The following is a 57671-nucleotide window of genomic DNA, read 5'->3' on the forward strand; positions in this document are numbered from 1 at the left end:
TCTTACCGGCTGAGCGGCAGGACCAGCACAGCCCAGCGGTCCACCAGTCGAAGTGCTTGGTGGAAGGCGCGCAGATGACCGCGGCCCTGGCCCGACACGAAGCAGATCGGCTTCTGTCCTCAATGCCGTCACAAACCCATTACCCACTGGTCCCCTGACCCGCCGATGAAAGGGCCCCTCATGACCGCCACCAGCGCTCCTTCTGCTCCTGCGACTTCAACGTCCAAGTCCCGGGCGCCGGGAGCCTCCTCTGACTACTTCCAACTGGATGATGACCTCACTACTGAGGAAATTGCTGTGCGAGACAAGGTGCGGGCTTTCGCAAAGCAGCGGGTGCTTCCAGTGATAAATGAGTACTGGGAACGCGCTGAATTTCCCTGGGAGCTGCTACCGGGCCTGGCCGAGCTGGGCATCATCGGCACAACGATCCAAGGCCATGGTTGCCCTGGCTTAAGCCGCAAAGCCGCAGGCATGGTTGCACGCGAAATGGCGCGTGCTGACGGGAGCATCAACACCTTCCTCGGCGTCCACGCCAACTTGTGCATGGGGGCCTTGAACATGCTCGCCAGCGAGGAGCAAAAGGAACGCTGGTTGCCCGCCCTCGCGCGGCTGGAGAAGACCGGGGCCTTCGCCTTGACGGAGCCGGACCATGGCTCCGACTCCGTTGCGCTGGACACCAGCGCGCAGCAGGACGGTGACACGTGGATCCTGAACGGGCACAAAAGATGGATCGGGAACGGACATGCGGCCGACGTTGTCGTGCTCTTTGCGCGCAATACCGAAGATGGCAACGTCAATGCCTTCGTCGTAGAGAAGGATGCCGACGGTCACCACCCTGCCGGTTACATGCCTGAGGTGATTACCGGAAAAGTAGGTAAACGCGCGATCAATCAGGCGGACATCGTCATCGAAAGCCTGCGCCTCCCCGATGAGAACCGACTGACAGGCTGCCACTCCTTTAAAGACGTCTCATGCGTACTACAGGCAACCCGCGGCGGAGCGTCCTGGGAAGCCGTTGGTCACGCCATGGCCTGCTTTGAGATCGCAGCCGAATACGCATCGAAGCGCACCCAGTTCGGCAAGGCCATCGCCGGCTACCAACTCGTGCAGGCAAAGCTTGCGAACATGCTCAGCGAACTGACAACCATGCAGTTACTCTGCAACCGGATGGCCGAACTTGCCGACCGGGGGCAGCTGACGAACGCTCAGGCATCGATGGTCAAGATGGCAACTTCCCAGAAGGCCAAATGGATCTGCAACGAGGCCCGCGACATGCTTGGGGGCAACGGCCTGCTCCTTGAAAACCACGTTGCCCGGCACATGACCGACATGGAGGTTGTATCCACTTACGAGGGGACCGACTCCATCCAGGCACTGCTTGTGGGCCGCGATATCACCGGCATCTCCGCTTTCAACTAGCCCGCCCTGCAACAGATCGTCAATGCGAACGGAGCAACATAATGAGTGAAGCTTTCCTCGTCGGTGGCGTACGCACGCCCGTGGGCCGCTTCGGTGGCGCCCTTGCACAAGTGCGCCCTGACGACCTTGCGGCCCTGGTGCTCAGGCACGCAGTTACCGATGCGGGCCTCGACCCCCACGACGTCGACGAAGTCATCCTCGGCAACGCTAACGGTGCGGGGGAAGAGAACCGTAACGTTGCCCGGATGGCCTGGCTGCTGACAGGGTTTCCCGACACCGTACCAGGAGTAACGGTCAACCGCCTGTGCGCTTCAGGCCTCTCCGCCGTCATCATGGCGTCCCACATGATCAAGGCCGGCGCAGCTGACCTCGTCCTCGCCGGCGGGGTCGAATCCATGTCCCGCGCCCCATGGGTAATGGAGAAGCCTGACAAGGCATACGCCAAGCCCGGAGACGTCTTCGACACATCCATCGGATGGCGCTTTATTAATCCGAAGTTCCGTCAGATGGACAAGTTCACCTACTCCATGCCCGAGACTGCGGAGGAAGTCGCAGCACTCGACAAGATCTCCCGCGAAGACGCTGACGCGTTTGCCATGTCCTCGCACGAAAAAGCCCTGAATGCCATCAGCGCCGGACACTTCAAGCAGGAAATCATCCCGGTAACGGTCAAAGGACCGAAAGGCACCGAATCAGTCGTGGACACCGACGAAGGCCCCCGGCCGGGCACCACCATGGATGTACTCGCCAAGCTCCGGGGAGTAGTTAAGACAAATGGAATTGTCACGGCGGCCAATTCCTCATCCCTCAATGACGGCGCATCGGCCATCCTGGTCGCCTCCGAGCGGGCGGTCCAAAAGTATGGGCTTACCTCACGCGCACGCATAGCCGATGGCGCATCAGCCGGCGTACCGCCCCAGGTCATGGGCATCGGGCCCGTACCTGCAACGCAAAAAGTACTCAAGCGTGCAGGCTGGTCTATTGACGACCTTGGAGCGGTGGAACTCAACGAAGCATTCGCCACACAGTCACTGGCCTGCATCCAGCGTCTGGGCCTTAATCCCGGAATTGTGAACAACGACGGCGGAGCCATCGCTCTAGGGCACCCACTTGGCTCCTCAGGCTCCCGTTTAGTGGTCACCCTCCTCGGCCGCATGGAACGCGAAGGCGCCGACCGCGGCCTGGCCACCATGTGCGTAGGCGTCGGCCAGGGCACCGCCGTGCTTCTGGAAAAAGTCGCATGACCCCACCACTCGTGAAAGTACAGACCTGCCCGGCAGACCGTGCCATGCGACCCAACGATGAACTAGGAACAAAACCATGACCAGTAACAACGACCCCGGGGTTCCTCCGGTTGTAGGAGTCCTGGGCGGCGGACGCATGGGTGCCGGCATCGCGCACGCCTTCCTGATTGCCGGTTCAAAAGTGACCGTGGTGGAGCGCGACACCGCCTCGGCCGACGCCGCGCGTGACAGGATCGAGCGTGCCCTCGGGAAGTCGCTCGAACGAGGAAGTCTTAAGGGTTCCCTGAACGACTGGGCCCGGAACCTAACCCTGTCAACAAGCTACGCAGACTTCTCGTCTTGCGGGCTCGTCGTTGAAGCGGTCCCGGAGATCTGGGACCTCAAGTCTGCTGCGTTGCAGGAAATCGAACGCAACCTGTCCAAATCGGCTTGGCTGGCAACCAACACGTCCTCGCTCTCGGTAGACGGCCTTGCCGAACAGCTTCAGCGTCCCGAACGCTTCTGCGGTCTGCACTTCTTCAACCCCGTCCCTGCCTCGAAGCTTGTAGAGGTCATCATTTCCAAACACACGGGCGACGAAGCCAAGACGTTGTCCTTGAAGTGGGTCGAAGGCCTCGGCAAGACGCCGGTACTCGTCAACGACGCCCCTGGCTTTGCTTCCTCCAGGCTGGGTGTCGCAATTGCATTGGAAGCCATACGCATGGTTGAGGAAGGTGTCGCCTCCGCTGGGGATATAGACAAAGCTATGGTCCTTGGCTACAAATTCCCGGTGGGTCCGCTGGCCCTGACAGACATTGTCGGTCTGGATGTGCGGCTTGATATTGCGGAGTACCTTGAATCCTCCCTCGGGCCGCGTTTCGCCCCGCCGCAACTGATGCGTGACATGGTTGCCAACGGTGAACTGGGGCGCAAAACCGGCCAGGGCTTCTTCACCTACGAGAGTTAGTCGACATAAAGAACTCCGGCTAATGCAGAATATGCAGGTATCGGAGTGCATAGTGTGGCCACCACTAGGGTGGCCACACTATGTTGCTTCCCCCGGCGGCTCCAGCCTGCCGTGTGACCAGCAGACGCCATTCCTGTGACATTCATCTGCCAGAGGCCGTGGAAGCTTCTGCAGAGGCGGTGACGAACACCCGATGAACTGCGAATCGCTTTCACCAGCCCCAAAGCCGCCCTCATCACCAGCTGCAGAAGTTTTGTAAGCCCTGAGTCGGACTGCGGACTGCGGAGTCGCCTACACGTACGTGCGGACCACCTTCAGTACAAGACGCCAGCGCACGGGGTTTCCATCAAGAGCGTGCATCACGCTGCCTTCAGCGACGTAATGCGCGTCCGTTGAGCCGGCCACAGGCGCCCCCCAGCCTGTGGACGGGCAGTGCTCTCCAGTCAGCGGCCTGGTGGCCGTTGGTCCGGCAAGACTTCTACGTGCACTCATCTTCTTCATTGATCGATCGCCTTTCAGTGTTGTGGTGAGCTTGTCCACGACATCGATGGCGTGGAGAAGAGACCCTTTGGTGTTGCACGGCGCTGTGGCGGCACGCGGGGTAAGTAAAGTCAGAATGTTCGGAACGTCAACGGCCGCCCGGAAGTAATTGTGGACCGGGCCCCGGCTCTGTCGATGAGAACCGGGGCCCGGCTGGCAAAGCCGGTTCCTGTAAATTACGCATGCCGCGGCTGAAGCGGCTGTTCAAAGGACTGTCCAAGCTCCCCCTGTGGGGGGAAGCGCTCCCGGGTTGCCCTGGCTTAGTTGGAGTCGGAGACCGACACCAGAATCGCTCTCCCCCGAGGCTGGATTTGGCTTAAACGGCTTTGATCAATCCCCCTTTGCGCAGGTCGGCAATAGTGGGGTAGCCGTCGACTGCCATGAGGAGATCGGCTTCGGCGAGTATGGAGCGGAGCTGTTGGATCACGCCGTCAGTTCCCCCTACGGCCAGCGCATACGCGTAGGGTCGGCCAATACCGACGGCGGTCGCGCCCAGGGCAAGAGCTTTGACGACGTCGCTGCCGTTCCTGACACCGGAATCGAATAGCACGGGAACCCCATCGGCAGCTTCGACGACTCCGCCGAGCATCTCCAGCGCGGAGAGCCCCCCGTTAGCCTGACGGCCGCCGTGATTGGAGCAGTAGATTGCGTCCACGCCCAAATCGATCGCCTTGCGGGCGTCCTCCGGATGGCAGATGCCCTTGGCGATGAGGGGCACGTGAGAGACTTCACGGATCCACTTAAGATCGTCCCATGTAAGGCTGTTGCCAAAAACCTTCATCCATTCCCTGGCCGCAGCGGCGGGGTCCTCCTCAGGGCTCTTCTCGAGACGCTTCCTGAAGTACGGATCAGTGAAGTAGTTGGAGAGGCAATACCCCCGCAGCTGCGGGAAGCTTGCGTAATTCAAGTCGCGGGGGCGCCACCCGGTGACCCAGGTATCCAAGGTCAGGGCAATTGCCTTGAAGCCTGCGCCCTGGGCACGGTTTATCAGGCTCTCTGCCAGGTCGCGGTCACCAGGCGTGTAAAGCTGGAAGAAGCCAGGCGTTTGGCCAAGGTGTTGTGCGATTTCTTCCATGGGATCCATGGACAGCGTGGAGGTCATCATAGGGACACCCGTGGCTGCCGCAGCCTCCGCAACCCGCAGGTCGCCGTGGAAATCCTGCGAACAGAGACCAATCACGCCAATGGGCGACATGAAGATGGGACTAGGCAAGTTCACCCCGAACAATGACACGGAGAGGTCCCGCTCATAGGATCCGTTGAACATCCTGGGGACGAGACCCCATCGGTTGAAAGCTTCCACGTTGGCACGCTGGGTGTGCTCATTGCCGCAGCCTGCAGCGACGTAGTTGCGCACCCACCACGGCATAACCGCGTGTGCCTTCTCTTCGAGAGAGGCAAAGTCGACCGGATAGCGCGGCGCTATGCCCTTGAGACCGTCGAGGTAAATTTCGTACTGAAAGTCGCCGTACTGCGGGGGCCGGTTCATGTCATGTCCTGTCCGATAGAGGTAGGGCTGGTGGGGCGGGAACGGTTATCTGCGCCGGGGTCTGCGCCGTGCTTTTCTCGCTTACGCGTCTCGCACTCCGGGCTTCTATAGCTTCCAGAACAGACACCATGTCGAGCCGGGCGTTCCCAAGGCTCACGCTCTCCTTATAAAGAGCGCTGCTGAGATCCAGAATCGGGGAGGCTATTCCTGCAGCGCGGGCAGCGTCGGAAACAAGGACCGTGCTTGCATAGGCGTCGTCAGTTGCAGCCTGCACTTCGAACTCGCGGGCGATGAGCTTCGGGATCTTTATCCTTACGAGGTCACATGCCATGGGACCGGAATCTATCGCCTCCTGAAAGGTGGTCAGGTCAAGCCCGGTCCGGTCAGCGAAGTGAACGGCTTCGGCCAGCGCGGCCAGCATCGAAGTCAGGTAGTGGTTGACCGCGAGCTTCATGAGCAGGCCATTGCCGACAGGCCCGCACGAAATGGTTTTCCGGCACATGGGTGCCAACAGCGGTTGGACCTCGGACACAGTCTCCGCGCTGCCGCCAAGGAGCGCCACCAGCTGACCCGCCTCGGCGGGCTTCCGTGAACCGGAAACGGGCGACTCAACGTAGCGCCCCCCGGCGGCATGGATGTCGGAGGCCAGGCCACGGGAGTACTCGGGGGCAGCGGACCCCATTGATATGACGAGATGACCGGCAACGATATCCGCAAACTCTTGGGTACCGCGCCCGAGGACGCTGTCGGTCACCTCTTCGTTCACCAACATCAGGATGACGGTGCGGGTATGGTCGAAGACCTCACGTACGCTCGCCGCCACGACCGCTCCGGCGTCGCGGAGCGGTTCAGCGCGCTCGAGGGAACGGTTCCACACAACGAGCTGGGTACCGGACTTCGCCAGGTTCAGTGCCATTGGCTGGCCCATCACACCGAGTCCGATGAAGCCGATCGGCTCCCGAGGACCCCGGAAATCTGGTTCGATTGATTCAACCATGGAGCTTTACCATCCACCCGCGGGTGTCCTCGGCACGTCCGTACTGGATATCAGTCAGTCTCTGCCGTATTCCCCGGGTTACCTCACCGGCGGTATTTCGGGCGGCAGGGACTTCGAACTCCCTCGCCTTCAAGGTCCCTAGCGGCGTGATAACCGCAGCGGTCCCGCAGGCGAAAACCTCCGTGAACGTCCCATCCTGGGCACGCTCGCGCCACTCGGCCAGGCTGACCGGCCGCTCCTCCACTGTCAGCCCGAATTCCTCGGCGGCGAGCCGGAGAACAGAATCCCTGGTGATCCCCCGAAGGATAGTGCCGGACAACTCCGGAGTTACGAGGCGTCGGTCGTCGGTGACGAACATGATGTTCATTCCGCCGAGTTCCTCCACAAAGCTTCGTGTGCTGGCATCAAGGAACAGGGTTTGCGCACAACCATTCTGCTTCGCTTCGGCGTATGGGCTAAGACCGGCAGCGTAATTGCCGCCACACTTGGCTTCACCCGTACCGCCGAGTGCCGCTCGCGTGTAGTGCTCGGTCAGCCATACATCGACCGGTTGCAGGCCGCCCCCGACGAAAGCGCCTGAAGGACTGGCGATAACAACGTACTTGACCGTTTGCGAGGGACGTACACCCAGGAACTGCTCGGTTCCGATCAGGAAGGGACGCAGGTACAAGCTTTTTTCATTTGCAGGATCAGGCACCCAACCGTGATCCAGCTCAACCAAGGCCCGGATGGAATCGAGGAATGTTTCGTCGTCCGGCGCAGGCAAAGCGAAGTGCGAGGCGGAGCGGCGCAGTCTGGCGGCGTTCTGCTCGGGCCGGAACGTCCAAAGGGTGTCATCGGGGTGCCGGTACACCTTAAGGCCCTCAAACACCTCCTGCGCATACTGCAAGGCAGACGCGCCCGGAAGAATCTGTAGTGGACCGAAAGGCTGGACCCGGCCATCATGCCAGCCCTGCTCCGGACTCCAGTCGATCGTGGTCATATGGTCCGTGAAATGAACCCCGAAACCAGGGTCGGCGAGCACTTGGTCCCGCGCGGCAGTCTCCACGGGCAACGGGTTCGCGAGCACTTTGAGGGAAAGCTTCTCATGTAAAGTCATATGACAATTGTCACGTTTCGCACGTGGAACAGGATTGCAAATCGTGCCCTCTACTCGCCTCGGTGAGCAATCATTTGTCATCTCGACGCGAGTCCTCAACTAGTTGTTGTCGTGCATTTATTGGTGTCCTTTGCTTGAAAACAGGAAAACATGCCACCCCGTGCCTGGAAGGGGAGGTTTCGCAGCTCTCCTCGGTTCATGGTGAATCCGGTTTCGTGTCTTGAGAACTGAAGGGCTCGTAGCCCTGCTGTGATGGATGTTCTCTACGCATTCATCAAGAGTCAGGAGCTACGAGCCTTGATCGAGCCTACTTCCCCGCGCCCCGATGCTGCCACCGCCATTTTCAACCTGCCCGACTACCGCGTCACCGGCGTCGAGCTCCTCGCGTTCGGGAGCGCTGGATCAGTGTCGAGGCCACTGCCGAGGCCGGCTGCCCGTCGTGTGGGGTGATCAGCACCCGTGTTCATTCCCGCCGGCCCCAACGCCTGCGTGACATCCCCGTGGCGGGCCCGGTCGAAGTGGTCTGGTCCAAGCGGAGATTCTTTTGCGATGAGTACCTGTGCCCGCGCCGGACATTCACCGAGGAGACCGCCCAGGTCCCGCGCCGGGCACGGTCGACCCGCCGGCTCCGGGACGCCCTCGTGGCCGCCGTCATCGGATCCGGAAGGGCCGCAGAGGAGGCTGCCTCCTCGTTCGGTGTCTCTTGGTGGCTCGTCCAGCGAGCCCTGGACTCGGCGGCGCTGACCCTGCCTGATGTTGACGCGCTGGCACCGCGGATGCTCGGCATCGATGAACACCGCTACCGGTCCGTGCGATTCTTCCGCGACCCGGCCACCAAGGCCTGGAAACGCTACGAACCATGGATGACCACCATCGTCGATCTCGACACCGGACAGGTCCTCGGGATTGTCGATGGCCGCGACAGTGAGGGCGTCGGGGACTGGCTGATCGCCCGTCCGCTGGACTGGCGGCTGGGCGAGCAGGTCGTCGCGATCGACCCGTCGGCCGCATTCCGCAAAGCCTTGCGGATGTGGCTGCCCCGCACCGCTGTCTCGGTCGACACGTTCCACCTGGCCAAGCTCGGCAACGACATGCTCACCGAGGTCCGGCAAGCCTCACCCAGCAGGTCCATGGCCGACGGGGACGTACCATCGACCCGGTCTGGGCCAACCGACGGCTGCTCCTGCGGGCCGGCAACACGCTCTCAGACAGTGCCCGGGACAGGCTTAGCACGGTGTTCGCGACCGACGATGTCACCGGGAAGCTGCAGGCCGCGTGGTTGGTCAAAGAGCAGCTTCGGGCCCTGCTGGCTACCGGCTCTCTTGCCGACGCCGCCGCCGCGAAAGACAGCCTGCAGTCACTGATCGAGAAAGCCGCCCAACCCGAAACGAACCGGCTTTGGCGCACGGTCTGCCGGTGGTGGAAAGAGATCGAAGTCCTCATTGTCACCGGTGCGACAACGGCGAAAGTGGAAGCCAACAACACCACGATCACAAAAGGACAGGCCGGGGATTCACCAACGCACGCAACTACAACACGAGTATCCTGTTGCGCAGTGCCGCCGAAACAACGGTATGAACACCCCTCACGGCAGAACATCCACCACGAACCGCGAAGAGCCGGTTTCGCCCCTAAATGGATTTTAACGTTTTCATTGTGAAGCGCGAGCCGACTTTTTGAACGCCGGGAAGCGTGAGAACGCTTTCAGTTAGAAATTTCTCATAATCGGGGAGACTCTCGACGGCGATCCTCACAAAGTAGTCCGGGGACCCAAACATTCGGTGCATCTCCACTACTTCGTCAAAGCCAGCCATCGCGACTTCAAACCGGTCTACGCTCTCGCGGTCAAACGCAGATAATTCCACGTCGAGAATGACCACAAAGCTTCGCCCTGTGGCCGCAGGGTTGGTTACCGCGCGGTACCCCAAGATTACTTTTTCCTGCTCCAGGCGTTGCACCCTCCGAAGGCAAGGACCAGGAGTCAGGTGCACTCGCTCGGCAAGCTCGACGTTTGTCAGGCGCCCGTTTTGGGTGAGTTCGTTCAGTATTGCTCGGTCTATGGAATCCATAAATAAAGATTGCCCTGGATGTCTTTTCGGAGCAATATGTTGACATATGCCCGCGCGCTGTGTGTTTATTAAACAGGGTCGATGGGTTGTGTGTGCGACTAGCGCGTGTCCCCCACGCGCAAACCGGCTTTCAACCCTTCGGGTCACAGAACCTGTCATTTCCGCAAACCCAAGGCTTTCCAGAAACCCTCCAGCGCCTGCTTCCGATGACAGATACTTGCCGCATATCAGGTATCGAAACGGGCGCTGGCAGGACGGAGTCAATCCCTTATCTCATCTCGTCAGGGCGTTCGAATCTCTATTGTCATCATTCGCGATGCCTGCACGGCCCTCGACAGCACTTTTGGCGAGGGCGAACGTATCGTTAAGCCGAGAGTGGCGCTGTCCATAGGCGAAGTAGATGGCGATACCCGCTAGGAGCCAGACGCCGAAGAAAATCCAAGTCTCCACGGCCAGGTTGGTCATGAGGTACAGGCACAGCACGGCGGAAACGATGGGAAGCACCATGCCGAAGGGGACGCGGAAGGCCGGCTTCAAGTCAGGCCGCTTCCTCCGCAGTACGAGAACCCCCAAGCTGACCATGACAAAGGCAGACAGGGTGCCGATGTTAATCATTTCCTCCAGAAGGTCCACGGTGGTGAGACCGGCGACCAAGGCAACGGCCGCGCCACAGGTGATCTGCAGCCGGACGGGCGTTGAACGCTTCTCACTTGTCTTTGACAGGGAGCGCGGCAACAGGCCATCACGGCTCATGGCGAGAATGACGCGGGCCAGGCCCATCAGCATCACCATGATTACGGTGGTCAGTCCGACCAGGGAACCGAAGGCAATTACCTTCGCAGCATCCGTGTTGCCTACGGCCTCGAAAGCAGTGGTAAGCGTTGGGTTCTTAACTTCGGCTAGCTGCGTGTAGGAGATCATCCCGGTCAAGGCAAGCGATACCAGGATATACAGCAGGGTCACCACAATCAGGCCCCCAAAAATGCCGCGAGGCAGGGTCTTCTGCGGATTCTTTACCTCTTCCGCGGAGGTCGCTACCACGTCGAAACCAACGAAGGCGAAGAACACCAGTGCGGCGCCGGCGAAGATTCCCAGAGTGCCGTACTGGGCGGGGACAGCGCCCGTGAGGAAGCCGAAGAATGACTGTTTCATGATGTCGGCGGTGCCAGTGTTGGCCGTTGGCACAGAAGTCGGGACAAATGGAGTGTAGTTGGGAAATTTCAGGTAACTGAAGCCCACGATGATCACGAACACGACAACGGCAATCTTAATCACGGTAAAGATGTTGCCGACGCGGGCAGACAGTTTGGTTCCGAGTGCCAGTAGTACGGTGAAGATGGCGACGATGAGGAACGCGCCCCAGTACAGATCAATTTCCCCGAGTGAGAGGGCAGGGGGTATTTCTACGCCGAAGAGGCAAAAAACCTTGCATAGGTAGATACCCCAATACTTAGCGATCACCGCCGCCGCGGTGAACAGCTCCAATATCAAGTTCCAGCCGACGATCCATGCCAGAATCTCACCCATGGTCGCGTATGTGAAGACGTATGCAGAGCCAGCAACGGGGATTGCGGTTGCGAATTCTGCGTAGCACATGACCGCCAGTGCGCACGTGATGGCTGCCACCACGAATGAGATTGTGACCGCGGGACCGGCAAAGTTCGCAGCGGCCTTGGCGCCAATGGAGAAGATGCCGGCGCCGATGGCCACAGCAATGCCCATGATCATCAGGTCCCAGGTACTGAGCGAGCGCTTTAGTTTGCGCCCAGGTTCCTCGGCATCGTTTATAGATTGTTCGATGGATTTTGTCCTGAAAAGGTTCATAGGAACTCCAGTGGCTGGGATGGAATGAACGGATAATTTGTGCCAAATGCGAGTAGCTAACGGCGCAGACCGAGGTCGTACCTGCGCCCATGTCAAGGCAGTGGATCGGTCGAGCACGCGTCGTGAAGGTTGCGGCTGCGTTCGTGGGCCAAGCCCTGGTTTTGAAGTACCATCTGGTGCCGGGCCCCAGATGCAGTAGTCCTGTACCGGAGTGTCGCTAGTCAATCCGGTGGATCATGATCGGGTCGTTTTTAGGAACAAGGTCCGATTTCCCCAAGTCAAGGCGCCAGCCATACCATATCCTCCGATTCCTTGACGGTGTCCACAGACGCGGTGGTTATGGAGCCATCCCTGTAGACAACAGCGACAATGTCTCCAGCCGCCAACTTCGTCCAATCATGAACGGGTCAGTCAAGCGGTCTCTTGATGGCGTCCGCTGGTCCAGAACCCAGAGGTCGCGGTTTGGATGAGTACATCCCACTTACTTCCGGGGGCGCCTAGTATGAATGATCAGGTCCCGGGAATTGTCCCGAGCGGACTTCATCGGCGTAGGTTCTCGCAGCTTCGGCTATGACGTTTCGCAGGTTTGCATATTGCTTGACAAACTTGGCCATTTTCCCGCCTCGAAGGCCTGCCATGTCTTGCCATACTAGGACCTGGCCGGTTGTGGCATTTCCTGCCCCGATGCCAATCGTGGGTACCGGGATAGCGGCATCAACAAGTGCCGCGGTGGCGGCCGGGACCATTTCCATGAGGATGCAGAAAGCTCCAGCTTCGGTTAGAGCAACGGCGTCATCGATCAGTCGCTGAGCTGCGTCGCCTCTGCCCTGCACACGATATCCCCCAAGGGAGTGCTCGCTTTGCGGAGTGAAGCCGATGTGCGCGACTACAGGAATACCTGCTTCGACCATTGCCCGGATAGTCTCGGCATAGAAGCTGCCGCCTTCGATTTTGACAGCGTGTGCCAGGCCTTCCTTCAGGAAGCGGACGCCGGTTGCCACTGCCTGTTGCGGAGAAACTTCATAGCTTCCGAAAGGCAAGTCGGCGACAACGAGTGCGCGTTTCACCGAACGGGCCACCGATCGGCACAAGGGCAGCAATTCGTCAACGGTGACCGGCAGACTCGTTTCGTTGCCGAAGACGTTGTTTGAAGCAGAATCCCCGACGAGGAGCGCCTCTATGCCGGCCTCGTCGAAGATCTCAGCAGCGTACTGCTCATAGGCGGTGAGCATGCTGAAACGCTCTCCCCTGTCTTTTGCCTGTTGAAGGTGATGGGTACGAACGCGCGCACGAGCACTGCGGTTCTTCTCGGGGGCCGGATTTTCAGCCGTGACTGGGTCTTGTTTCAACGGGTGTAGCTCCTTGAATTGGCGCTCAAGGTATCTCTCGTTTCACTGAGCATTGAGCTCGTCTTGGGGTTGGCCAGGGCGAAAGGTGGTCGGAAAAACCCAGGGCTGAGAGCCCCTGCAGGGTCCTTACCGAGCTGAAGGATCCTGTTTTCATGATCGACGTGAACAACAACTGGGGTGTGGGCCCGTGCTTGCGCCGTGGACATGTCTGCGTAGGTAATGATGATTACCGTGTCACCTTCATGGATAAGGTGTGCAGCAGCGCCGTTGATACCGACCACTCCGCTCCCATGTTCCCCCGCAATGGTGTACGTTTCCAACCGTGCGCCATTGGTAACGTTAACAATTGAAACAAGCTCCCCGGCTAGAATGTCGGCCGCGTCCAGGAGATCCAGGTCCACCGTTACCGAACCGACGTAGTGTACGTCTGCGTGAGTCACCGTACAGCAATGAATTTTGGATTTAAACATCTTGCGATTCATCTGATCCATCGTGTTCAAGGTCCTTTCGCCTTGTGGTTCATTGACGGCCAACAGCCGTAGCAAGGCGGGCGTCCTGGCGGCCCTGCCGCTTCAGCCGTGGCGTGATCTGCCGATAGATACGGTCCGTGACGGTCTCTATCGATCCTGTACCAATAACCTTCAGGAGGATGTTGCGCTCGTCGTACTTGGCCACAACAGCCTCGGTCTGCTGGCGGAAAAGGTCCAGGCGGTGGCGGATGACAGCTTCGTTGTCGTCACTTCGTCCGGCCTCCTGGGAACGAGCGATAAGCCGCGCCAGGAGCTCGCCATCGTCGGCGGTAAGTTGAAGGACGATATCGAGTTTGAGGTTGTTGTCGGCCAGGACGGCATCTAGATACTCCACTTGCGCACTCGTACGTGGGTAGCCGTCCAAGAGAAAGCCCTTCTTGGTATCTTCTTCGAGAAGACGATCCCGGACGAGGCAGTTCGTCAAACTGTCCGGGACAAAGTCACCGCGATCCAGATACTCCTTCGCCGCTAGGCCAAGGGGCGACTGGCCTTTTATGTTGGCCCTGAAAATGTCGCCCGTGGAAATGGCAGTAATGTTCAGCCGGTGCGACAGCCGTTCGGCCTGTGTTCCCTTGCCGACCCCGGGGGGGCCAATGATCAGCATTCTCGTCATTAGTGATCCTTCTTGTTCTCGTTTATCTACATCTGCAGGTGAAAGGGAGCGAATATCGGGGTGTAATGGGTCTTCCCGCTGCCAATATGGCGGCTGTTCTCCCCCGGAAACGGGCCCGCAGCAAAAACTAGTTTGCTGCCCTAGATCCCCCTGTTGGCATGTTCCACGGCTTTCCATTCCTCGATCCTTGCCTGCTGCAGCGGCGTCCGGCGGTTGAAGTACCAGGCGGCGCCCAGAAGCAGGAACCACACCGGGGCAACCACCAGCGCGAGCCGGGTGTCCTCGGCCTGGGCCAGCGCCACGAGCATGAACACGAAGAACGCCAGGACCACGTACGGCATGAAGGCCGAACCCGGCATCTTGAAGGCGGACGCCTCGTGGAGTTCCGGCCGGCGGCGGCGGAACGCGATGTAGCTGATGAGGATCATCGACCAGACGAACATGGTCAGCACCGATGCCACGGAGGTGACGATGGTGAAGGCGCCGATCACGGAGTCGCCCGCGTACAGCAGGACCAGACCTGCCAGCAGGAAGATGCAGGAGAAGAGCAGCGCGTTCTGCGGAACCTTGCGGAAACGCTCAGCTTGCCGAAGGCCTTTGGGGCGTTTCCGTCCTGCGCCAGGCCGTAGACCATGCGCGAGGTGGAGTAGATGCCCGAGTTGGCGCTGGACGCAGCCGATGTGAGTACCACTAGGTTGATCACGACGGCGGCGATCCCCAGGCCTGCGAGGGTGAACATGCCGATGAACGGGCTGCTGGCGGGGTCGATGCTGCGCCACGGGTTGACGGCCATGATGACCACCAGGGCGCCCACGTAGAAGAGCAGGACGCGGATCGGGATCGAGTTGATGGCCCGGGGGAGGTTTTTTCCGGGTCCTTGGTTTCGGCGGCCGCAGTACCCACGAGTTCGATGCCTGTGAATGCGAAGATGACGATCTGGAAGCCGAGGATGAAGCCGAACAGGCCGTGCGGGAACATGCCGCCGTCGTTCCACATGTTCGCCAGGTTGGCCACCGCGCCGCTCGGCGAGGTGAAGTGGGTGGCGATCATGACCACGCCGGTGGCGATCAGGGCGAGGATGGCGACAACCTTGATGATGGCGAACCAGAATTCCGCCTCGCCGAAGGCCTTGACCGTGGGAAGGTTCAGCAGGATGAGTACCACGGACGTGATCAGTGCCGGGATCCACAGGGGCGTGCCCGGCGCGAGTTTGTCCACGTAGCCGGCGATGGCGATGATGTCGGCCACGCCCGTCACCACCCAGAAGAACCAGTAGGACCAGCCGGTGAAGAACGCTGCCCAGGGGCCGAGGATGTCGCCGGCGAAGTCGCTGAAGGATTTGTAGTTCAGGCTGGAGAGCAGGATCTCGCCCATGGCCCGCATGACGAAGAACAGCATGAAGGCAATGATCATGTACACGAAGATGACGGACGGGCCGGCGAGGGAGATGGTCTTGCCGGAGCCCAGGAACAGGCCGGTGCCGATGGCACCGCCGATGGCGAGCAGTTGGATGTGGCGGTTGTCCAACCCTCGCTCAAGCTGGACAACGTGGCGTTGGTGGGGACCCTGACGGGTGGCCGGAGTCGACGTGATCGCAGGACCACTACTGGGCTTGGACATCGGTGTCTCTCCCTTTGGAAAGGCCGCACGTCGGAGAGCTGCCGCCGAGGTACGGGCAGCCTGATGGAAGCGTGAGGCTCGAAGCTGCCGGCGCAGCAGCACTCGACAGATGTGATTTAGCTAATGTACAGATCATTCGCGCCAAACTCAACCAAAGAGGAGAATTTTCAACCCAATGGTCGGGCATACGACTGACTCTGATGATGCACCAATGAAGGTCATTCGGAGGCTTTCATCACCCGGGGCTACATTCGCCAGCTCGACGCCGAGGCTAGCCCTGCGACCGCCTTCAGCCGGAGTGGGATCCCACCGGAACGGGTCAGCCCAGAACGACAGAAAGGTTCGGCCTCGAAGGTGGTTACAGGCAGAACTCCTCGAGGTGCAAAGCCCTACCGCTCCGTGCGGCAGTCGCACACAGCGATCCGGGGGCAGAGTGCAGGTCAGTAGGACTCATTCGATATCACGGTTCTGATACTGGAAGCACACCACGTGGACGTTGCTTAAAGTGTTCTCTTCATAGATAAATGTTGCTGTCATGGGTCTTTGCGGCGCCATTTCTGCAAGCCTGTGGCGCCGTAAAAATGGGAAAATTAACTCATGCAAAGCACCGCTATACGATACTCAGCCACGCCCTTTTCCCGAAGACGGGAGGTGGGCAAGGGATTGCAGGACTCCTTTGCGGCCGGATTGGGCATGTACCCCTTGGGCATCGCCTTCGGTCTCCTGGTGATTCAGGCGGGCCTGCCATGGTGGGTCGCCCCTGCCTTGTCGATCGCTGGCTTCGCCGGATCCCTGGAGCTCCTACTGGTCAGCATGATCGTGGTCGCAACGCCGCTGGCGACCGTCGCGCTGACGACATTTCTGGTCAACTTTCGCCACGTTTTTTATGCCTTTTCCTTCCCTTTGGGCATCGTAAAGCACCCGGTAGCAAAGGCGTACTCCGTCTACGGGCTGACTGACGAGGCTTACGCAGTGACGGCGGCATCCCAGGGTACTTGGACACCGTGGCGTTTGATTACAATGCAGCTCGCATTCCAGAGCTATTGGGTCGGTGGCGGGCTGACGGGCGTAGTCGTAGCCTTCTTGTTGCCTGGTCCCATTACCGGGCTGGAGTTCGCGCTGTGTGCCCTCTTCGTTACGCTCACACTGGACGCTGCCCGTAGCCGAGACCAGGTTCCCTCGATCCTCTTGGCCGGGGTGAGTTTCGGACTGTCTGTGCTGATCGTTCCCGACCAGTCTCTGTTCGCGGCGCTGGTTCTGTTTCTGGGCCTGTTGCTGGGCCGCTTTACGCTGCTGCCACGGCTTGCAGGACGAGGGTCCACCGCCCGAAAGGACCTTGGGAATGCCTGAAACGGGCTATATCGCGGCCGTCTGCGCCACCGTTTTCGTAATCACCCTGAGCCTAAGGGCCATCCCTTTTGCACTCCTGAACTGGCTTCGGGACTCGCCCCTAGTCAAGGTTCTCGCCCTATGGATGCCCGTCGGGATCCTCGGGATCCTGGCGGCTACAACCCTCCAACGGACTATTCATGCAGAGCCAACGCATGCCGCTGCGGCCGTTGTTGCTGTTGCTGTGACAGGGGCGGCGCACCTGCTGGGCGGGCACCGTACGCTGCTCAGCGTCGGCATCGGCACTGGGGCTTACGTACTGTTGCTCCACGCTCTTTGAGCATGGGTGAGAAAGCACGGTGGCGGCCCTGCGTGAGCAGTGCCGCCACCGAAGCTCAACAGTTTCCTCTACACGCCCTGGGGACTCTCGGTATAAGAAGACTCCGTGTGGTCGCTCTGCGGTTCGCTGAACCGTTTCCGTGGTCGCCTGCTAACCAAGCTCACCGCGGCTGCGGCGATGGTGAGGGCGACAGCGGCCAGGATCAAGCCGCTGTCAAACGATCCGGTCGCAGTCTTAAGCGCCCCGGTTGCATATGGCCCGACAAAGCCGCTGATGTTACCTGTGGAATTGATGAGCGCCAGCCCTGCACCCGCCGTCGTAGCCGAAAGATACTGCCCCGGAAGCTCCCAGTAGAGCGGAATTGCAACGTAGATTCCGCTTGCGGCGATCGACAGCATCACCATGGACATCACTGGGGTGTCCACCAATGTGGCCATTACGAATGCTGCGGCAGCAACGAGTTCTCCGCCGACCACGTATCGAAGGCGATTTTGGCGCCTGTCCGAATCCCGTGCCACAAAGAACATGGTGATGGCAGCAATACCGAAGGGAACCGCGGTGAGCAGCCCGATCTCCATGACCGAAAATTTGACGCCGTACCGGGATTGGAAGGAGTCGATAACCTGTGGCAGGAAAAAGCTGAGGATGTAGCTGCCACAAGAGAGGCCGATGAAGGCGAGGGCAAAGCCTATGATGCGGGGATTGCGCAACGCAGAGAGTGCCGAGGCTGCTTTGTGCCCGATGGATTCCTGGCGCTCCCTATTTAGCTGGTCAACGAGGAAGGAACGTTCCTCGTTGCTCAGCCAGCCCGCCAGCGCCGGTGTGCTGGGCAAGAGCCAGAACGCTGCGATTCCTACGATCACCGTAGGGATGCCGAAGGCCAGAAACAGCCACTGCCAGCCTGCCAGCCCCAGGAAGCCATTCAGGCCCACCATAGCGGCCGACGCCAAGGGAGCACCTATAACGGTGGCGATCGGCGCGGACATCAGGAACAAGGCCGTGATACGTCCCCGCATCTGGCTTGGGACCCACAAGGTGAGGTAGAGCAGCACACCGGGAAAGAAGCCGGCTTCGGCGACACCAAGAAGGATGCGGGCGACGTAGAAACTCTGCTCACCGACGATGAAAGCCGTCCCTGAGGCTACCAGACCCCACGTGACCATGATCCTTGCAAGCCAGATCCGCGCGCCGACCTTTTGCATGATGACATTGCTCGGGACCTCGCAGAGGACGTATCCGACGAAGAAGAGAGCTGCACCCAGTCCGAACGCCGTGGCTGTTAGCCCAAGGTCATTGTTCATGCTTAGCGCCGCGAAGCTGATGTTGACCCTGTCCATCCAGCTGAGGAGGTACATGATCATGATCAGCGGAACGATGCGCCGGTATATCTTGCGGTAGGCCGACCGGCCCAGGTCGGAGATGGGTACCGACTTAGTGAGTCCACTCATCATTATTTTCCCCGTTCTCGTAGTTACTGGAGAAGGTCGGGCTGTTCGGCGATGATCGCGTCCCATAAGGGACGGAAGTTGAGTCGCCCCACTTCGGAATTTCCGACTTCTTCGAAAGTCTTCTGCGCGATCTCGGGCTCGATTTCAAGTGGCGTCCCGGCCGCCATAGCTGCCAGTTGTGCCTGGCAAGAACGTTCCATCGTGATGAACCACCAAGCTGCCTCGGCGACACTTTGGCCGACCGTCAGCAGGCCGTGGTTGACCAAGATGGAGGCCTTGCCCCCACCCAGTGACGCCGCAATGCGCTTGCCCTCTTCTTCATCGAGAGCGGGCCCACCGTACTCGCGGTAAAGGCCATGGTCATTGTAGAAGGCGCAAGCATCCTGGGTGATCGGGGCCAGCGGAATACCCAAGCTGGCCAAGGCCTTTCCATATACGGAGTGTGTATGTGCTGCAGCGACTGCATCGGGGCGGACTTCATGGACTTTGGAATGGATGGCGAAGGCCGCAGCGTTGACCGGCTTGTCTCCTTCGACTACATTGCCTTCGTGGTCGACGAGAATGAGATCCGAGGCCTTGATAAGCCTCCAGCTCATGGCGAGCGGGTTAACCCAGAACTTGTTGGGGTCGCCGGGATCCCGTGCCGTGACGTGTCCTGCGAAGCCTTCGGAGAATCCGAATTTAGCGAACAGACGGAAGGTTGCTGCAAGTTCCTGTTTGCGAATCAGCCGTTCCTGTTCAACGGTGCGCTCTTCACTTTGAGGGAAGGCCCGACGAACGTTTTCAATTGGTGAGGCAGAGGTTGCGTTGCGGGTGGTCTCTTCATTGAGTGTGATCGTTGTCATGTCTAAGACTTTATGGTTCAGCGCATAAGCTGCAGAAGGTGGGAATTGCCCACACATTGGTGCCTTTGGGTAGGGACATCACCCTGTAGTTGGCTTTTCATTTGGAACGGATACGTGGACCAACCCATGTCAGCTCCCACTGACGGCGCGGTCCAGGTTGCGCACGTGCAGGGCGATGGCCAGCTCAATCAACCGATCAGCTGACCTCCAACCGGGACCCAGCAAGGTATCGATCCGGTCCATCCGGCGATAGAGGGTGTTGGGGTGGATATGAAGCTTTTCGGCTGTCGCAGCGTTTGACTGACCGGATTGGAAGAACGTCAACAGCGTCCCGGCGAGGTCGCTGCCATGGTCGCTGTCACGCTCGAGGAGGGGTCCGAGGACGGTGGAGACGTAGTGGTGAAATTCGCTTTTAGCGGCCGAGTCAAAGAGGAAGCTGTAGATCATTAGTCTTCGGCAGTCCTCGACTGCAGGTTCGGTGCGGGACACTGCCAGGATCCGTGCTGCCCGGCGTGCATTGTGAACGGACCTGACGAGTTCCGTTCGTCCTGTGACGGGGGGAGCGAGAGCCAGTTTGGTTGGAGATCCGGGTCCCAGAAGTGCCTTTGCGCGGGCAATAGCTTTCTCAGTGTTGGATTCTGTAAAAAGCAGCAGCCAACCGCCCAGGTACTCAACGGAAATACCGCCCAGTGCGGCGGCGACGCGGGCTGCGTCGTCCTGGCCGGCCCTGCCGCTCTCAGGTTTCATGGCGAAGCCGGCCGAGATAGGTCGGGTTAGGTCCAAACCGAGACGGCGCGCCATCCGCTCCGTGGACTGAGGGTCGTTGACGTCGGGGCTCAACAAGGCATGGACAAAATCTGTCTTTGCAGCGCTCTCGGCGCGGGCTACGGCTGCGTCGGAAAGAAGGAGAAGAGAGAGGACGGTGAGGCCTTCTTCGAGTAACCGGACATCTTGTGAAGAGAATCCGGCGTCCTTTCTTGCAATCAAGCGGCCCATTGTTTCCGCGCCGGCAGCGAGGTCTCGAAGTAGTATTTTTGGATTTGGGGCTGGGTCGGGCCCGGGACTTCGTTCGCCGGGGTCCTGGATCACCACATGAGCGTCCAGCGCTGCTGCCAGCGCTTCAGCGAGCTCTGAAACTGTCCCTCCTCCTAGCGCGATACTGGCCAGGCAAGCATGAAATTCAGCTATGCGGCGGTCTCGTTCCGCAGCCTCCAAAGCTTGCGAGTGGGCCGATGCCAATTCCTTGGCTGTCCGTTCCCCCGCTTCATAGAGGCGAGCGTTGTGAACGGCGATCGAGGCGTGTGTCGCGACCGACGTGAGGAGCTCGATTTCGGCCTTCTGAAAATGTCGGGAGCTGCGGTGAGCGGCGAACAGTACTCCCAAGAGATCGTTGCCGAAGATCAGTGGTACGCCAAGGACGGAGACGATGTTTTCACTAAGAATTTGCCGGTCGCTGACGCTCGTGTGGCTTATCCGGGTGTCGGCGAGGTAGTCGAGGGTGCTGAAAGGATGCCGGTTTTCGAAGATCCGTCCTGCGATGCCGTGCCCAGCCGGAGCCGGGCGGCTTGTCAGTTCATCTCCGATGGCTCCTGCAGCCGCAGGAGTGTAGAGGGTATCGCCCTCCAGCAAACAAAAATATGCGACATCTACTGCAAGAAGTGATCTGACTTGCTGAACGAGTTCCCGTAGTAAATCGGGTGTTGGGCGAATCGCTGTTAGGCCGGCTGCAAGCGTATTGACCGAGCGCAACTCATCTTTGCTTCGTTGCTCCTCCAGCAGACGGCTGCGAATCCGCAAAGCGAGCTCAGCACCCGGTCCATCGCCTTGCTCGGCGGCATCTTCGAAGTCGGCAAGCGGCGCGTTTCCGGCCAACAATCGTAACCATTCGTGTTCCAAACGATCGCTCCCCTGCAGATAGTACTTCGTCGGCCAAGACGCGATGCTCCCGCTCACGGTCGTGGCCGCGATAAACCGGGTGCATGCCGTGTTGTCAGGTGCTGTTGACCCTTGGGGCTCTCCTGATTGCCGCAAGACCTGACGCGGCGAAGGTACTGCCCGGCCACGGCGGCTCGGGCAGAACCTTCGGGGTTTCAGCCGGTTATTCTTACTCGTCCGTCCGTCAGCTTACGCACTGATCCAAATGGGTTCCTGGGGCTCCGGGATGCGCTCGGGGCTGCGGATTTCTTCAACCCAGGCCAACGGTTCGGGCGCCGATCCGGGGGCCGCCTTCCATCCGGATGGGGTACCTGCTGATCCAAGTGCGAGGCTGGCACCACGGGCCGCCCAACGTACCTGCGCCGCGACTTGGGCGATCCGCTCCAGAGTCATGCGCTGGGATGGGCCGGAAATACTGATGCTTGCCACAACGGTATTGTCGGGACCCACAATGGGGGCTGAGATGCAGCGGAGTCCGTATTCGAGCTCCTCGTTGTCAAAGCCGTAGCCCTGACCACGGAGTTTCATTAGGTCTTTTTCAAGCTCCCCGTAGTTCTTCACCGTCCGATCTGTCTTCGGAACGAAGTCCTCGTCCCGGTAGAGGCTGTGAAGCTCGTCCGCGTTCAGCCCTGCCAGCAAGGCCTTGCCCATGGAACTGACATACGCCGGCGCCGACTTTCCGACCCATGAGTGCATCCTGACAGTGTGCCAGCCATCAGTGATGGCAATGGTCTTGGCATTGCCCCCCTCGAGGATGGCAAGGTGACCGGTCTCGCCAGTACGCCAGGTAAGCCAGCGGAGATAAGGGAGGACGGTGCGTTCGATGTCCAGGTCCTGCTCGGCGAGTGTTCCCAGCGCCGCTATCTTGCTGCCTACCCGGTACGTACCAGGCAAAACGTCCGCTTCCAGGAAACCTGCATACGCCAAGGTCGACGCGAGTCGGGACGCGCTTGATTTGTGCAGCCCCAGCTGGGAGGCCATTTCCCCGATCCCTATGACCCGCCGTTCACGGCTGAACATTTGTAGGATCTCCAGGCCGTGCAACAACGAGCCCACGACTCGACGGTCGCCTGCGTTCTTTGTTGTGGATTCGGGACCCTTGATTTCACTGTCCACGGACATTTGCTACTCCCTAGCTTCCGTTTGAGGCCACAGAGGCCTTAATAGAAGGGTAGGCCAATTGTTTTGCGATGGCCTTCCCTGCCCGGTATCCAAACGTCATACCCACTGCCAGAGTGGCTCCAGGGCCCGGGTAACCATCGCCTGTCCAGAACGCGGCAGCGTTGCCCGCAGCATACAGGCCGGCGATTGCCGTGCCATCGGGGCGGAGAACGTTGGCGTTCACGTCGGTGACCGGTCCGCCCTTGGAGCCAATAGTCCCGGGCAGCATCCGGACCGCGTAGTAGGGGGCACGGTCAATCGGTCCAAAATTAGGGGCCTCGGGTTGTGCCGGGTCACCGTAGTACCTGTCATAGGCGTTGCTGCCCCGGCCAAAGTCAGGGTCCACGGCATTCTTGCACGACTCATTCCAGCGCGTAACCGTTTCCTGCAGACCGTTCGCGTCGATTCCGACTGCCGAAGCAAGCTTCTCAAGCGACTCGGCCTGTGTAACATGCGATGGCACTTCGCCGCTGGGGGCAAGACCGGGCAAGGCGTACTTCTGCCGGAAAACCTCGTCGAAAATCAGGAACGCATCGCGGTTGGGATACGTGCCGTCCTGTGCGCGCTTATGCAGCGCCTTGCCCAACTCGTTGTAAGGACTTGCCTCATCCACGAAGCGGCGACCCTGCCGGTTCACCAGGATCTGACGCGGCGCACCCCGTTCACGGACCAATCCGCGCGGGTACTCGGCTCCCTTGAGGGTCTCCCCCGGCACCTGCACCATCGGCATCCACCAGCCTTCGTCGGTGTTGTCGAGTGCGGCACCAAGTTCGCGGGCCAGCTTCAACGTGGTTCCGGTGTTTTCCGGTGCAGCGGCGGACACTGCCAATGGCTCCGGAAGCAGCTGGTTCTTCAGGGCCGGGTCCTGGTCGTAGCCGCCGGTGGCCAGGACCAGAGCACGGGTCTGGATTTTGACAATACCGTTGACGCCTGCGACGCGGACATCTACGGAGTCGATTGACCCTTCCGCATCCAGATGGGCCCCAATGAGAGCGGCGGAGGAGACCAGCTGAGCACCTGCACGCACGGCGCCGTCGACGAGTGCTGTCGCCAGAGCTACGCCGGCCGTGCGGATTCCACGGTTACGCCGTTCCTCGATTTGCGCCTGGTCGTAATTGGAAGGGTACCGCCAACTTTCCCAGTCCTCATGGGTAATGGGCGTGTATCCCGGAGGGATACGGACTTGGCTGGCCTCGGGCACAAGGGAATCGGTTTCCAGCGGGACCATGTCAAAGCAACGCCCACCCGCCCGTGAACCGGGAAGATCGGTATGGTAGTCAGGGTAATTCGGGCAGGCGACCCATCGGTGCGGCGTGGTCGCCTCAACGAAGTCAGCCATTTCGGGCGCCGTGCGGGCGGAAGCTTCGACCATTTCCGGATACTTGGGGCTGTAGATTTGCCGCATGTACTGAAGTCCGGTCTCGATGTTGTCAGTTGTTGACCGGTAACCGGGGATCCAAACACGTCCTCCGGAGAGGGCGGTGGTCCCGCCGAATTCATCAGCGCTTTCCAGGACAAGGACATTGGCGCCGCTGTGGGCGGCGGCTATGGCGGCAACCAGGCCGGCCGCACCGGATCCGGCGACAACAACGTCGACGCCGCTCGGGGGCAGGGACTCGTGTGTCATCGGGTGACCTCCAGCGTAGGCGCGACTTCTGCCGACCATCCGGCTGCAGCAAGGTTAGCAATGTCGGCTGCCAGCCTGCCGTCGGGGGATTCGTTGTCGACGAGTTCGTAGACAGTCGGGCCCGTGAATCCGATTTCGCGAAGCGTCGCGGCGAAGGCCGCAAAATCGACGTCCCCTCGTCCCACTGAGGTATGGGCCCAGTGATCGTGCCAGGTGTCGCTGATGTGCGCCAGGCGGAGGCGGCGCGCCACCCGCCGCAACCCTTCGGAAGGGTCCTCCAACGCGAGGGCGTTGGCGACATCGTAGGTGATTCCGAGGTTGGGTGAGTCGATCCGATCGGCGATTTCAAGCAATTCTGCGCCGGAGCCAAGGAAGCCGTAGGGGCTGTTTTCCAGAGCAATCGTGACGCCCAGTTCCACGGCCCTTCCGACAAGCCGTTCAAGTGCATCGTCGAGGACCCAGTGCACGGCTTCCGCCGGAGCTGGTGCCAGTCCATGCCGGCGGCCGGGAATAAGGACGACGAAACTGGCTCCCAGGTCGTGGGCGAGTTCGATCTCGGCACGCATTTGCTGTTCGCTGACTTCACGAATATGCGGATTGGTGCTGATGAGATTCAGGTCCACGAAGCTGGGGTTCAAAGAGATGGGCTGTACGCCCATGGCGGCCATATTGCGCTTGAGCTCGTGGCGTTCATAGGGGCTGAAGGTCGGGGAGAAAAGGTGCGGAGGAGCCGTCGTGAGTTCGAAGGTGCTCAATCCGTTTTCAGCCAACCCCCGCAGGGCATCGATCAATGGGGCCTGGTGCAACCAGGAAAAGCTGCAGCCGCTGAGGGGCAGAAGCTCCTGGGAAGTCGCTGGAGTGGTGGCGTCGTCCTGGATTTCGGTACTCATCAGTTACCTTCCTTTGAGGCTTTGGGTGTGTTCAGGTTCAGGACAATGAGCTTCGGGTCGGTCATGTCCTGTACAGCAAACTTGGGTCCTTCAACGCCGATGCCGCTGTCCTTTACGCCGCCGTAGGGCATTGAGTCGACGTGGTAGCTGGAGGTGTCATTAATGATGACCCCGCCCACCTGGAGGGATTTGGCGGCATGGAAGGCCCGGTCCAGGTCCCGGGTGAACAGGCCCGTTTGAAGCCCGTACTGACCGTCATTGACTTGCTGTACCGCCTGGTCCACGGAATCAACCGGGACCAGGGTGACGACAGGGGCAAACGCTTCCTCGTTGAGCAGACGGATGTCCGGGAGCGGATCGATAATGAGGGCCGGCTCAAGGACGGACCCGTCCAGCTGGCCGCCCAGAACGTTGTCGTTACCGCGTCGGGCTTCAGCAATCCAGGACGCAGCACGTTCGGCTTCCTTCGCAGCGATCATCGGCCCTACATCGGTCCCCTGCGCACGGGGGTCACCAAAACGCAGCGCACCAACGTTGCGGCGCATTTTTTCGGTGAGTTCGTCGAAGACGCCCCTCTCCACAAGCAGGCGCTGAACACTTGTACAAACCTGCCCTGCCTTGCGGTAACCGGCTTTGGTTGCCAGCCGGGCGACAAGGTCGAGATCCGCGTCGTTGGCCACTATCGAAGCGCTGTTGGCCCCAAGCTCCAGATGGACACGGGCGATACCGGAATTGGCCTTGATCATGCGTCCAACCGCCGTCGACCCCGTGAAGGTGAAGAAACGGATGCGGTTGTCGCGCACCAGAGCGTCTCCCGTCGTCCGGCCCGAGCCGCACACTACTTGAAGGTATCCGGCCGGCAGTCCGGCGCGCTGGAAGATGTCCGCGACCGCCATGGCACACAGGGGTGTCACTTCAGCCGGCTTGAGGACGACGGCGTTGCCGGCAGCCAGAGCCGGTCCGACCTTGTGGGCAACGGTTGAAAGCGGAGCGTTAAAGGGTGCGATGGCACCAACGATCCCAACGGGCACCCTGGTCGTGAAGGCCATGCGGTTTTCACTGCCCGGAGTGGCCGCCACGGGGATTTCCTCGCCGGCGATACGGACCGCCTCGCCGGCGCACAGCCGGTATAGGTCGGCGGTGCGCTTGAGTTCGTTAACAGCGTCCGTGCGGGTGAAGCCCGTTTCCGCGATGTACAGCGCGACGATTTCCTCCTGCTCGGCCACGAGGAAGTCCGCTGCTTTGAGCAGAATCTCCTGCCGGCGGGCGGCGGGCAGAACCGTGCGGCTTGCTGCCTGTGCTCCGGTAATCGCGCGGTCGACATCTGCCGGGGTGGCAACAGCAACCTTGGCGATTTCCTGCTGCGTGTACTTGTCCCAGACGGTAACGACGTTGGACGGGGCCTGCCACTGTCCGTCGATCAGCAACCCGGTTCTTCCGGTTTCCATTCGATCTCCTTCGATCCATGTAAGAGCTTGACTATGTGACTCACACTACCCTATGTTGGCTATAACGCAAGGGATTGCCCATTACGCAAAGGAGCTCAGAGTGGAACGCAACGGCGCAGAAATAATTACCGAACATCTGATCCGGGAAAAGGTGCCCTATGTCGTTGGCCTGTGCGGCCACGGCGACCTCGGACTACTGGACGGACTCTACGACCGCCAGGATGAAATCAAGACCATCTCGGTGCATCATGAATCGGTTGCCGGCTTCATCGCGGATGCCTACTACCGCATCAAGCACGAACCCCTGGCCACGTTCACCTCGTGTGGCCCGGGATCCGCCAACATGCCTGTTGCACTCGGCTCAGCCCTGATGGATGACTCCGCTTTTCTTGCCATCACGGGCAATGTGGCCACCAGTCAGTTCAACCGGGGACCCTTCCAGGAAACCGGCCGCCACTACCAGGCGGACTTCACCAGCGTCATGCGGCCCTACGTCAAGCGCAGCTACCAGGCGACCCGCCCCGAACAACTTCCCTTGATGATGCGTCAGGCATTTGCCACCATGCGTAACGGCCGCCCCGGTCCGGTCCACCTGGACGTGCCCTTGGACGTCTTCGTCGAAAAGACCACCACCGAAGTCGAAGATGCTGCTCTGTGGGACACTACCGGAAGCTCCCGCGTAGGAGCCTCCGCCGAACACGTCGCTGCAATTGCCAGACTTCTGGCAGAAGCACGCCGACCCGTGATCGTCGCCGGGTCCGGCGTCGAGCTCGATGAGGCAACCGAAGACCTGCTGGTGCTGGCCCGGCTGGCCAGCATCCCGGTGGCGACTACGCCCTTGGGCAAGTCTGCCATTCATGCAGATGACGAATTGTCCCTTGGCGCCACAGGACGCAACGGCACCTACCAGGCCAACCGGGCTACCCGCAACGCCGACCTCGTCATCGCTCTCGGAACCCGTTTCGACGACCGCTCAACGAGCTCTTGGCTGCCCGGCTACACCTATTCCTTCCCGGAAACCAAGCTCGTACACGTGCACATTGATCCCACCGAAATCGGGCGCAACTTCCCGCCAACGGTAGGTGTCGCGGCCTCGCCGCGCGAGGTAGTCCGCCAGCTGATCCGTGAGCTCCAAGCCGGCCTCGACCTCTCCGAGACCTCAACCTCGCGTCAGGAGTGGCTCAACGACATCAAGGTCTGGCGGGAAAGCTGGGAGAGCCACATCGCACCCAACCGCACCTCCGATGCTGTTCCCATCCGCCCGGAGCGGGTACTCCACGAACTCCGCGGCGCGCTGCCTGCAGACGGAATCCTGATCAGCGACGTTGGCGTCCACCACAACTGGATTGTGCAGGAGTGGCGGCCCGGCACCAAGCAAACCCTGCTGCAAAGCTGGGGATTTGCCTCCATGGGCTTCGGCCTCGGCGGTGTCATCGGCGCCCACCTTGCTGCCCCGGACCGCCCTGCGGTCGCCGTCGTAGGCGATGGCGGCTTCATGATGCTGCCCAGCGTCGTCGCAACAGCAGTCCAGTACAACATTCCCGCCGTCTGGGTTGTCTGGAACAACGGGGGCTTCATGTCAATCCGCGACCAGCAGCGCCTCTACTTCGGCAAAGACCGCGAACTGGCCACCACCTTCCGCATGGACGCAACCGGAGAGCCGCACCAAAGCGACTTCGCTGCCATGTCCCGGTCCATGGGAGGCGAAGGCATCACAGTGACCCACCCTTCGGACCTTGGCTCGGCACTGCAAACCGCCATCGCAATGAAACGGCCAGTGGTCATTGACGTCCGCGTTGACGACTCCATCGGGCTCCCCTCGGCGGCCACCTGGGAACTGCCCCCGCTGTCCCACCCCACCCCCTCCTTCGGCTGGCCCGACACGTAACCCAGCCCTCCCTACTATTCCCTCCCCACCAATCCGTTCTCTCAAAGAAGCGAGCAACAAGTGACCACACATGATGCGCCCGCGGCGCCCACCGCGAAAATGATCCGAAAGGTCACGATGGCCGGCGCCATCGGAACCACAGTCGAGTTCTACGACTACTTCATCTACGGCACAGCAGCAGCGCTGGTGCTGAACAAGGTCTTCTTCCCCAACGTTGACCCGCTCATCGGCACGCTGACGGCTTTCGCCACTTTCGGTGTTGGCTTTGTCGCCCGGCCCTTCGGTGCCGTCGTTTTCGGCCACCTCGCCGACAAGGTGGGACGCAAGAAGATGCTCGTCTTTTCCCTGCTCCTGATGGGCTTCGCCACATTCGGCATGGGTCTACTGCCTACCTTTGACCAAATCGGCGTCTGGGCCCCCATCCTCCTGGTCGTCCTCAGGCTCTGCCAAGGCTTCGCCGTCGGTGGCGAATGGGGAGGCGCAACCGTGTTGGCCACAGAGTTCGCCCGCCCGAATCGGCGCGGGCTGGTCGGAAGCATCGTACAGATCGGCTCCCCCGCCGGCCTCCTCCTGGCAACCGGCATGTTCGCCCTCATCACCCAGTTGCCCGACGACCAGCTCATCGCCTGGGGCTGGCGCATCCCCTTCCTCTCCAGCATGGCCTTGGTCGCCATCGGACTCTACATCCGCCTGAACATCCTCGAATCTCCCGAATTCGAGCGGGCCAAAAAGGAACTCAAACTGGAAGAGTCGGCTGAACGTAAAATTCCGGTCGTCGAAGTTTTCCGTACCTCCTGGCGCAGCCTGCTTGTCGCCATGGGCGCCCGGTTCGCACCCGACATCGGCTTCTACATCGCCGGCACCTTCATCGTCAGCTACGGCAAAAACCTGGGCTATGCGCCGTCTGCCATCCTCACGGCCATCACGGTTGCAGCCGCCCTTGAAGTTATCGCAGTACCCTTCTTTGGTGCCCTTTCCGACAAGATCGGCCGGCGCAAGGTCTACATGGCCGGTGCCCTGTTCTGGATCGTGTTCGCGTTCCCGTTCTTCTGGCTCGTCAACACGGTGTCCGGCCCCCTGCTCTGGCTGAGCGTCATCGTTGCGTTCGTCCTCGGTCACGGAGCGATGTGGGCCGTGGCGGCCTCCTTCTATGCCGAACTGTTCCCCACCCATGTCCGTACAACCGGTGCCTCACTCGGCTATAACCTCTCAATCGTTTTCGGCGGCGGACCGGCACCATTCCTTGCCGCCTCCCTTGTCGCAGCCAACGCTGGCGCCTCTTGGCCGGTGTCTCTTTACCTCATCCTGGCCGGGACGATCACGTTTGTCGCAGTGCTGCTGGCAAAAGAAACAGTTCGTAGGGACCTGGGTGAAACCGACGCAAAAGCCGCCGGTGCTGGGCATGGAACCATCAACGCGAGGACAAACTAATGACAGTACTGGTAACGGGCGGCTGCGGATTCATTGGCAGCCACATCACCAAAGCTTTGGCCATGAGGGGCAGAACGATAGTCGCGTTTGACAGGAATCTCCGTTCTGCCGAGGAAATTGCAGGAACAGAGCTGGCATCGCAGATCACGGTCGTGGAAGGCAACGTCACAGACACAGCAAAGCTGGCTGCCGTCATCCGCGAACACGAGGTCACCGAGGTAGTCCATGCAGCTGCCATCGTCGGCGTGGCCGCCAGTGCAACCGGCCCGTCTTTCGCCGTGCGGATCAACGTTGAGGGCGCACTCGCACTCTTCGACGCTGTCACGGAGACCAGGCAGGTGAACCGGATCGTGGACCTCTCTTCTGAGGAGGTCTATGGCCACTTTTCACAGGACCCGATTCCCGAGGACTCCCCCCGGGCGCCCATCTCCCCCTACGGCATTTCGAAACTCGCCGTTGAACAATTGGGAGAGTACTACGCGGAGCATCACGGTCTTCCGTACGTTGCCGCCCGCCTGTGCTGGGTATACGGTCCCGGATTTCCGCGCAACCGCGTCCCCAACAGCTGGTTGGACGACGTCGCAACGGGCACAAAAAGTGTGATGCCCCGCGGTGGCGACCAGCGGATCGACTTCACCTATATTGATGACGTCCTGTCAGGAGTGATTGCGTTGCTTGAGGCACCCTCACTACGCCATCGCGCCTACAACGTTGCCACCGGTGAGGCGGTGACGGTCCGCGAACTAGCCGGCACAATTCAGCAGCAGAACCCCACATGGAGTGTGGAACTTGGCCCCGGAGCACTCGAATTGGCTCCCGGTGTCCTGGCCGCTCGCAAAGGCGCCATGGACACGGACCGGATTTATAGTGAAATCGGGTGGCGTGCCACAACCTCCCTGGGCGACGGTCTGGCCCGGACCCTGACTGCCATCACCGACACTGAACAGGTTTCTAAATGACCGCAACCACCCAGCAGGACGCCGCCCACAGCGGCGTCCGCACCATCACCGCCCTGGTTAAGAGCGACAACCAGCCGGGGCTGCATAACGTCGACGTCGTCGTGCTGCCCGAACCGGTTCCCGGCCCCGACGAGGTTCTCGTAGAGCTCATTTACGCCGGTCTGTGCCACACAGACACTGCAATGGTGGACCAGGACGCAGCCGCACGCGGCGGCTACCGCCCGAATTTTCCCCTGATCCTCGGACACGAATTCGTTGGCAGGGTCGTGGAACTCGGCACCGATGTTGCCGCCCTGGTTTCAGCTGGGAAAGCAGCAACAGGCTTGCAGGCGGGGCAGCGGGTCGTGGGGGGCAGCCATGTCACCTGCCGTACCTGCAGTCGGTGCCGTGCCGGTCGTTCCATGCTCTGCGAAAACCTCAAGGTCCTCGGACTCGACATTGACGGGATCTGTGCATCCCGGTTTGTCGTTCCCGCTGTAAACATCGTCCCTGTTCCCGAATCCGTTACGGACAAGGCCGCAGCGCTGGCCGAGCCCTTCGCCGTCGCCGTGCACGCCGTCGAACGCGCCAACCTGGACCGATTCCACTCCGAGTCCCGTCCCCGTGTGGCCGTAGTGGGTCCCGGAACAGTCGGATTGCTCGTCCTGTGCGCCCTGAGCGGGTACGAAGTCACCATGATCGGCACCGCCGCTGACGCAGGACAGCTCGAACTGGCCCGGAAACTGGGAGCCACCGAATGCCTCGCTCTTGAACCCGGCCAGACAGTAAACCACCCATTCGACGCCGTAATCGAAGCGGCAGGACACCACAGTGCAGTGGCCACAGCAATAGATGTCTGCGCCGACGGCGGAACGGTAGTGTGTGTTGGGTTGCCCGCCCGCCCGACCCCGGTAGACACCGCCGACCTTGCCCGGCGTGAAGTAAACCTCGTCGGGTCACGCGCATACGACCTTTCAACCTGGCGGCAGATGGGACAACGGCTCGTCGATGCGCCCCAACTGGAGCGGCTCGTAACGCACAGTCTTGGCTTTGACGGGTTCGGCCAAGCCATTGAACTCCTGCGGAACAGGGAAGCCATCAAGGTCGTCCTGAACCCGTCGCCGGCCACCCAGGGAAACAACAACCGATGACCGTCTCGAACAGAAGGATCGGCACGTCCGAGCTCGAAGTGGCGCCACTGGCACTGGGCGGCAACGTCTTCGGCTGGACAGCCGACGAACGCGCATCAATGGCCGTGCTGGACAGCTTCACCGCCGCAGGCGGAAACTTCATCGACACAGCGGATTCCTATTCCTTCTGGGCACCGGGCAACCAAGGCGGGGAATCCGAAACAATCATCGGCCGCTGGCTTTCAGCCCGCGGCAACCGAAACGAAGTTGTCCTCGCCACCAAAGTCAGCCAGCACCCGGACTTCAAGGGCATGACACCCTCGACCATACGATCCGGCGCCGAAGCATCTTTGAAGCGCCTAAACGTAGACGTCATCGATCTCTACTACGCCCACTTCGACGACCTGGCAACCCCGCTCGAGGACAGCGCCGAAGCGATGTCGGCACTCGTGGACACCGGCAAGGTCCGGTACATCGGCATCTCCAACTATTCGCCCGACCGGATTCGGCTTTGGCTGAACATCTGCCAGGAGAACGGGCTTCACTCCCCCATTGCCCTCCAGCCCCAGTACAGCCTGATGGAACGAGGCATTGAACATGACCTTCTCCCGCTGGCAGAACAGGCCAAACTGAGCGTCATCCCGTACTACAGCCTCGCGCGCGGTTTCCTCACCGGCAAGTACCGGGGCGGGGCCGCAGTGGACAGTCCACGTGCGGGCGCGGCCCGGGCGTACCTGGACGAACGGGGCGAACGGGTGGTTGCAGTCCTCGAATCAATCGGACAGCAGCACGGCGTGGCGCCCGCAACCATAGCCCTGGCCTGGCTCGCCGCCCAGCCTTCAGTGGCCGCCCCAATAGCCAGCGCCCGCAGCAAGGAGCAGTTGAAGGACCTGGTTGCGCACTTTGCGCTGCGCCTCTCCCCCGTCGAGTTATCGTTGCTGGACGACGCATCAAGACTACGGTGACAGCACTGACCCCCGGCCGGGACAGCTCCCGGAGTCGCCTCTCAACGGTCCTGCAATACATCGCTACAGCCACCATCTGGGGTGCGAGCTTCCTTTTCATCAAAGTCGCATCGGGAGGGCTATCGCCGGCCCAGGTTGTCTTGGGCCGGCTCGTCGGCGGAGCGCTCCTTTTAGCCCTGCTCATGCTGCTCACAGGGCGCAGATGGCCCAGAGGGTTGGTGTGGCTTCACTTTATGGCGATGGCCTTCATCATGTGCGTCGCCCCGTTCCTGCTCTTCTCCTGGGCGGCCGAGACCCTTCCCTCAGGGCTGTCGAGCATCTTCAACGCCACAACACCTATAGCTACCCTGTTGTTGGCCCTTGCGGTGCTGCCGGAGGAACGGCTTACCAAGGTAAAGACTGTGGCCCTTTTTGTAGGCGCGGGAGGCATCGTCCTAGTTCTTGCACCATGGCAGTTGGGGCGGGCTGCCGAGGCAGCAACACTCCTGCCGCAGCTTGCCTGCCTGGTAGGAAGTGTGATGTACGGAGCCGGATTCATCTACTCGCGGCGCTTCTTCCGGTCGCACGAATTTGATGCCAGCACTGTCGCTGCCAGTCAGATTACTTCGGCCGCCGCTATCATGCTGGTCCTGGCGCCGTTCATTGCCGGCGACCCAGTTGCCCTTTCAACTTCTGTCATCGCCAGCATGCTGCTTCTGGGGACGATTGGAACCGGCATCGCGTATGTTTGGTACAACAATGTCATGAACGTGTGGGGCGCGACACGCGCCTCCACGGTCACCTACCTCACCCCTCTGGTGGCGGTCGCACTCGGAATTACCGTACTGGGGGAACAGCTCAGCTGGCATGAAGCCGCAGGCGGTCTTGTAGTCATTATCGCGGTCCTTGTCGCCCAAAGCGATTCGTTGCCTCGTCCGTACCGCCGCTGATTTTCGCCCGGCAAATTCAGATGCCGGGCGGGGTCGCTTTCCGCACTTCGAATCCCGATGCAGCGTCGACATATTCCCGATGGAGTGGGCCTTCGGAGGCGAGCCACAGGCCAGAGCCATCCGGCATGATGTCTTCGACATGTCCGTTCCGGTATGGCTCTCCATCCAGCCACACCTCGACCTTGTCGCCGATCACGGTTTTCCACTTGCTCTTGACGCGGTTCTGACGGGCCGCGCGGCTGCTGTTGTCCGGTGAGTGCATGGGGTGCCTTTGGTGGGAGTGAGGGCCTTGGTGGCCGGGTGTCGTGGTTTGGTGGTTAGTCCGTTTCGGGGCCGGTGCAATAGTGGCAGTTGTCCTCGGTTCCCCAGCCACGGCAGAGGCCATCGCGGTCCTGTGCGCCATCGAAGGTTGATGTGGGGTTGCCGGTTGTTGTCACGTCTTCACTCTCCTTGCTGCGCGTGGAGCAGTATTTTCCGGGCGCGTTCGGCGACAGGGAGATCGACAAATTCGCCTCCCGGAAGCTGGACCGCTTCACCGCCGGCGTCCTCGAAGGCATTGATGACCTCCTGCGCCCAGGTGACCTCATGTGCCGTTGGGGTGAATACGGAGTGGATCGCAGCGAGTTGGTTGGGGTGAACTGCAGATTTGCCGCCGAATCCGAGGGACCGGCTGAACTCGGCTTCGCCGTGGAGTCCGTCAGGATCATGCAGGTCTGGATAGACACTGTCGATCGGGGCACTCAAGCCAGCGGCGCGGGAGGCGACCACGAGATGGGAACGGACATACTGGAGGGGAACCGGACCGTCGCCGGTGCCCAGGTCGGTGCGCAAGTCGATGCCGCCCAGGGCAAGGTGGGCAACCTGTGGTTCGCTTGCCAGCGCGAACGCGTTCAACACCCCTTTGGCGGATTCGATGGCGCAGATAATCGGTTTACCCGGTGCCCGTTCAGCGACCCAGCGGACATCTTCAACGGTTTCGGCCTTTGGAATGCGTATCCCCTCAGCCGCTGCGACTGCCTGCAGGTCTTCTTCTGCAAGGCTGGTCCCTGCGGCGTTGATTCGAACCCAGGCGGGGTGCTGATCGAGTACTGTTGCGACCAGTGCCCGGGCCCGGGCCTTCTCCGTCGGCGGAACGGCATCTTCGAGGTCGAGGATGACGGCGTCGGCACCGCGGTCGAAGACCTTGCCGAGGAGTTTTTCATTGTGGCCTGGAGCGAAGAGCCAGCTTCTTATCATCAGATCACGCCTTCCTTACTGAGCTGGTCCAGCCGTTCTTCGTCGTAGCCGAGGAGGCTGCCGTAAACGGTGGTGTTGTCTTGGCCGAGCCTGCGGCCGGGAAACCGGATCTGGCCCGGAGTGCCGAGCATTCTAAAAATGAGGTTCTGCATTTTCAGCGGGCCCAGATCCTCGTCCTCGATTGTCGTGATGGTCTCGCGTTCGATCACGTGAGGGTCCTGCATCAGTTGCGCTACGTCATAGATGGGTGCAAGTGCCGCGCCGGCACGTTCAAACTCGCGGCTGACTTCATCGAAGGTCCGGTCAGCAATCCAGGACGAGACAGCACCATCGAGCAGATCGCCACGGCGGCTTCGTTCACCGGCAGAGGAGAACCAGGGCTCCTCGATGATGTCCGGCCGTCCCACGAGCCGCATTACCCGCTCTGCCACCGATGTCGCACTGGCCGAAATGGCGACCCATCGTTTGTCCGCTGTGAGATAGGTGTTGCGGGGGGCATTGTTGGGCGACCTGTTGCCGTGTCGGCCGGCAACGGTCCCCAGCTGGTCATAGGCAGAGGGCCCGGGGCCGAGAATCCCAAGCAGGGGCTCAAGAAGAGATAAATCGATAACCTGGCCCTTGCCGCTGGTGGTGCGCTCATAGAGGGCAGTGACAACGGCGAATGCACCGGCGATACCTGACACTCCGTCAGCCAAACCGAATGGCGGGAGCGTAGGTGGGCCGGTTTCCTCGCCGGTTTGATGGGCGAAACCGCTCATCGCTTCGGCCAGTGTCCCGAAGGCACGGCGCTGGGAATATGGGCCAGTTTGGCCGAAGCCAGTGACGCGCAGCATGACAAGCATAGGGTTGATGGTCAAAAGCTCGTCCTGACCGAGACCCCATTTTTCCAGGACTCCCGGCCGGAAATTCTCCACCAGCACATCGGCAGTGGCCACCAGGTCCCGAAGAATCTTTTGCCCCTCGGAAGTGCTGAGGTTCAGCGTGATGGTGTGCTTGTTGCGGGAGATAACCTTCCACCACAGCCCGTGTCCGTCCTTATTCGCGCCGTGGGCCCGCGCGGGATCACCTTTGGGGTGTTCCACCTTGATGACTTCGGCACCAAAATCGCCCAGCAGCATCGCCGTGATCGGCGCCGCGTAGACCGTGCTGATGTCGAGGACCCGCAGCCCTCGCAGCGGACCAGCCTTCTCCGGGTCCAGCCGTACCTCGTCCTCTGGCGGTGCGGTGTCGGGATCGGATGTTGTTGACGTTGCATTCATGAAGGCTTCCTTGCGATCATCCTGGATACTGCCACTGGCCAAGCAGGCCGGAGTACGCTGGGGATGCGCCCTCCGGCCCGCAAACGATTCTTGTTCGGTTAAGCGAGGTTCCCCGCGCGCCGGCCAAAGACCATACCCGCAGCAAGCCCGGAACCACCCGGGTAGTTGCCGCTGAACAGGCCGCCGAGCATCTCGCCACACACGAACAGTCCGGGAATGCGTTCACCCTGCTGGTTCATGACCCGGCCGTCGGTGTCGGCCTTGAGGCCTCCGAAGGTAAACGTGATCCCGCAGGTTACCGCGTAGGCGTAGAAGGGCCCGGATTCAATGGGGGCAGCCCAGTTGCTCTTGGGAGGATCGACATCTGCCTTGCGGCCATCCTTGATTGTCGGATCCAGGGCCACACTACGGTCAATGGATCCGTTGAATTCGGAGACCGTCTTCACCAGCGATTCGGTATCAACACCAATCTTCTCCGCCAATTCCTCCAAAGTGTCCGCCACTGAAACAGAGATGCCAGGCATGTCGTATTCCTCGGTGCGGAGCTTGGGCCGAAGCTCGCTGTCGAAGATCTGATAAGCGATGGACCCGGGCTGTTGGAGGATTACTTTTCCATACTTCGCATATGTGTAGTTCCGGAAATCGGCACCCTCGTCCAGGAACCTGCGTCCCTCAGAGTTGACGATGATACCGAGAGGATAGCTCTGGCGCGTCAGGCGATTGGTGAGTTCACGGTTGCTTTCGTTCGTGGCGCAGAATGCATCCCACTGAACGCTGTGAGCCGTCCCCCAGTCGCCGCCCTTGGCGGCTCCAATGTTGAGCGCGGCCTGAATGAGGTCGCCGTTGTTATAGGGAGTTCCACGGACCTTGGCGTTTTCCCAGCCTTCGCCGAGGTGTTCCCGGCGCCATTCACGGTTCGATTCAAAGCCACCGGCAGCGAGAATGACAGATTCGGCTCGCAGTTCACGACGTCCGTCAGGGCTCTCGATCACGACGCCGACTACGCGGCCATCCTCAACGATGAGGTCGGTAACGTGCTGGCCGTATCGGACATCGATGCCGAGTTCCCGGGCCACACGCGTATGGTCAGCGATGAGGCCCTCTCCGCCGCCGACGTTTCCGACGTGCAATCCACCCCAAAAGAGGAACGTTCCGTCCTCCCGCTGGTAGGCCTGGCGCTCGTACATCAGCCGGTACTTGACGCCCAGCGACTGGAGCCAGCGGACCGTTGGCTGGCTTTCGGCCACAAGCACCTTCGTCAGCTCCGGATCGTTGCGGCCTTCCGTGACCTTCTCCAGGTCGGCGGCGTAATCGGCTTCGCTGTAGGGCGGCACTTCGGTGACGGTGTGACGGTCGTCGGGTTCCACGAAGTCCTTGAGGTCCTCAAGTCCCCCGTGGCTGATGCGGGTGGCACCCGCCGTATAGAAACTGTTGCCGCCAGCCATGTCCTCCACACCGCGCTCAAGCAACACGACCTTGCGGCCCCGCACTGCGGCTGCATGCGCGGCCGTGAATCCGGCGTTGCCGCCGCCAACGACGATTGCATCAGGCTGCTCGCCCTCCGGCTGAGTGCCGAAAGAATTCCCGTTTTCCATGTCTTCATCCACTCCTGCATGTAGCTGTATACAGATGTATACCTTACGTTGTCCGTAATCATTTGTCAGCCCTTTCGGCGTGATTTTTTCCCGGGGCCCGACTATCCCTTGCAGAGAGCGTGCTTAAATGTAGACATCTGCATACAACAGGAGGGGCGCAGCGAGAATGGCTACGAGTGTTTACGAAAGCATCCGGTCGGATATAATGTCTGGCCACTTTCAGCCAGGTGACGCCTTGGCCGAAAATGCGCTTGCGGGCCGTTATGGCATCAGCCGCACCCCCATCCGCGAGGCTTTGCAGAGGCTCGAACACGAGCAACTTGTCGTCCGCACGCCACGGGGGGTGCATGTCAAGAGTTCGACTCCCGAAGAGATTCTCGACATCTACGATGTTCGGATCACCCTTGAAGGGGCGGCGTCACGTGCAGCTGCCGAACGCCGATCTGAATTGGACCTCATGCGTATTCGGGCAGCGCATGATGCCATGAAGAATCTCTCCAGCACGGCAGGCGGGGACCGCGCAGAGGCGAACAGGGTCTTTCACGAAGCCATTTGGGCCGCCAGCCATAGCCCCACTCTTGTTGACCTCTTGAACAGGCTGAACGTCCACTTGATCCGCTACCCCTCCACTACGCTCACTTTCGGTGGACGATGGGAGGAAGCTGTCCTGGAACACGAACGGCTTGTAGATGCGGTTGCGGCCAGGGACGCTGAATCTGCGGCATCGATTGCCGAGAAGCATATGCGCGGTGCCCGCGATGTCCGGCTCCAGATGTACGCCCTTCAGCGTTAGGCACCATTGGCCGCTGCAATCAGCGAAAGGGATTTTGATGGCAGGCAAGCTTCGCGCCGACACCCAGCGCACCCGGGATCGGCTGCTCGACAGTGCCGGACGCCTCGCCGAAAGCAGGGGCTTTAACTTCTCCCTCCCTGAGCTCGCACGGGAAGCAGGGGTCAGCACCGCGACAGCGTATCGGCACTTCGACGCTATTCAGCAGCTGCAGGCCGAGTTCTACCACCGCTCGTACGTCCATCTCATGGAAGATCTCGAGGGCATTTTTGAAGACTTCTCCGGTTTTCGCCTTTTCAACGAGGTCTGCGGAAGGATCCTCAATCACTATGTGGTCTGGGCCCGCCCCGCGTCCATGATCCGGTCGCCCCGCGGATACCTTGAGCGCTACCACGAGGGTGACAAGGCCATTAGCTGGAACTACGGCGTCCTCGAGCGTGTACTCAATAACCTCATTGAGCTCGGCATCGTGCCAGACCAAGACCAAGAGGCAGCGATACTGCTGTGGGCGACAATCTTCGACGAACGCGTCTACCTCGATTTCCGATTTGGGCGAGGACTCTCTGAAGAGGATACCCGCCGGGTCATGTCGTCGTCCGTCCTCAGCCTGCTGCGAACACCTACCCTTGAGGCGAAGTTCACGGACTGACCCACAACCTCCGGAACCACGCTCACGTGTGAGCCGGCCCTGGAATCGGGCCCATGTCCCCCCTGTTGTGCTCCTCCCGGGCGCAGGCTCTGAAGCCACTGCGCTGACCTGGGGGCGGGTGTGCCTTGGCTGGCGTGCCGACACCTCCTTAACGATTTCTGCCTCGAGCGCGATGCCGGCGAAGCAGCGGTACTCAAACATGAGAAGTGATAGCCGTTAAATGCGACGTTCTCACGTAATCTGCGCGCTTAAAGATCGCTAGATGAGTAGATTTTCCCTAGTCGGCACGCAATGGGCATTGCGCAACCCGTTGGTTTCACCTAGGCTGACACCCAACCCAGAGCGTGACGAAGCTCTCACCGCGACTTCTCGTAAGGGGCATCGGCGGTTACTGTCCAACCCACTGCTCAGCAGAATGCTCACGTCTGCACAATGAATCGAGGGAATGAATGAAGTTGTACGAGGCGATGGCATCCATGATCGCCAAGCTGGACAGCGAAGTGCTGTTCGGTTTGATGGGAGACGCCAACCTGCACATGATTTGTGACTACCGCAAAGCCGGCGGAAGGTACATCCGCACTGTCCATGAGGCAGGTGCAGTGTCAATGGCAGATGCATACCACCGAAGCAGTGGCCGCACCGGACTTGCGACCATCACCCACGGGCCGGGCCTTACCAACGCTATGACGGCCCTGACTGAAGCTGCACGCGCCCGCAGCGAGGTCCTCGTCATCTCAGGATCAACCCCAGCAGAACCGACCAACCCGCAAAGAATTGACCTGGCGCAGATAGCCGCAACAGCCGGCGCGCTTTACGAGCGCGCCTACAAGCCGGAAACCATCGGGAGGGATCTGACCAGGGCCCTTCAGCGCATGAAGACATCGCGACTTCCCGTTCTGTTCGACGTCCCCTCCGACTTCCAGTCCTGGGAACTTGAAACCCCCCAGATAGCGCACATGCCGCACGCACAAAGGCCCCGTAGCCCGTTCGCGGCGGAAGTTGAGCCGGCATTGGAGCTCATTCTCGCCTCGGAACGCCCCATCATCATCGCCGGCCGTGGTGCAGTCGTCGCCGAGGCGGAAGAGGAGTTGGCCCAACTGGCAGAACAAACCGGCGCCCTTCTGGGCACGACTATCGCTGGCAAGGAACTGTTCCGCTCAAATGCTCGATCTATAGGCATCGTGGGTGGCCTATCCGACGAACGCGCCGCGGCCATCCTCTCTGACTCCGACTGCCTCATCGCCTTCGGAGCAGCACTGAACAACTGGACCTCTTTCGACGGCACCATCACGCAGGGCAAACGCGTCGTCCAGATTGACCAAGACGGAGCCGCAATCAACGCCTACACACCCGTTGACTGCGGCGTTATCGGGGACGTACGGGCCGTGGCGGCGACCATGAACGAGATATTGTCCGGGAACATGGAGCCTGAGAGGTCGGCTTGGCTAGCTCGGATGACTCCCGCAACATCGAGGGCAGCAGCAAGTTCTTTCACGCCAGCGGTCACGAGCCCCGGAACAGTTGACATCCGGGAAGCAGCAACGGCGCTCAACAAGGTATTGCCAGCGGATATTGCCTTCGTGTCCGACGTTGGCCGGTTCAATGTTGGCACATGGCCGTATCTGCATGCCGCCTCGCCGGAAGCGTTGCTCACCATGAACTATTTTGCCTCCCTTGGCTTGGGCATCAGCGGAGCAGCCGGCATATCGGCTGCACGGCCGGGAAAGCCGACTCTCCTCGCCGTCGGAGACGGCGGGCTCATGATGGGCGTCGGAGAGCTCGCCACCCTTGTTCGCGAGTCGTTCCCTGTCATCGTGACTGCCTGGAACGACGATTCATATGGCTTCGAACACTTCAGGTTGGAGCGTTACGGCTTCGACGCTGATTACTCCAGCAACGACTTTTCAGACCTTGCTGCCCTGGCGGCAGGCATGGGCATGCGCGCGCGCACTATCCGCTCAATTGAAGACATCGAACAGGCGGCAGAACTCTGGACGAACGGCCTGACCGGCCCGGTATTCCTCGACATCAAAATCGACCCGCACCACAACCTCATCCACTGGTAAGAGACCTACGGGCTGAACTCGCATCCAATCTGAGCCCACCAGGGCGCGAACCGCACCCCAACCGCCACAACGCCGTGGTGGTGCAATCACAACCTCAAAAGGACAAGAAATGCTGCTTGAACGAATGACTGACGAAGGCTTCGAAAAGGTCGTCTTCTGCACCGACCCCGGCTCGGGGCTCCGCGCCATTGTCGCTATCCACTCAACCGTCCTCGGACCTGCAGGCGGAGGGGTACGGATGTACCCCTATGCCTCCGAAGAAGAGGCCCTCAATGACGTCATGCGTCTCGCGCGGGGCATGACCTATAAAAACGCGGCCGCAGGGCTAGCCCTCGGGGGAGGCAAATCGGTCATCATCGGGGATCCAACCAGCGAATCCAAGGAAAAGATCATTCGTGCCATGGGCCGCAAGATCCAGAGCCTCCGCGGAGAATACCTGGCAGGTTTCGACATCGGAACCACTCTCAACGACATGGAAATCCTTCTCGAAGAAACCGACTTCGTCCTGACACGGCCACAACGCATTGGTGGAGGCGGTGACGTTTCGGGGGGCACGGCACTTGGCGTCGTGGAAGCCATGCGCGCAGCCATTGAACACGAGGGCTTCGAGGACTTCAACAACCTAAAGGTTGCAGTTCAGGGCCTGGGCGCCGTCGGGGCCAAGGTCGCTCAGATGCTTGTCGAGCGCGGCGCCACAGTCATCGCCACTGATGTTCGCCCCCAGATGGCAGAATTCGCCTCATCCATTGGCGCCAAGTGGGTCGACGCCGAAGATATCCTCTCCCAGGACGTCGACGTCTTCTGCCCCTGCGCGCGCGGCGGAATCATCGACGACTTCGCCATTGCAACCCTGAAGGCCAGGATCGTTGTAGGTGCAGCCAACAACATCCTGCTTGAACGCTCACATGGACCAGCCCTGGATGCCCGCGGCATCACGTATGTACCGGACTTCATCGCTAACGCCGGCGGCATCATCTGTGATGCCGACTCCCGCCAGGAAGGCGGATTCAACCTTGAGCGTGCAGAACAAAGTGTCCGCGGAATCTACGGACGCGTGCACGAGTGCCTCAAACGCGCCAAGGCAACAGGTACCACAGCCCAAGACGTGGCCCATGCCATGGCTGAAGAACATCTGACGAAACATCCCTAACGCGCGACTGCAATACACCGGTCCGCGTGGACCATCGGCCCCGCGGACTGCCAGCTCAACCAGTGCCAAGTAAACCGAAGTACTCGGCACTCCCCCTCAGCAGGACATCTGCACTACACACAGGAGACAAAGTTGAAATTCATCAAGCGGACCTTGGCTTTCACTGGAGCACTGGCACTCGCAGCTTCCATGAGCGCCTGCGCATCGACGGCGAACACATCCACGGGCGCAACCGACAACCCCTACAACTTGAAGCAGCCCGGAACAATCCAAGTCGTGATCAACTCGGATGCTAAACCGTTCACCTACATGGACAACGGCAAGCCAGCGGGCTTTGACAAGGAACTTCTCGATCACATCGCGAACGACCTGAACTTGAAAGTTACTTACACCGGACAGGAATTCTCCGCGATCCTTCCGGCGCTGGGACAGGGCCGGTACGACATGGGAGCCGCTGGTATTTCCATCACAGACGAGCGGAAGAAGACGGTGGACTTTTCCGATGGATACTTCGTCGCTCGCTACGCGGTGCTCGACAAGAAGGGCAGCGGTATTACCAGCGACAAGGCTTCCTTGAAGGGCAAGAGGATCGCAGTCACGCAGGGTTCCTACCAGGAGACCTTGGCTACCAAGAATTTCACCGAATCGTCGTTGGTGAAGTTCACGGACAACACCGTGGGGCTCCTCGCTGTCAAGAATGGTACTGCTGACGCTCTATTTACTGATTTGCCTATCGCGGCAGGGTACGTCCAGGAGAATCCCGATGTTCCTTTCGAGACCACTTACGGGATCGCAGCGGACGATGCTCCTATTGGCTATGCCATCAAGAAGGGCAACACCAAGTTGACCGATGCCCTCAACGCCGGCGTCAAAAAGGCGATTGAGGACGGTACATACAAGACCATCTACGAGAAGTACTTCGCGGGGATCAAGCTCCCGGCAGAGTACCAGCCGAAAAAGTAAGCACAGAACGTTGATACGTCGTTCGTACATCATCCTCCTTGCAGGAGACGTGCCACCCCCTAAGGAGGCGTCATGAGTGACTTCATAAATTCCTTTTTCAACATTCAGCTCATGCTGCAGGTGCTGCCCAACATCTTCACCTACGGGCTCGTCAACACGCTCATCATCTCCCTGTCGGCCACCGCGCTGGGTATCCTCATTGGGCTGATCATTGCGGTTATGGCCGTCAGCGGAAACAGAGTCGCCGGCTGGTTCGCACGGGTGTATACAGACATCCTCCGTGGCCTGCCCGCAATCCTCACCATCTTGCTCATAGGCTCTGCCTTGGCACAGCCGTTGTATGTGGTCACGGGCGGAAACCCCTACCTATTGGCCATCATCGCGCTTAGCCTCATCTCCGGGGCCTACATCGGTGAGATCTTCCGCGCTTCGATCCAATCGATCGATAAGGGGCAAATGGAAGCAAGCCGGGCACTGGGAATGTCTTACGGTCCCTCCATGCGTCTCGTCGTCGTTCCCCAAGCGGTCCGTCAGGTTCTCCCCTCACTGATGAACCAGTTCATCGGGGTCGTCAAGGACAGCTCGCTCGTATACGTCCTCGGTCTCCTGGCAGAACAGCGGGACCTGTTCCGAATTGGTCAGGACGCTTCAATTAATTTCGGGAACCTCTCTCCCTTGGTCGTCGCCGGATGCTTCTATCTCGTCATCACGATTCCCCTCACGCATGTAGTGAATGTCGTTGACCGCAAAATGCGTATCGGGAAGAAAGTCCGGGTCGCCGTCGAACCTGCAAAAGAACTGACCACCGGTCCCAGCCCGATAAAGAGGTAGCAGCAAAGTGTCAACAGAAACCACTTATCCAGCGGGTGCGGCCGAAACGACCAAACGTGACATAGCCCTGGAACTTCAAGGTGTTCGAAAGCGCTTCGGAGACCTGGAGGTACTGCACGGAGTAGACCTCCAAATCCGCAGAGGCGAAACCGTCTGCATCATCGGACCCTCAGGCAGTGGAAAGTCCACTGTCCTCAGGTGCATGAACCGGCTGGAGGAAATCACGGACGGCCTCGTAATTCTCAACGGCGAGGACGTTTCCCACGGTTCCGTCGACCGACTCCGCCAGCGCGTGGGGATGGTATTCCAGCACTTCAATCTCTTCCCACACAAGACGGTCCTGGAGAACATCACCCTGCCCCTTCGTCAGGTGCGCAAACTCAGCAAGGACGAGGCAAAGAGTATTGCCTTGGACAGGCTCGGGGAAGTTGGGCTGAAGGAAAAGGCGGATTTCCGCCCTGCCAGCTTGTCGGGTGGACAAAAGCAGCGCGTGGCCATCGCGCGTGCGCTGGCGATGGAGCCCGAAGTGATGCTCTTTGACGAAGCAACGAGCGCACTGGACCCGGAGCTGGTCAAAGGCGTTCTCGACTTGATGGCTGCCTTGGCCAAGTCGGGGATGACCATGGTTGTAGTGACCCATGAAATGGGATTCGCCCGAAACGTGGCCGACCGCGTCATCTTCATGGACAAAGGTGCCGTAGTAGAAACGGGACCACCCGAGGAACTTTTCGACAAACCACGAACAGAGCGTCTCGGCCAGTTCCTCAGCCAGGTCCTCTAGGACACCACAGCGAGCCTCTTGCCATTGCATGCTCTTCGCGATGACAAGAGGCTCGCCCCATTTTCAGCCTCTAAATTCTCCAAGTAACAGGAGTGCCACATTGTTCAATCGCATCCACTTCCTTTTGCGCTTGTCGAATTCCAGAAGTTCAACGGCAAAAGGATGCTCACCCATCCACGAGCCGAAACAGCGAGAAACATCCTGGTACACGCACCTTCTGAGCAAGTATGCCGGCCCGGATACCTTCATACCCACATCGGCAGAGTGGTTCACCGCCGGGCAAATTCTTGGGATTGTCGACCCGGTCGGGGCTACGGATGTTGAAACCGCCATGCGGATCCACTCATGCCACTCTAAAACTTCCCTAACTACATCCCCTGACTAAAGGAAACACCGTTCGATGTATGCCGTTCCAGCACCAGTGCGGCTGACAGTCCTTGCCGACTCGAAAGCAGACCTAGACCTCCAACTCGACAGATGTGTCGCCAGCCTGCGGGAAACGGCGATGATCCATCGGGACAGAGGAATCATGGTTACTCGCCATGCTCCCGGGAAATTTACTCTTGAGCTCCATCCCAAGGTCCCCTTTGGCCTAACTCAGGAGATGGATGCGTTCATAAGAACGAAACCCACGGCGTCTGGAGCTCTTCCAGATACCTAAGCCGGGATAAAGCAGGAAACAAGGATCCAGCGTAGCGTTCAAACCGCCGCATTATGCAAAGGAGCAAAGATATGAGCGGAACAATTCTCGTAGGCGTGGACGGTAGCAAGACGGCAAGGAGGGCGGCCGAATCGGCGCGAGATATCGCCGCTGCCCTCAATGCCTCCCTTCATGTCGTCACAGCCTTCGACGCAGACCGCACTCGAGTAGTAGGAATAGGCAGCGACGAGTGGATTGTCTCTAACGCCGAGTCTGCCGAGCGGGTTGCCCGAACTGTCGCTGAATCTTTAGGACACCAAATCATCGTGACCTATTCAGCTGCCCGCGGCAGGCCAGCAGACGCCTTAATCGGCGAGGCCCTCAAAAGGAACGCAAGCATGATTGTGGTGGGAAATCGTAGGATGAAGGGCATCGGCCGAGTACTGGGCAGCGTCGCCAACAGCGTGGCACACAATGCCCCGTGTGACGTCTACATCGCCAATACCGACGATGCAGACTAATTTTTCGGCACCAGCCCATGGCAACTGGCTGTTCTGATGAACCACACCCCAACCTGACGTATAGACCGCCTGAGAAGGGAGGACTTGGCCAAGGCGCCGAGCTTCAACTCGTTCTCCGGCGCCTTGATCAGTCACAGCATGTGAAGTAGCTACCCACTGCCCGCAGTGGACCTCACCAGAGTCCGGTTCCATAAGACATTTTCGACGATTCCCAAGCTTCCCCGCCCGGGTGCACTCCCCTGGTCGTCAGGGTGGAATCTGAGAACATTCTGAGCCACTGTCAGTGAAACGGAATTTTCACCCTATCCTTACGTTGACGTCAGCCAGCACGAGCGCGGCAGCTACTGTCTTGAGTGAGGGCAGCCCGAAGACCTTTTACTGGCCATTCCACGGCTGGCCGATAGCCGAAGATCTCTGTCGCTATTATCGGCGTTCATTCGACGGGCGTCGCAGGGTCAAGCATCCGCCAAGCGGTTCAGTAGTTCAGCGTCGTGGTGCAAGACGAAAGTGAGACCCTCTTCAATCTCTTGACGGCGCAGGGTTTTGGAACACCTGCTACTTGAGTCTGCAGCATCACGTTGCTCCCGGGCCGGAAATTGCCCTGAAGGCATATCGTCGTCGCTAAGGGCCGGGACGTATGATGAGCATACGCCATCATATCGGGGCCACATTGACTGACTCCGAGTGACATTGAGCGTAGCCTGTCGTCGTGGCCAGCATTGTCCCTCGCCCGCGTTGGGATGGGACTACAGCGTTCTCGGTGCGTTGGCGTGACCCAGGGACCCGTCGACAGCATCGGGTGACTCTGCGGTCGGAGAAGGAAGCCAGCAGCCTCGCGCGCTACCTCAACGACAACGACCAGATCCCAGCGCATGCCCTGCCGGACGCCAGGCCGGGGAACCCTAATGATCCCACGGTCGCGGACGTAGTCCAGGAACATATCGACCTGCTCGTCCGCCCCTCGCTCGGCGCGATCGGAACCTACCAGCGGATACTCGACCTGCACATTCGGGAGACGATTGGCACCATCCCGGTCGACGAGTTTGGTTACCGCGACACCATGCAATGGCTCAAGCACCTGACCGCCAAAGGTGCCGCACCCAAAAGCATCCACAACGTGCACGGGTTGCTCTCGGCGGCGATGAACACCGCCTTGCTCGTCGGGTACGTGTCCCGCAACCCCTGCCGCGGCGTCCCGCTGCCGACAATTGAGCGGGCAGACGACGATGCCATGTTCCTCACCCACGAAGAGTTCAGTCTCCTCCTTGAGGGCATTGATGAGCGCTACAGAACGTTCATTCAGTTCCTGGTCATGACGAGAACGAGATTCGGCGAAGCAACCGCCCTCAGAGTCGCCGACATCGATCTGCGTTCCCGACCGGCCACCGCGCGGGTGAACAAGGCATGGAAGCGCGACGGGCATTCCCGTTATTACGTCGGGCCAACCAAGACCGCGGCCGGCAAACGAACAATCGGGGTCAACCCGGCCCTCGTGGAGTTGCTGATTCCCATCGCGGCAAGCCGGTCGGGCAACGATCTCCTCTTCACGACGACCGACGGTGGGCGGATCTCTCACAAACCATTCTGGCAACATCACTGGGTGCCGGCCATCCGAGCAGCCCAAGCCCGCGGATTGGCTAAGACGTCGCGCATTCACGACCTTAGACACACTCATGCGTCATGGCTTATCCAGGATGGCGGTATGTCTTTCGTCGCGATTTCACGTCGGATGGGTCATGCATCTGTCCGAACAACGGAACAGGTATACGGGCACCTCATGCCGCAGGCCCTTCAAGACAGCGCAGACGCTACCGAACGGTCCATTCAAAGACTCCGTTCATAGAACAGCAGCGACAGAACCCTTCTTCGGTTCCGTCCGCCCTCCCACATCCTCCCAGAGCTTCCACACTATGATGGATATAATCGACAGGAGGTGTAACAGATGAAGGCGATTCAGGACGCTCGGGTGCTTGGGGAGCAGGTGAAACGGCACCGCCTCCATGCGGGTCTGTCCAGGAGACCCTTGCCCGCAATATCGGAGTCAGCCGGTCCACCATCATCGATCTTGAGCAGGGCAGAAATGTCTCCATCAGCACTGCCCTCCAGGTCCTTGCACAACTTGGCGCTGGACTTAGCATCACGGGTACGCCCTTAGAGCCGAAACTCTACTGGACTGCTGAATCGGCAGCCCGACAGATGAGGCGGGAGCTGCGCAACGGCGATCCGGACTTCGCCATGCGGGTACTTTTCAATGGCGGCCAGTCACTTTGACGATCTGAATCCGTCCGGGCGCCGGCGCTTCCTTCGTGCCCGGCCCCCGTCCACCGGTCGCAAGCGCTGGGATACCCTGCTGGCCAGGACCTTCGCGTTTAAGTGCCACCAATACGGGCTGCAGGAGCCGGATTGGACGACCACGCCGCCGCTGGAGTCAAAATGGTATGCCACCCCCCGCAAGCACGTTTCCCCTGCATGGAAGCTGCGCATGGCGGAACGGACCCCCGGTTGAATTCGCCGAAGCAAACATCGCGTTTGATCCGGCCAACCTGGCCGCAGCATGAGACCGGCCCGACGGGCGTCCCTTGGATCGGATGACATACGGGAGCTTCTGATCGAGCTCTCCCGTCTGCTCCAAGCAATGGGCGCCGCAGCTGATATCTATCTTGTCGTCGGCGCTGCCATCGCTGTGGAGTTCGACTCCCGACGCTCCACAACCGACATCGACGCGGTGTACAAGCCGGAGCAGACGGTGCAGGAGATCGCCACCCAAATGGCTGCCGAACTCGGCTTGGATCCTCGGTGGCTGAACAACGCGGCCCGCGCCTACGTACCCGACGGCGAGGACCCAGAGGCAGCGGAGATGGCGATCGCTGACAACCTCATGCTGCGTTTCGCGTCCCCAAGGTTCCTACTCGCCATGAAGCTCGCAGCGGGCAGGGACCGGGACATACCCGATATTGCAGTGCTCTGCCGGGCGCTGGAAATCCGGACCGCAGAGGCGGCCGTCGCCGTAGCTATCGAGTTGTACGGCGAAGATTCAATCCAGCTCAGCAACCGCGATGACCTGCTGCTGGTCGCCCACGAGGCCCTGAACTCGTTCCGCTGGCGTGTCCCTCAGGGCAACATTCCCGTCGACCTATTGACGCCGTACTGAGTGTGCCCCGAAACTCAACCTGACATGTTGAGGGTTGGGAGGCTAAATGGCTGGTCAGCGGATCGGGTACGTGCGGGTGAGCACGCTGGACCAGAACGAGAAACGCCAACTCGAAGGCCAAATTCTTGACCGGTGTTTACAGACAAAGCCTCCGGCAACGACACCGCCAGACCCCAGCTCGCCGAATTGCTGCGCTTCGCCCGCGATGGCGACACCGTAGTTGCACACAGCATGGACCGGCTCGCCCGGAACCTCGATGACCTCCTAGCTCTCGTCCAAAGCCTCACCCGCAAAGGCGTGCGCGTCGAATTCGTCAAGGAAAGCCTTGTCTTCACCGGCGAGGACTCCCCCATGGCCAACTTCATGCTCTCGGTCATGGGTGCCTTCGCTGAATTCGAACGCTCCCTAATCCGGGAACGCCAGCGGGAAGGCATTGCCCTGGCCAAGCAGCGCGGAGCCTACAAGGGACGAAAGAAGACACTTTCGCCGGAACGATGCCACAATCACCGCAGGCTCTGCCTCACCCCTCTCTGACGGTGCTGCCGCCATCGTGATCGCCAGCAAGGCGGCGGCAGAAGCTGCCGCCTTGACATGGATCGCTGAGATCGGCTCCCACGGTCAAACAGCCGGCCCCGACGCGTCACTGCATTCTCAACCTCGCGGGCAATCGCAGCAGCCCTCAAACGGGAGGGTCTCCGCGTCGAGGACCTGGACCTGATCGAGATCAACGGCTCCAGTAGGCGCGTCCGGCCCTCGGCATCGTCCTGCACCAGGCACTCGCCCTGAAACGCAACGGAGGCGGGACCGGCGTCGTCGCACTTTGCGGCGGCGGCGGGCAAGGTGAGGCCCTCATCCTCAAGGCAGCTCCCGGAGCCCGGGACATACCGGCACCATGAGCGAGACACATTCTCCGCCCTGTAACCAGCCAGATATTTGGCATGGGGATTCGCGTTCTGACTGCACCGTGTGGACACCCCGACCACGAACCATGCTCGGCCTGGACGCCGCAGATTAAGGACGCAGTGACTGCGCGATTCCCCCGTCTCCCGACACAAGAAGGACGAACACCGTTGATCAATCCCTACATCTTGACGCTTGTATCTTCGTCACGAGGGAGCCGTATCGACTCAAGATGTAGTCATGGCCGGCAACGGTTGTATCCGTGTTGAATGTCGCTCGAAACTGAGAGGGACCACCTTGTTCCCCTTTTGGGAATGCGCTAGCAGCCGTGTTCACTGCGCCTTTCTTCTGTTCGCCGCGATGACCGGCCTTCCGGCGTTGACGGGCGGGCAGCGGGGCGCTCCCAGGCTTCACAGCGACATAACCTGTTCTGTTCTCGCAGGCGCCGGGACTCACCGCACAGGACCTCCGTCTGGTTAGAAAACCTAAGTAAAAAGCGCTATAGACACTATTGTTTGCCCCGCGTTCAACCGTTATTGTCTACACACATAGAAATTCGTTTCCGATTCGCGGACCTTCTATGAACCGGCCCTCCTTTCTGGCCTCAAACAAATCTTAGGAAGCACTCATGGCAACTTCACCCGAAAATTCCAGCTTCGCCGACACCGTCTACAGCAACGCTCGCGTCCTGACCGTCGATGCTGACTTCACCATCTGTTCTCACCTCGCCGTCCGCGACGGCAATATCGCTGCAGTCGGGGGCGCACAGGACGTCGCATCGCTAATCGGCCCCGAGACCGAAGTCATCGACCTTGAGGGTCACACACTGCTGCCAGGGATCAATGATTCTCACCTGCACGCCTTCGCTTACGGACTCGACACTCCCCCTTTCTCCCTCGATCTCTCATACCCGCAGGTACAGTCGCTCGCTGACATCAGGGAAGCGGTTCGTGCCGCAGCCGCTGAGGCCCCGGCTGGAACCTGGATCATTGGAACGGGCTGGGATGCCGGTTATCTGGAGGAGTGCAAAGACAGCGGTCGGGAACCTCACCGGAATGACATTGACGATGCCTCTCCGGAACACCCTGTCTTCTTGCAGGACTATTCCCGTCATACCAGCTGGGTGAATTCACATGCCCTGAAGCTGGCCGGTGTCGACGCAACCACTCAGTCTCCTGAGGGCGGCATCGTCGAAAAGGATCCGGACGGACTTCCCACAGGCGTTCTAAAGGAGGGTGCCCAAGGACTTGTGCAGAGCAAGCTGCCGAAACTCGATAACCCGCGCCGGGAGCAGGCGGTACGCTCGACGATTACCCAGCTGCAGCGGCTCGGAATCACCAGCTACACAGAGCCTGGCCTCGGCCCTGGAGGAGAAGCCACTGCCGGCGGTGCCATGGGCACTGGTGGACTCGAGGTGTATGCCGATCTTGCTAAACGCTCTGAACTGGGAATACGCGTCTCGGCGCTGGCGCTCCCCACCGGTTTGTCCGGGTCACATGCAGAATTGCGGGAGAATCTCAGCTCCATGGAAATACCGGAGAGCTCCGACCCAAGAATGTTCCGCGTTCTGGGAACCAAGGTCTTCGCGGACGGCATTCCGCCCGGAAAGACAGCATGGATGCACGACGAGTACGTCGGCGGCGGATGCGGATCATTGTGCGTCATTGGCAACACCGACGAAGAACGCGTCGCTGAGGTCGCCGGCATCATCAAGGCAGGACACGACGCTGGCTACCAAGTTGGCGTACACGTGACCGGTGACCGCGCTATCGATGTTGTTATCGACGCTCTTGAGGCGGCCATGACCGAAAATCCCCGAGAGGACCCACGCCACTACCTGATCCATGGAGACTTCGTCAGCGAGGAAGCGCTGGCGCGCCTGGCCACCTTGGGGGTGGGCGTCAACATGAACCCGATCATAAAGTGGACCATTGCCGATCTTGAGGTGGGCGTAGTTGGTCCGGAACGAGCAGCCTACGAGTGGCCATACAGGACAGCTATCGCCTCAGGGGTGAAGGTAATGAGCAGCTCAGATGCCCCCGTTACAGCCCCGGAATGGCGACAGGGCCTCTCAACCATGCTATTGCGTGAGAGTAAAGCCAGTGGTGCAGTCAGCGGCCCTGACCAAACGATCAGACTTGAGCAGGCTATCCGCACATATACCTCGAACCCGGCCTGGCAGGACTTCGCTGAGGACTGGAAAGGCACCCTGGAGCCAGGGAAAGTCGCTGATCTCTGCATCCTTGAAGGTGACTTGGTCGAAATCGATCCCCGCGAGATTCCCAACATGCCTGTGGTGCTCACGGTACTTGGTGGACAAACTGTCTATGACGCCAGAAGCTGACGCAGTTTCAATGTGATCCACCAGCCGCCCCAGAGGCATGGCGGTCGCCTACCGAAAAGGGCGACCGCCGCTACTGGGAGTTCAGTGTAACGAGCCCACTGCTGTCAGTTGAGATTGATACCATTCTTGACTTTGAAGTGACCGCAACGGGAGGGTGTGGTCACTCCGTGCTTCCGGGGTTGCCGGTCTGGCCCAGAGGTCTTCTGACGCGCCCTCCGTCTCGACGGATGGGGAGCTGTCCTTGACATGACCTGCCGGTCGGCGAGCCTCACCAGAGGCGCGACCGGGCAGGCTGCCATGTCCTGATAAGAGTCTGACAAGCGTCCCAATAGTGAACTGACTGGTATACCCGCCCAGCCGCGCACTCTTGAAACGGAGAGGTGCGCTAGACGCAAGGGCCCCAACGTGTATGTGGGGATAGATACCCACGCGGAAACTCACCACGTCGCTGTTATCGACGAGCACGGTCGCCCACTGGCGGAACAAGAGTTTCCGGCGACCGCCAGTGGATAGCGGAAGATTATCGAGTTCATCTGCGCCCAGGGCACCACTCTTGGCATCGGAGTTGAGTGCACCGGCAGTTACGGTGCTGAAATCACTCGACAACTTCTAGAAGCAAAATTCGAGATAATTGAGGTCTACCAGCCCAGCCGTGATCAACGCCGGCGGCGCGGTAAAACGGATCAGCTCGACGCGTACAGTGCTGCCGAAGCAGTCATGAGCGGCCGAGCGAGCTTTGCATCGAAAGGCCGCACCGGGTTCGTCGAAGCCCTCCGAAGCCTGCGCACGGTTCGCGAGTCTGCGTTACGGGACCGAACGGCAACCATCAACCAGATAAAAGCTATGCTCGTCAGTGCTCCCGAGAACGTGCGCTCACCATACCGGTCGTTGACAACACCGAGACTCGTCGCAACGTTGGCTGCTACCCGACCCCAGCGGCAGCCCGTCACCTCAGAGGAATGCACCCGCTACGCGCTCCGCCTGCTGGCGAAGCGCTACCAGGAACTTGATAAGCAGGTCCGGGACCTCACTGCTCAAATCAATCGTCGCCTGAAAACCCACGCACCCGGCCTCATGAATGTCTTCAGTTCCGGCCCTGACACCGGCAGCCAACTGCTCATCACCGCCGGCGACAACACGTAGCGACTGAGAAGCGAAAACCAGTTCGCGGCCCCTGACCGGAACTTGTCCGCGGCCTGCTTCGTCAGGGAAGACAGAACGAAACCGTCTAAACCAGGGTGGCGACCGTAAAGCGAATTCGGCCCTTCACCACATCGTGCTGGTCAGGATGAGATACCACCGGCCAACCAAGGACTACGTCGCCAGACGAGCGGCCGAAGGCCTCGGCAAGAAAGAAGTCATGCGCTGCCTCAAGCGCTACGTCGCGCGCCCAAATCTTCCCTGTCCTCGTGCAAACACTCCGCATCAACGAATCAGGCATTACTTGAAAAATGTCTATAGGAGTGTCATGGTCCACCGTAATGCCCGCCTGACTCCGAATGGTAGGCGGATCCTCATTGAGGGCGTCCTCGCTGGCCGTCCCGTGGCGCATGTGGCCAAGGAAATGGGCATCTCAAGGACCTGCGCCCACCGCCGGGTCAGCCGGTACCGCGCCCACGGCTGGGATGGCCTTGAGGACCGGAGTCCCCGTCCAAAGTCCTGCCCGCACGCCACCCCGGCCAGGATCGTATCCGAGGTCCTGATCGAACGGGTGAAGCACCGGGGAGGGCCAGCGACCCTGGGACTGCGGTTTGGGGTGAGCGCCCGGATGGTCTCTCGGATCCTGGCCCGCGCCGGCATGCCCCGGCCATGGGATCTGGATCCGGTGACAGGGGCACGGATCCGCGCTTTCCGCGCAACCGACCGCCGCTACGAACGCGACGCCCCCGGCGACATGATCCACATCGACGTCAAAAAACTCGGGCGCATCCCCGACGGCGGCTGGCGGGCCGACCCAAAGCAATCCGCCCGCAACCATTCAACAGGCCACGAACGGGTCGGTTTTGACTATGTCCACGTCGCGGTCGATGACTACACCCGTTTGGCTTACGCCGAGGTTCCGCCCGATGAGAAAGGCCCGACCTGCGCCGGGTTCCTCACCAGAGCCGCAGCCGCCATGGCAGCCCAGGGCGCACCCATGAAGCGGGTCATGACTGACAATGCTTTCGCCAACCGGCTGTCCCGGGACTTCCAGGACGCTATGGCCGCGTTGGGGGCCAAACACATCCTGATCAAACCCCGCCACCCCTGGCAAAACGGCAAAGCAGAACGCTTCAACCGCACCCTCCAGGAAGGCTGGGCATACCGGCAGCCTATTACCTCGAACCCGGCCCGGACCGACGCACTGCAGCCATGGCTAAACTTCTACAACAATCACCGGCCCCACAGCAGCCTCGGAGGCAAACCACCCATCAGCAGGTGCAACCAACCTACTGACTGAGTACAACTAGCAGCGAACGCCCTGGATCTGGTGTCCACCATGCTGCACGCCGAGATGGACCTGACCCCGGGACCGCATGAAGCCGCAGGCCATGGTTGCCGTGTCCGTGCGCGAGTTCATCGAGGCCAACCTCTCCGATCCCCTGCTGTCACCGGCGAGTATTGCCGCGGCACACTTTATCTCAACCCGACACCTGTACAACGTCTTTAACGACTCCGGGACCAACGTATCCAGCCTAATCAGAAGGCAGCGGCTGGACTATGCCCGGCGCGACCTGCGGGACCCAGTGCACGCCGGAAAATGCGTGGGTGCCGTGGCGGCCGCCTGGGGCTTCTCCGACGCGGCGCACTTCAGTCGCGCTTTCCGGGATGCCTTCGGGGTCTCGCCGCGCGACTGGCGCCGCGGCTGCAACCCAAGCGCCTGTGCTAGCGGCTAAGTCAGGATCCGGATCTGCAGCCTCCAAGTCGACGGCGCGGCGCCTTGTTGAAGGCGGCCCGCTGTCTGGGTGAGGCAAAACGACGAACGCGGTCGGCACGTTTTGAACCGTTACGATCCCACGGAGGGTTAGTCGGACGTCGTGGTCCTTCGAGTACCCGAAGACGTGATGACGGACATCCCGTGGGCATCCAGACCGCTGCGGCGGTCCCCATTGATGTGGACGGCGATCCGGGAACGTACATGCCCCGGAGCCGATATCGACCCGACGTCAAGGTCGCGGACCCATGGGTGCCTGCTGTCCGGCAACACATGGTCCATATCCATATCCCCCTTTGGTGATCCCCACCCGCCTCGGACGCCCCCGGAAGCACTTGTTGCACCACCGTCCGCTCCACGTGGTCGTGATCGCCTCGGGCAGCCCCTCGAGCCCATCGCAGACAGCGATGAACACGTCTTCCACGCCGCGGGTTCTTTGGCTCGGAGAGCACCTGAAGTCAGAACCGCGCGCCCTCGCCGCCGTCGCCGGCCCAGATCCCCAAAATCTCCCGCTCTCCGCTGGTGGTGATGCCCATGATGACATAGAGTGGGGCGTTCCGCACCTGCCCGTCACGGACCTTGACGACGATCGCGTCCACGAAGAGCACCGATAGACCGGATCCAACGGCCGGGCCGACCACTCCGCCAGTTCGCCAGAACCTTTTCCGTGATGCGGCTGATGGTGTCTTTGGAGACCTCGGCCCCGTAGATCTCCTCGAAGTGGGTACCGAGAACCGCCCAGCGCGAGTCGAGAAAGCCACCAGAGTGCACGCCCCTGCGCAACTCGCATACTTTGCCCGCCGCGTAGAGCAGCCACACGACGCAGCGGACATGCTCGCAGACACTGTTGATCCTCTGGCGGCGGGCATCGTCCCTGCCGGCAAACGACGAACCGGGTGGCCGCGCGGACTAGGAGAAGACCATCCCGCCGTCCATCAGGACGGTCTGCCCGGTCATGTAGTCGGACAGCGGGGACGCGAAGAAGGACACGAGGTCGGCCACATCGCTCGGCTCCTGTGGCCGACCAAGAGGAATGCCCGCGGCGGACGCCTCAAAAAGGTCCCGGTTGGAATCCCACAGCGGAGTGTTGACCAGGCCGGGCGCGTACGAGTTCACCGTGATCTTGTGGGAGGCCAGTGCCATTGCAGCCACCTGGGTGAGGCCGCGTACCGCCCATTTACTTGCCGAGTACGCTGGCAGTTCCGCAGCGGGACGGTAAGCGCCCTGCGAAGCGGCACCGATCAGTTTGCCGCCGTGGCCTTCGGCGATGATCTGGCGTGCGGCCGCCTGCCAGGTTAAGAACACGCCCCTGGTGTTGATCGCGAAGCTCTGGTCCCAGGACTCTGGTTCCAATTCGAGGAAGTCTTCCAAACGGGCGATGCCGGCATTGGCGACGGCGACGTCGAGTCGGCCCAACTGTTCGGCTGCGTCGCTCACCGCCGCCCGGATCTGGGCTGCGTCAGAGACGTCTGCGAGGACAGGAATGGCGCGCTTGCCGCGCTCCTGGATTTCTCGCACGACGTCTTCCACGTTCTCTTCGGATTGAGCGATGTCGTTGACAGCGACGTTGTAGCCGTCCTCCGCTAGCTTCAGCGCGATCGCGCGGCCGATTCCCTGGCCTGCACCAGTGACGAGGGCGACTCGAGTGATGTCGGTATTGGACATGAGAGAACTCCTTTGTTTTCAGGGCGGTGAGAGAGTGTTCGGGATGGACTGCGATGGTGCGGCGTATGTGGCCCTTAATAGGTGGCTCGGCCGCCGCTGATGTCGTAGACGGCTCCGGTGGAGAAGGAGACTTGCTCGGACGCCAGCCAGGCTACGAGTCTGGCGACTTCTTC

The 57671-nt window shown here is 60.5% G+C and carries 50 protein-coding genes and 7 pseudogenes (1 of these 57 cut by a window edge); 33 read left to right on the top strand and 24 right to left on the bottom strand.

Translation table 11 applies throughout. The features are described from left to right. The first annotated feature begins 180 nt into the window (after positions 1-180). From AB0323_RS00510 to AB0323_RS00520, 3 genes are all read left to right on the top strand, one after another. Positions 181-1419 carry an acyl-CoA dehydrogenase family protein gene (locus AB0323_RS00510; protein ID WP_366175659.1) on the top strand — a complete coding sequence of 413 codons (1239 nt, stop codon included), beginning with the start codon at positions 181-183 and terminating at the stop codon, positions 1417-1419. A gap of 41 nt (positions 1420-1460) precedes the next feature. Beyond that, positions 1461-2663: an acetyl-CoA C-acyltransferase gene (locus AB0323_RS00515; RefSeq protein ID WP_366175660.1), complete on the top strand. Its 1203-nt coding sequence runs from the start codon at positions 1461-1463 to the stop codon at positions 2661-2663. Between the two features lie 76 nt (positions 2664-2739). Further along, complete coding sequence (locus AB0323_RS00520) at positions 2740-3609, top strand: 3-hydroxyacyl-CoA dehydrogenase family protein (protein WP_366175661.1); 870 nt, start codon at positions 2740-2742, stop codon at positions 3607-3609. A gap of 856 nt (positions 3610-4465) precedes the next feature. Here the strand turns inward: AB0323_RS00520 and AB0323_RS00525 are convergent. The 3 genes from AB0323_RS00525 to AB0323_RS00535 are packed head-to-tail and all read right to left on the bottom strand — an operon-like array spanning position 4466 to position 7734. Then, the gene (locus tag AB0323_RS00525) at positions 4466-5638 is read right to left on the bottom strand and encodes an alpha-hydroxy-acid oxidizing protein (protein WP_366175662.1); all 1173 of its coding nucleotides are present in this window, start codon (positions 5636-5638) and stop codon (positions 4466-4468) included. A gap of 1 nt (position 5639) precedes the next feature. Beyond that, positions 5640-6635: an NAD(P)-dependent oxidoreductase gene (locus tag AB0323_RS00530; protein ID WP_366175663.1), complete on the bottom strand. Its 996-nt coding sequence runs from the start codon at positions 6633-6635 to the stop codon at positions 5640-5642. Then, on the bottom strand, positions 6628-7734 hold the full coding sequence (locus tag AB0323_RS00535; RefSeq protein ID WP_366175664.1) for a branched-chain amino acid aminotransferase: 1107 nt from the start codon (positions 7732-7734) through the stop codon (positions 6628-6630). Before AB0323_RS00535 ends, AB0323_RS00530 begins: the two co-directional genes overlap by 8 nt. A 252-nt stretch (positions 7735-7986) precedes the next feature. Between AB0323_RS00535 and AB0323_RS00540 the strand changes: the two genes are divergently transcribed. The 3 genes and pseudogenes from AB0323_RS00540 (at position 7987) to AB0323_RS00550 (ending at position 9394) form a co-directional block, all read left to right on the top strand. Next, positions 7987-8184: a hypothetical protein gene (locus tag AB0323_RS00540; protein WP_366175665.1), complete on the top strand. Its 198-nt coding sequence runs from the start codon at positions 7987-7989 to the stop codon at positions 8182-8184. Beyond that, a pseudogene (locus AB0323_RS00545) lies at positions 8181-8789 on the top strand (transposase); the annotation flags it as partial. The gene AB0323_RS00540 and the pseudogene AB0323_RS00545, both read left to right, overlap by 4 nt. Continuing rightward, the gene (locus AB0323_RS00550) at positions 8765-9394 is read left to right on the top strand and encodes a transposase (RefSeq protein WP_366175860.1); all 630 of its coding nucleotides are present in this window, start codon (positions 8765-8767) and stop codon (positions 9392-9394) included. The pseudogene AB0323_RS00545 and the gene AB0323_RS00550, both read left to right, overlap by 25 nt. On the opposite strand, the gene AB0323_RS00555 is transcribed toward AB0323_RS00550, so the two are convergent. The 6 genes and pseudogenes from AB0323_RS00555 to AB0323_RS00580 form a co-directional block, all read right to left on the bottom strand. Further along, complete coding sequence (locus tag AB0323_RS00555) at positions 9366-9803, bottom strand: Lrp/AsnC family transcriptional regulator (RefSeq protein ID WP_366175666.1); 438 nt, start codon at positions 9801-9803, stop codon at positions 9366-9368. The genes AB0323_RS00550 and AB0323_RS00555 overlap by 29 nt on opposite strands. 273 nt (positions 9804-10076) lie before the next feature. Further along, the gene (locus AB0323_RS00560) at positions 10077-11627 is read right to left on the bottom strand and encodes an amino acid permease (protein WP_366175667.1); all 1551 of its coding nucleotides are present in this window, start codon (positions 11625-11627) and stop codon (positions 10077-10079) included. A gap of 497 nt (positions 11628-12124) precedes the next feature. Continuing rightward, positions 12125-12976 carry a 3-methyl-2-oxobutanoate hydroxymethyltransferase gene (gene panB, locus AB0323_RS00565; protein ID WP_366175668.1) on the bottom strand — a complete coding sequence of 284 codons (852 nt, stop codon included), beginning with the start codon at positions 12974-12976 and terminating at the stop codon, positions 12125-12127. Further along, on the bottom strand, positions 12973-13458 hold the full coding sequence (gene panD / locus AB0323_RS00570; protein WP_366175861.1) for an aspartate 1-decarboxylase: 486 nt from the start codon (positions 13456-13458) through the stop codon (positions 12973-12975). The genes panB and panD overlap by 4 nt, the downstream gene beginning before the upstream one ends. A gap of 37 nt (positions 13459-13495) precedes the next feature. Further along, positions 13496-14119: an adenylate kinase gene (locus AB0323_RS00575; protein ID WP_366175669.1), complete on the bottom strand. Its 624-nt coding sequence runs from the start codon at positions 14117-14119 to the stop codon at positions 13496-13498. Positions 14120-14259: 140 nt separating this feature from the next. After that, positions 14260-15739, bottom strand: a pseudogene (locus tag AB0323_RS00580) (amino acid permease). Between the two features lie 597 nt (positions 15740-16336). On the opposite strand from AB0323_RS00580, the gene AB0323_RS00585 reads away from it, so the two are divergent. Together AB0323_RS00585 and AB0323_RS00590 are read left to right on the top strand one after the other, a co-directional pair. Then, complete coding sequence (locus tag AB0323_RS00585; protein WP_366175670.1) at positions 16337-17089, top strand: AzlC family ABC transporter permease; 753 nt, start codon at positions 16337-16339, stop codon at positions 17087-17089. Further along, a complete protein-coding gene (locus tag AB0323_RS00590; protein ID WP_366175671.1) occupies positions 17082-17408 on the top strand; it encodes an AzlD domain-containing protein in 327 nt (108 codons plus the stop codon). The genes AB0323_RS00585 and AB0323_RS00590 overlap by 8 nt, the downstream gene beginning before the upstream one ends. A gap of 68 nt (positions 17409-17476) precedes the next feature. Here AB0323_RS00590 and AB0323_RS00595 read toward each other — a convergent pair whose 3' ends face one another. The 7 genes from AB0323_RS00595 to AB0323_RS00625 all read right to left on the bottom strand — a co-directional run bounded on the left by AB0323_RS00595 (position 17477) and on the right by AB0323_RS00625 (position 26762). Further along, positions 17477-18856, bottom strand: a complete 1380-nt coding sequence (locus AB0323_RS00595) for an MFS transporter (RefSeq protein ID WP_366175672.1) — start codon at positions 18854-18856, stop codon at positions 17477-17479. 23 nt (positions 18857-18879) lie between these two features. Then, entirely contained in the window at positions 18880-19758 is an 879-nt protein-coding gene (locus tag AB0323_RS00600; protein ID WP_366175673.1) for a class II aldolase/adducin family protein, read from the bottom strand. A gap of 72 nt (positions 19759-19830) precedes the next feature. Then, the gene (locus tag AB0323_RS00605; protein ID WP_366175862.1) at positions 19831-21498 is read right to left on the bottom strand and encodes a GAF domain-containing protein; all 1668 of its coding nucleotides are present in this window, start codon (positions 21496-21498) and stop codon (positions 19831-19833) included. Positions 21499-21825: 327 nt separating this feature from the next. Next, entirely contained in the window at positions 21826-22758 is a 933-nt protein-coding gene (locus AB0323_RS00610; protein WP_366175674.1) for an IclR family transcriptional regulator, read from the bottom strand. Between the two features lie 10 nt (positions 22759-22768). Further along, entirely contained in the window at positions 22769-24424 is a 1656-nt protein-coding gene (locus AB0323_RS00615; protein WP_366175675.1) for an FAD-dependent oxidoreductase, read from the bottom strand. Further along, positions 24421-25314 (bottom strand): sugar phosphate isomerase/epimerase family protein, encoded by an 894-nt coding sequence (locus tag AB0323_RS00620; RefSeq protein ID WP_366175676.1) that lies wholly within the window; start codon positions 25312-25314, stop codon positions 24421-24423. Before AB0323_RS00620 ends, AB0323_RS00615 begins: the two co-directional genes overlap by 4 nt. Further along, entirely contained in the window at positions 25314-26762 is a 1449-nt protein-coding gene (locus tag AB0323_RS00625) for an aldehyde dehydrogenase family protein (protein WP_366175677.1), read from the bottom strand. The genes AB0323_RS00620 and AB0323_RS00625 overlap by 1 nt, the downstream gene beginning before the upstream one ends. Positions 26763-26862: 100 nt before the next feature. Between AB0323_RS00625 and AB0323_RS00630 the strand changes: the two genes are divergently transcribed. From AB0323_RS00630 to AB0323_RS00655, 6 genes are read left to right on the top strand one after another with little or no spacing between them, the layout of a single operon-like run. Continuing rightward, complete coding sequence (locus tag AB0323_RS00630) at positions 26863-28650, top strand: thiamine pyrophosphate-binding protein (protein WP_366175678.1); 1788 nt, start codon at positions 26863-26865, stop codon at positions 28648-28650. A gap of 60 nt (positions 28651-28710) precedes the next feature. After that, a complete protein-coding gene (locus tag AB0323_RS00635) occupies positions 28711-30081 on the top strand; it encodes an MFS transporter (protein WP_366175679.1) in 1371 nt (456 codons plus the stop codon). Continuing rightward, positions 30081-31040 (top strand): NAD(P)-dependent oxidoreductase, encoded by a 960-nt coding sequence (locus AB0323_RS00640; protein WP_366175680.1) that lies wholly within the window; start codon positions 30081-30083, stop codon positions 31038-31040. The genes AB0323_RS00635 and AB0323_RS00640 overlap by 1 nt, the downstream gene beginning before the upstream one ends. Next, a complete protein-coding gene (locus AB0323_RS00645; RefSeq protein ID WP_366175681.1) occupies positions 31037-32170 on the top strand; it encodes an alcohol dehydrogenase catalytic domain-containing protein in 1134 nt (377 codons plus the stop codon). The genes AB0323_RS00640 and AB0323_RS00645 overlap by 4 nt, the downstream gene beginning before the upstream one ends. Then, positions 32167-33114, top strand: coding sequence for an aldo/keto reductase (locus tag AB0323_RS00650; RefSeq protein WP_366175682.1), 948 nt, complete (start codon positions 32167-32169; stop codon positions 33112-33114). Before AB0323_RS00645 ends, AB0323_RS00650 begins: the two co-directional genes overlap by 4 nt. Next, complete coding sequence (locus tag AB0323_RS00655) at positions 33111-34043, top strand: DMT family transporter (protein WP_366175683.1); 933 nt, start codon at positions 33111-33113, stop codon at positions 34041-34043. Before AB0323_RS00650 ends, AB0323_RS00655 begins: the two co-directional genes overlap by 4 nt. A gap of 16 nt (positions 34044-34059) precedes the next feature. On the opposite strand, the gene AB0323_RS00660 is transcribed toward AB0323_RS00655, so the two are convergent. The 4 genes from AB0323_RS00660 to tcuA form a co-directional block, all read right to left on the bottom strand. Next, on the bottom strand, positions 34060-34305 hold the full coding sequence (locus tag AB0323_RS00660; protein ID WP_366175684.1) for a hypothetical protein: 246 nt from the start codon (positions 34303-34305) through the stop codon (positions 34060-34062). 179 nt (positions 34306-34484) lie between these two features. Next, positions 34485-35279, bottom strand: coding sequence for a CoA ester lyase (locus AB0323_RS00665; protein WP_366175685.1), 795 nt, complete (start codon positions 35277-35279; stop codon positions 34485-34487). Then, a complete protein-coding gene (locus AB0323_RS00670) occupies positions 35279-36538 on the bottom strand; it encodes a CoA transferase (RefSeq protein WP_366175686.1) in 1260 nt (419 codons plus the stop codon). Before AB0323_RS00670 ends, AB0323_RS00665 begins: the two co-directional genes overlap by 1 nt. Before the next feature lie 98 nt (positions 36539-36636). Beyond that, entirely contained in the window at positions 36637-38133 is a 1497-nt protein-coding gene (tcuA, locus tag AB0323_RS00675) for an FAD-dependent tricarballylate dehydrogenase TcuA (protein ID WP_366175687.1), read from the bottom strand. A 166-nt stretch (positions 38134-38299) separates the two neighbouring features. Here tcuA and AB0323_RS00680 point away from each other — a divergent pair, with 166 nt between their 5' ends. The 19 genes and pseudogenes from AB0323_RS00680 (at position 38300) to AB0323_RS00770 (ending at position 55795) form a co-directional block, all read left to right on the top strand. Then, positions 38300-38926: a GntR family transcriptional regulator gene (locus tag AB0323_RS00680; protein WP_366175688.1), complete on the top strand. Its 627-nt coding sequence runs from the start codon at positions 38300-38302 to the stop codon at positions 38924-38926. Between the two features lie 37 nt (positions 38927-38963). After that, entirely contained in the window at positions 38964-39572 is a 609-nt protein-coding gene (locus AB0323_RS00685) for a TetR/AcrR family transcriptional regulator (protein WP_366175689.1), read from the top strand. A 449-nt stretch (positions 39573-40021) separates the two neighbouring features. Then, positions 40022-41638, top strand: a complete 1617-nt coding sequence (locus tag AB0323_RS00690; protein ID WP_366175690.1) for a thiamine pyrophosphate-binding protein — start codon at positions 40022-40024, stop codon at positions 41636-41638. Between the two features lie 109 nt (positions 41639-41747). Next, entirely contained in the window at positions 41748-42788 is a 1041-nt protein-coding gene (locus AB0323_RS00695) for a Glu/Leu/Phe/Val dehydrogenase dimerization domain-containing protein (RefSeq protein WP_366175691.1), read from the top strand. Positions 42789-42920: 132 nt separating this feature from the next. Next, entirely contained in the window at positions 42921-43751 is an 831-nt protein-coding gene (locus tag AB0323_RS00700) for an ABC transporter substrate-binding protein (RefSeq protein ID WP_366175692.1), read from the top strand. Positions 43752-43823: 72 nt separating this feature from the next. Beyond that, on the top strand, positions 43824-44582 hold the full coding sequence (locus AB0323_RS00705; protein WP_366175693.1) for an amino acid ABC transporter permease: 759 nt from the start codon (positions 43824-43826) through the stop codon (positions 44580-44582). A gap of 61 nt (positions 44583-44643) precedes the next feature. After that, positions 44644-45363: an amino acid ABC transporter ATP-binding protein gene (locus tag AB0323_RS00710; RefSeq protein WP_366175863.1), complete on the top strand. Its 720-nt coding sequence runs from the start codon at positions 44644-44646 to the stop codon at positions 45361-45363. Between the two features lie 732 nt (positions 45364-46095). Then, a complete protein-coding gene (locus AB0323_RS00715; protein WP_366175694.1) occupies positions 46096-46524 on the top strand; it encodes a universal stress protein in 429 nt (142 codons plus the stop codon). Positions 46525-47323: 799 nt separating this feature from the next. Further along, positions 47324-48367 (top strand): site-specific integrase, encoded by a 1044-nt coding sequence (locus AB0323_RS00720; RefSeq protein ID WP_366175695.1) that lies wholly within the window; start codon positions 47324-47326, stop codon positions 48365-48367. Between the two features lie 182 nt (positions 48368-48549). Next, a pseudogene (locus AB0323_RS00725) lies at positions 48550-48795 on the top strand (helix-turn-helix transcriptional regulator); the annotation flags it as partial. 283 nt (positions 48796-49078) lie between these two features. Next, positions 49079-49675, top strand: coding sequence for a DUF6036 family nucleotidyltransferase (locus AB0323_RS00730; protein ID WP_366175696.1), 597 nt, complete (start codon positions 49079-49081; stop codon positions 49673-49675). 46 nt (positions 49676-49721) lie between these two features. After that, positions 49722-50170 (top strand): annotated as a pseudogene (locus AB0323_RS00735) (recombinase family protein); the annotation flags it as partial. Beyond that, on the top strand, positions 50109-50393 hold the full coding sequence (locus AB0323_RS00740; RefSeq protein WP_366175697.1) for a hypothetical protein: 285 nt from the start codon (positions 50109-50111) through the stop codon (positions 50391-50393). The pseudogene AB0323_RS00735 and the gene AB0323_RS00740, both read left to right, overlap by 62 nt. A gap of 810 nt (positions 50394-51203) precedes the next feature. Continuing rightward, positions 51204-52919 carry an amidohydrolase gene (locus AB0323_RS00745; RefSeq protein WP_366175698.1) on the top strand — a complete coding sequence of 572 codons (1716 nt, stop codon included), beginning with the start codon at positions 51204-51206 and terminating at the stop codon, positions 52917-52919. Between the two features lie 558 nt (positions 52920-53477). Next, positions 53478-53711, top strand: a pseudogene (locus AB0323_RS00750) (IS110 family transposase); the annotation flags it as partial. Between the two features lie 123 nt (positions 53712-53834). Next, complete coding sequence (locus AB0323_RS00755) at positions 53835-54062, top strand: hypothetical protein (RefSeq protein ID WP_366175699.1); 228 nt, start codon at positions 53835-53837, stop codon at positions 54060-54062. A gap of 31 nt (positions 54063-54093) precedes the next feature. Continuing rightward, positions 54094-54180 (top strand): annotated as a pseudogene (locus AB0323_RS00760) (hypothetical protein); the annotation flags it as partial. 207 nt (positions 54181-54387) lie between these two features. Beyond that, a complete protein-coding gene (locus AB0323_RS00765; RefSeq protein ID WP_366175700.1) occupies positions 54388-55359 on the top strand; it encodes an IS481 family transposase in 972 nt (323 codons plus the stop codon). Between the two features lie 76 nt (positions 55360-55435). Further along, positions 55436-55795 carry a helix-turn-helix domain-containing protein gene (locus AB0323_RS00770; RefSeq protein WP_366175701.1) on the top strand — a complete coding sequence of 120 codons (360 nt, stop codon included), beginning with the start codon at positions 55436-55438 and terminating at the stop codon, positions 55793-55795. Positions 55796-55923: 128 nt separating this feature from the next. Here AB0323_RS00770 and AB0323_RS00775 read toward each other — a convergent pair whose 3' ends face one another. The 4 genes and pseudogenes from AB0323_RS00775 to AB0323_RS00790 form a co-directional block, all read right to left on the bottom strand. After that, positions 55924-56115, bottom strand: a complete 192-nt coding sequence (locus AB0323_RS00775; RefSeq protein ID WP_366175883.1) for a hypothetical protein — start codon at positions 56113-56115, stop codon at positions 55924-55926. A gap of 82 nt (positions 56116-56197) precedes the next feature. Next, positions 56198-56556: pseudogene (locus AB0323_RS00780) on the bottom strand (transposase); the annotation flags it as partial. 186 nt (positions 56557-56742) lie between these two features. Beyond that, on the bottom strand, positions 56743-57498 hold the full coding sequence (locus tag AB0323_RS00785) for an SDR family oxidoreductase (protein ID WP_366175702.1): 756 nt from the start codon (positions 57496-57498) through the stop codon (positions 56743-56745). Positions 57499-57572: 74 nt separating this feature from the next. After that, a protein-coding gene (locus AB0323_RS00790; protein ID WP_366175703.1) for an SDR family NAD(P)-dependent oxidoreductase crosses the window boundary here: on the bottom strand, positions 57573-57671 show its 3' end. It continues 579 nt past the right edge of the window; 99 of the gene's 678 nt are visible here — the last part of the coding sequence; the start codon falls outside the window, past its right edge; the stop codon is at positions 57573-57575.

The organism is Arthrobacter sp. NPDC080031 (assembly GCF_040702485.1).
In the GTDB taxonomy this organism is placed as follows: Bacteria; Actinomycetota; Actinomycetes; order Actinomycetales; family Micrococcaceae; genus Arthrobacter.

Excerpts from the sequence above, each read along its gene's own strand:
- AB0323_RS00680 (WP_366175688.1), top strand. The coding sequence starts at position 38,300 with ATGGCTACGAGTGTTTACGAAAGCATCCGGTCGGATATAATGTCTGGC.
- AB0323_RS00600 (WP_366175673.1), bottom strand. The coding sequence starts at position 19,758 with ATGTGTGGGCAATTCCCACCTTCTGCAGCTTATGCGCTGAACCATAAA.
- AB0323_RS00520 (WP_366175661.1), top strand. The coding sequence starts at position 2,740 with ATGACCAGTAACAACGACCCCGGGGTTCCTCCGGTTGTAGGAGTCCTG.
- AB0323_RS00575 (WP_366175669.1), bottom strand. The coding sequence starts at position 14,119 with ATGACGAGAATGCTGATCATTGGCCCCCCCGGGGTCGGCAAGGGAACA.
- AB0323_RS00560 (WP_366175667.1), bottom strand. The coding sequence starts at position 11,627 with ATGAACCTTTTCAGGACAAAATCCATCGAACAATCTATAAACGATGCC.
- AB0323_RS00540 (WP_366175665.1), top strand. The coding sequence starts at position 7,987 with ATGGATGTTCTCTACGCATTCATCAAGAGTCAGGAGCTACGAGCCTTG.
- AB0323_RS00525 (WP_366175662.1), bottom strand. The coding sequence starts at position 5,638 with ATGAACCGGCCCCCGCAGTACGGCGACTTTCAGTACGAAATTTACCTC.
- AB0323_RS00665 (WP_366175685.1), bottom strand. The coding sequence starts at position 35,279 with ATGATAAGAAGCTGGCTCTTCGCTCCAGGCCACAATGAAAAACTCCTC.
- AB0323_RS00685 (WP_366175689.1), top strand. The coding sequence starts at position 38,964 with ATGGCAGGCAAGCTTCGCGCCGACACCCAGCGCACCCGGGATCGGCTG.
- AB0323_RS00610 (WP_366175674.1), bottom strand. The coding sequence starts at position 22,758 with ATGTCCGTGGACAGTGAAATCAAGGGTCCCGAATCCACAACAAAGAAC.
- AB0323_RS00590 (WP_366175671.1), top strand. The coding sequence starts at position 17,082 with ATGCCTGAAACGGGCTATATCGCGGCCGTCTGCGCCACCGTTTTCGTA.
- AB0323_RS00745 (WP_366175698.1), top strand. The coding sequence starts at position 51,204 with ATGGCAACTTCACCCGAAAATTCCAGCTTCGCCGACACCGTCTACAGC.
- AB0323_RS00660 (WP_366175684.1), bottom strand. The coding sequence starts at position 34,305 with ATGCACTCACCGGACAACAGCAGCCGCGCGGCCCGTCAGAACCGCGTC.
- AB0323_RS00640 (WP_366175680.1), top strand. The coding sequence starts at position 30,081 with ATGACAGTACTGGTAACGGGCGGCTGCGGATTCATTGGCAGCCACATC.
- AB0323_RS00510 (WP_366175659.1), top strand. The coding sequence starts at position 181 with ATGACCGCCACCAGCGCTCCTTCTGCTCCTGCGACTTCAACGTCCAAG.
- panD (WP_366175861.1), bottom strand. The coding sequence starts at position 13,458 with ATGAATCGCAAGATGTTTAAATCCAAAATTCATTGCTGTACGGTGACT.
- AB0323_RS00595 (WP_366175672.1), bottom strand. The coding sequence starts at position 18,856 with ATGAGTGGACTCACTAAGTCGGTACCCATCTCCGACCTGGGCCGGTCG.
- AB0323_RS00730 (WP_366175696.1), top strand. The coding sequence starts at position 49,079 with ATGAGACCGGCCCGACGGGCGTCCCTTGGATCGGATGACATACGGGAG.
- AB0323_RS00695 (WP_366175691.1), top strand. The coding sequence starts at position 41,748 with ATGCTGCTTGAACGAATGACTGACGAAGGCTTCGAAAAGGTCGTCTTC.
- AB0323_RS00585 (WP_366175670.1), top strand. The coding sequence starts at position 16,337 with ATGCAAAGCACCGCTATACGATACTCAGCCACGCCCTTTTCCCGAAGA.
- AB0323_RS00715 (WP_366175694.1), top strand. The coding sequence starts at position 46,096 with ATGAGCGGAACAATTCTCGTAGGCGTGGACGGTAGCAAGACGGCAAGG.
- AB0323_RS00775 (WP_366175883.1), bottom strand. The coding sequence starts at position 56,115 with ATGGACCATGTGTTGCCGGACAGCAGGCACCCATGGGTCCGCGACCTT.
- AB0323_RS00670 (WP_366175686.1), bottom strand. The coding sequence starts at position 36,538 with ATGAATGCAACGTCAACAACATCCGATCCCGACACCGCACCGCCAGAG.
- AB0323_RS00620 (WP_366175676.1), bottom strand. The coding sequence starts at position 25,314 with ATGAGTACCGAAATCCAGGACGACGCCACCACTCCAGCGACTTCCCAG.
- AB0323_RS00615 (WP_366175675.1), bottom strand. The coding sequence starts at position 24,424 with ATGACACACGAGTCCCTGCCCCCGAGCGGCGTCGACGTTGTTGTCGCC.
- AB0323_RS00765 (WP_366175700.1), top strand. The coding sequence starts at position 54,388 with ATGGTCCACCGTAATGCCCGCCTGACTCCGAATGGTAGGCGGATCCTC.
- tcuA (WP_366175687.1), bottom strand. The coding sequence starts at position 38,133 with ATGGAAAACGGGAATTCTTTCGGCACTCAGCCGGAGGGCGAGCAGCCT.
- AB0323_RS00785 (WP_366175702.1), bottom strand. The coding sequence starts at position 57,498 with ATGTCCAATACCGACATCACTCGAGTCGCCCTCGTCACTGGTGCAGGC.
- AB0323_RS00515 (WP_366175660.1), top strand. The coding sequence starts at position 1,461 with ATGAGTGAAGCTTTCCTCGTCGGTGGCGTACGCACGCCCGTGGGCCGC.
- AB0323_RS00650 (WP_366175682.1), top strand. The coding sequence starts at position 32,167 with ATGACCGTCTCGAACAGAAGGATCGGCACGTCCGAGCTCGAAGTGGCG.
- AB0323_RS00535 (WP_366175664.1), bottom strand. The coding sequence starts at position 7,734 with ATGACTTTACATGAGAAGCTTTCCCTCAAAGTGCTCGCGAACCCGTTG.
- AB0323_RS00690 (WP_366175690.1), top strand. The coding sequence starts at position 40,022 with ATGAAGTTGTACGAGGCGATGGCATCCATGATCGCCAAGCTGGACAGC.
- AB0323_RS00555 (WP_366175666.1), bottom strand. The coding sequence starts at position 9,803 with ATGGATTCCATAGACCGAGCAATACTGAACGAACTCACCCAAAACGGG.
- AB0323_RS00770 (WP_366175701.1), top strand. The coding sequence starts at position 55,436 with ATGAAGCCGCAGGCCATGGTTGCCGTGTCCGTGCGCGAGTTCATCGAG.
- AB0323_RS00645 (WP_366175681.1), top strand. The coding sequence starts at position 31,037 with ATGACCGCAACCACCCAGCAGGACGCCGCCCACAGCGGCGTCCGCACC.
- AB0323_RS00625 (WP_366175677.1), bottom strand. The coding sequence starts at position 26,762 with ATGGAAACCGGAAGAACCGGGTTGCTGATCGACGGACAGTGGCAGGCC.
- AB0323_RS00530 (WP_366175663.1), bottom strand. The coding sequence starts at position 6,635 with ATGGTTGAATCAATCGAACCAGATTTCCGGGGTCCTCGGGAGCCGATC.
- AB0323_RS00705 (WP_366175693.1), top strand. The coding sequence starts at position 43,824 with ATGAGTGACTTCATAAATTCCTTTTTCAACATTCAGCTCATGCTGCAG.